The 54,710-nt window shown below is 59.5% G+C and carries 57 protein-coding genes and 4 tRNA genes (2 of these 61 cut by a window edge); 27 read left to right on the forward strand and 34 right to left on the reverse strand.

The window, feature by feature from the left end; genetic code table 11:
• On the forward strand, positions 1-505 hold the 3' portion of the coding sequence (locus ACK3EW_RS07655) for a YhaZ family DNA alkylation repair protein (RefSeq protein ID WP_493809114.1). The gene continues 638 nt to the left of window position 1, outside the view; only the last 505 of its 1,143 coding nucleotides appear in the window; the start codon falls outside the window, past its left edge; its stop codon occupies positions 503-505.
• Positions 506-598: 93 nt separating this feature from the next.
• Here ACK3EW_RS07655 and ACK3EW_RS07660 read toward each other — a convergent pair whose 3' ends face one another.
• The 8 genes from ACK3EW_RS07660 to ACK3EW_RS07695 form a co-directional block, all read right to left on the reverse strand.
• Positions 599-1,291: a M48 family metalloprotease gene (locus tag ACK3EW_RS07660; RefSeq protein WP_439121267.1), complete on the reverse strand. Its 693-nt coding sequence runs from the start codon at positions 1,289-1,291 to the stop codon at positions 599-601.
• Positions 1,292-1,369: 78 nt separating this feature from the next.
• On the reverse strand, positions 1,370-1,801 hold the full coding sequence (locus ACK3EW_RS07665) for an OsmC family protein (protein ID WP_493809115.1): 432 nt from the start codon (positions 1,799-1,801) through the stop codon (positions 1,370-1,372).
• Between the two features lie 76 nt (positions 1,802-1,877).
• Positions 1,878-2,480, reverse strand: a complete 603-nt coding sequence (locus ACK3EW_RS07670) for a DedA family protein (RefSeq protein ID WP_493809702.1) — start codon at positions 2,478-2,480, stop codon at positions 1,878-1,880.
• A 5-nt stretch (positions 2,481-2,485) separates the two neighbouring features.
• Complete coding sequence (locus tag ACK3EW_RS07675; RefSeq protein WP_493809116.1) at positions 2,486-2,845, reverse strand: hypothetical protein; 360 nt, start codon at positions 2,843-2,845, stop codon at positions 2,486-2,488.
• Positions 2,842-4,026 (reverse strand): vWA domain-containing protein, encoded by a 1,185-nt coding sequence (locus ACK3EW_RS07680; protein WP_085629528.1) that lies wholly within the window; start codon positions 4,024-4,026, stop codon positions 2,842-2,844. Before ACK3EW_RS07680 ends, ACK3EW_RS07675 begins: the two co-directional genes overlap by 4 nt.
• Before the next feature lie 89 nt (positions 4,027-4,115).
• The gene (locus tag ACK3EW_RS07685; protein WP_439120606.1) at positions 4,116-4,283 is read right to left on the reverse strand and encodes an apolipoprotein acyltransferase; all 168 of its coding nucleotides are present in this window, start codon (positions 4,281-4,283) and stop codon (positions 4,116-4,118) included.
• A complete protein-coding gene (locus ACK3EW_RS07690) occupies positions 4,280-5,650 on the reverse strand; it encodes a DUF2927 domain-containing protein (protein WP_493809117.1) in 1,371 nt (456 codons plus the stop codon). Before ACK3EW_RS07690 ends, ACK3EW_RS07685 begins: the two co-directional genes overlap by 4 nt.
• 3 nt (positions 5,651-5,653) lie before the next feature.
• Positions 5,654-6,106, reverse strand: a complete 453-nt coding sequence (locus tag ACK3EW_RS07695) for a GNAT family N-acetyltransferase (protein ID WP_493809118.1) — start codon at positions 6,104-6,106, stop codon at positions 5,654-5,656.
• Between the two features lie 287 nt (positions 6,107-6,393).
• On the opposite strand from ACK3EW_RS07695, the gene ACK3EW_RS07700 reads away from it, so the two are divergent.
• Positions 6,394-7,512 (forward strand): THUMP domain-containing class I SAM-dependent RNA methyltransferase, encoded by a 1,119-nt coding sequence (locus tag ACK3EW_RS07700; RefSeq protein ID WP_493809119.1) that lies wholly within the window; start codon positions 6,394-6,396, stop codon positions 7,510-7,512.
• 146 nt (positions 7,513-7,658) lie between these two features.
• Here the strand turns inward: ACK3EW_RS07700 and ACK3EW_RS07705 are convergent, their stop codons facing one another.
• A complete protein-coding gene (locus tag ACK3EW_RS07705) occupies positions 7,659-8,501 on the reverse strand; it encodes an AAA family ATPase (protein ID WP_493809120.1) in 843 nt (280 codons plus the stop codon).
• A 167-nt stretch (positions 8,502-8,668) separates the two neighbouring features.
• On the opposite strand from ACK3EW_RS07705, the gene dksA reads away from it, so the two are divergent.
• Together dksA and ACK3EW_RS07715 are read left to right on the forward strand one after the other, a co-directional pair.
• A complete protein-coding gene (gene dksA, locus ACK3EW_RS07710) occupies positions 8,669-9,091 on the forward strand; it encodes an RNA polymerase-binding protein DksA (RefSeq protein ID WP_085629841.1) in 423 nt (140 codons plus the stop codon).
• 71 nt (positions 9,092-9,162) lie between these two features.
• On the forward strand, positions 9,163-10,338 hold the full coding sequence (locus ACK3EW_RS07715; protein WP_493809121.1) for an FAD-dependent oxidoreductase: 1,176 nt from the start codon (positions 9,163-9,165) through the stop codon (positions 10,336-10,338).
• A gap of 62 nt (positions 10,339-10,400) precedes the next feature.
• Here the strand turns inward: ACK3EW_RS07715 and ACK3EW_RS07720 are convergent, their stop codons facing one another.
• The gene (locus tag ACK3EW_RS07720) at positions 10,401-12,365 is read right to left on the reverse strand and encodes a spondin domain-containing protein (RefSeq protein ID WP_493809122.1); all 1,965 of its coding nucleotides are present in this window, start codon (positions 12,363-12,365) and stop codon (positions 10,401-10,403) included.
• Positions 12,366-12,737: 372 nt separating this feature from the next.
• On the opposite strand from ACK3EW_RS07720, the gene ACK3EW_RS07725 reads away from it, so the two are divergent.
• Positions 12,738-13,706, forward strand: coding sequence for an XdhC family protein (locus tag ACK3EW_RS07725; protein WP_493809123.1), 969 nt, complete (start codon positions 12,738-12,740; stop codon positions 13,704-13,706).
• On the forward strand, positions 13,703-14,704 hold the full coding sequence (locus tag ACK3EW_RS07730) for a molybdopterin-binding protein (RefSeq protein WP_493809124.1): 1,002 nt from the start codon (positions 13,703-13,705) through the stop codon (positions 14,702-14,704). The genes ACK3EW_RS07725 and ACK3EW_RS07730 overlap by 4 nt, the downstream gene beginning before the upstream one ends.
• A gap of 51 nt (positions 14,705-14,755) precedes the next feature.
• Here the strand turns inward: ACK3EW_RS07730 and infC are convergent, their stop codons facing one another.
• Positions 14,756-15,322: a translation initiation factor IF-3 gene (infC, locus tag ACK3EW_RS07735; RefSeq protein ID WP_447248830.1), complete on the reverse strand. Its 567-nt coding sequence runs from the start codon at positions 15,320-15,322 to the stop codon at positions 14,756-14,758.
• 183 nt (positions 15,323-15,505) lie between these two features.
• Here infC and ACK3EW_RS07740 point away from each other — a divergent pair, with 183 nt between their 5' ends.
• Positions 15,506-16,240 carry a hypothetical protein gene (locus ACK3EW_RS07740; protein WP_493809125.1) on the forward strand — a complete coding sequence of 245 codons (735 nt, stop codon included), beginning with the start codon at positions 15,506-15,508 and terminating at the stop codon, positions 16,238-16,240.
• Between the two features lie 91 nt (positions 16,241-16,331).
• Here the strand turns inward: ACK3EW_RS07740 and ACK3EW_RS07745 are convergent, their stop codons facing one another.
• The 6 genes from ACK3EW_RS07745 to cobA form a co-directional block, all read right to left on the reverse strand.
• On the reverse strand, positions 16,332-17,189 hold the full coding sequence (locus ACK3EW_RS07745; RefSeq protein WP_493809703.1) for a ferredoxin--NADP reductase: 858 nt from the start codon (positions 17,187-17,189) through the stop codon (positions 16,332-16,334).
• 117 nt (positions 17,190-17,306) lie between these two features.
• Complete coding sequence (locus ACK3EW_RS07750; protein WP_493809126.1) at positions 17,307-17,702, reverse strand: DUF934 domain-containing protein; 396 nt, start codon at positions 17,700-17,702, stop codon at positions 17,307-17,309.
• Positions 17,699-18,463, reverse strand: coding sequence for a phosphoadenylyl-sulfate reductase (locus ACK3EW_RS07755; RefSeq protein ID WP_493809127.1), 765 nt, complete (start codon positions 18,461-18,463; stop codon positions 17,699-17,701). Before ACK3EW_RS07755 ends, ACK3EW_RS07750 begins: the two co-directional genes overlap by 4 nt.
• Positions 18,463-20,136: a nitrite/sulfite reductase gene (locus ACK3EW_RS07760; protein ID WP_493809128.1), complete on the reverse strand. Its 1,674-nt coding sequence runs from the start codon at positions 20,134-20,136 to the stop codon at positions 18,463-18,465. The genes ACK3EW_RS07755 and ACK3EW_RS07760 overlap by 1 nt, the downstream gene beginning before the upstream one ends.
• Positions 20,136-20,438 (reverse strand): DUF2849 domain-containing protein, encoded by a 303-nt coding sequence (locus ACK3EW_RS07765; protein ID WP_493809129.1) that lies wholly within the window; start codon positions 20,436-20,438, stop codon positions 20,136-20,138. The genes ACK3EW_RS07760 and ACK3EW_RS07765 overlap by 1 nt, the downstream gene beginning before the upstream one ends.
• Positions 20,438-21,214, reverse strand: coding sequence for a uroporphyrinogen-III C-methyltransferase (gene cobA / locus ACK3EW_RS07770; protein ID WP_493809130.1), 777 nt, complete (start codon positions 21,212-21,214; stop codon positions 20,438-20,440). Before cobA ends, ACK3EW_RS07765 begins: the two co-directional genes overlap by 1 nt.
• 150 nt (positions 21,215-21,364) lie before the next feature.
• Between cobA and ACK3EW_RS07775 the strand changes: the two genes are divergently transcribed.
• Positions 21,365-21,820, forward strand: coding sequence for an Lrp/AsnC family transcriptional regulator (locus ACK3EW_RS07775; protein ID WP_085629496.1), 456 nt, complete (start codon positions 21,365-21,367; stop codon positions 21,818-21,820).
• A 139-nt stretch (positions 21,821-21,959) separates the two neighbouring features.
• On the opposite strand, the gene ACK3EW_RS07780 is transcribed toward ACK3EW_RS07775, so the two are convergent.
• Complete coding sequence (locus ACK3EW_RS07780) at positions 21,960-23,129, reverse strand: cytochrome P450 (protein ID WP_493809131.1); 1,170 nt, start codon at positions 23,127-23,129, stop codon at positions 21,960-21,962.
• A gap of 17 nt (positions 23,130-23,146) precedes the next feature.
• Positions 23,147-23,884 (reverse strand): triose-phosphate isomerase, encoded by a 738-nt coding sequence (gene tpiA, locus ACK3EW_RS07785; RefSeq protein WP_493809132.1) that lies wholly within the window; start codon positions 23,882-23,884, stop codon positions 23,147-23,149.
• Between the two features lie 128 nt (positions 23,885-24,012).
• Between tpiA and ACK3EW_RS07790 the strand changes: the two genes are divergently transcribed.
• Entirely contained in the window at positions 24,013-24,924 is a 912-nt protein-coding gene (locus tag ACK3EW_RS07790) for an isopenicillin N synthase family dioxygenase (protein ID WP_493809133.1), read from the forward strand.
• Positions 24,925-25,077: 153 nt separating this feature from the next.
• On the opposite strand, the gene ACK3EW_RS07795 is transcribed toward ACK3EW_RS07790, so the two are convergent.
• Complete coding sequence (locus tag ACK3EW_RS07795) at positions 25,078-25,473, reverse strand: RidA family protein (protein WP_493809134.1); 396 nt, start codon at positions 25,471-25,473, stop codon at positions 25,078-25,080.
• 86 nt (positions 25,474-25,559) lie between these two features.
• Between ACK3EW_RS07795 and ACK3EW_RS07800 the strand changes: the two genes are divergently transcribed.
• Entirely contained in the window at positions 25,560-26,300 is a 741-nt protein-coding gene (locus ACK3EW_RS07800; protein ID WP_493809135.1) for a helix-turn-helix transcriptional regulator, read from the forward strand.
• Between the two features lie 123 nt (positions 26,301-26,423).
• Here ACK3EW_RS07800 and ACK3EW_RS07805 read toward each other — a convergent pair whose 3' ends face one another.
• From ACK3EW_RS07805 to rimK, 5 genes are all read right to left on the reverse strand, one after another.
• A complete protein-coding gene (locus ACK3EW_RS07805) occupies positions 26,424-26,822 on the reverse strand; it encodes a HesB/IscA family protein (RefSeq protein ID WP_493809136.1) in 399 nt (132 codons plus the stop codon).
• Positions 26,823-26,932: 110 nt separating this feature from the next.
• A complete protein-coding gene (locus ACK3EW_RS07810; RefSeq protein WP_439120096.1) occupies positions 26,933-27,295 on the reverse strand; it encodes an SUF system Fe-S cluster assembly protein in 363 nt (120 codons plus the stop codon).
• Positions 27,296-27,457: 162 nt separating this feature from the next.
• Positions 27,458-28,282, reverse strand: a complete 825-nt coding sequence (locus ACK3EW_RS07815; protein WP_493809137.1) for a methyl-accepting chemotaxis protein — start codon at positions 28,280-28,282, stop codon at positions 27,458-27,460.
• On the reverse strand, positions 28,279-28,704 hold the full coding sequence (locus ACK3EW_RS07820) for a globin domain-containing protein (protein WP_493809138.1): 426 nt from the start codon (positions 28,702-28,704) through the stop codon (positions 28,279-28,281). Before ACK3EW_RS07820 ends, ACK3EW_RS07815 begins: the two co-directional genes overlap by 4 nt.
• Before the next feature lie 93 nt (positions 28,705-28,797).
• Positions 28,798-30,240: a 30S ribosomal protein S6--L-glutamate ligase gene (rimK, locus tag ACK3EW_RS07825; protein WP_439120093.1), complete on the reverse strand. Its 1,443-nt coding sequence runs from the start codon at positions 30,238-30,240 to the stop codon at positions 28,798-28,800.
• A 71-nt stretch (positions 30,241-30,311) separates the two neighbouring features.
• Between rimK and tgt the strand changes: the two genes are divergently transcribed.
• The 6 genes from tgt to ACK3EW_RS07855 all read left to right on the forward strand — a co-directional run bounded on the left by tgt (position 30,312) and on the right by ACK3EW_RS07855 (position 35,704).
• The gene (gene tgt / locus ACK3EW_RS07830; RefSeq protein ID WP_493809139.1) at positions 30,312-31,442 is read left to right on the forward strand and encodes a tRNA guanosine(34) transglycosylase Tgt; all 1,131 of its coding nucleotides are present in this window, start codon (positions 30,312-30,314) and stop codon (positions 31,440-31,442) included.
• 133 nt (positions 31,443-31,575) lie between these two features.
• A complete protein-coding gene (locus tag ACK3EW_RS07835; protein ID WP_493809140.1) occupies positions 31,576-32,130 on the forward strand; it encodes a hypothetical protein in 555 nt (184 codons plus the stop codon).
• A 113-nt stretch (positions 32,131-32,243) separates the two neighbouring features.
• A complete protein-coding gene (locus ACK3EW_RS07840; RefSeq protein ID WP_171046197.1) occupies positions 32,244-32,399 on the forward strand; it encodes a hypothetical protein in 156 nt (51 codons plus the stop codon).
• A gap of 222 nt (positions 32,400-32,621) precedes the next feature.
• Complete coding sequence (lon, locus tag ACK3EW_RS07845) at positions 32,622-35,027, forward strand: endopeptidase La (RefSeq protein WP_493809141.1); 2,406 nt, start codon at positions 32,622-32,624, stop codon at positions 35,025-35,027.
• A gap of 187 nt (positions 35,028-35,214) precedes the next feature.
• On the forward strand, positions 35,215-35,610 hold the full coding sequence (locus tag ACK3EW_RS07850) for an HU family DNA-binding protein (RefSeq protein WP_439120089.1): 396 nt from the start codon (positions 35,215-35,217) through the stop codon (positions 35,608-35,610).
• Between the two features lie 19 nt (positions 35,611-35,629).
• Positions 35,630-35,704: transfer RNA gene (locus tag ACK3EW_RS07855), tRNA-Val, on the forward strand.
• A gap of 237 nt (positions 35,705-35,941) precedes the next feature.
• Here ACK3EW_RS07855 and ACK3EW_RS07860 read toward each other — a convergent pair.
• The gene (locus tag ACK3EW_RS07860; protein ID WP_493809142.1) at positions 35,942-36,826 is read right to left on the reverse strand and encodes a LysR family transcriptional regulator; all 885 of its coding nucleotides are present in this window, start codon (positions 36,824-36,826) and stop codon (positions 35,942-35,944) included.
• Between the two features lie 165 nt (positions 36,827-36,991).
• On the opposite strand from ACK3EW_RS07860, the gene ACK3EW_RS07865 reads away from it, so the two are divergent.
• Positions 36,992-37,067, forward strand: a tRNA-Val gene (locus ACK3EW_RS07865).
• Between the two features lie 141 nt (positions 37,068-37,208).
• Here ACK3EW_RS07865 and ACK3EW_RS07870 read toward each other — a convergent pair.
• Positions 37,209-38,171, reverse strand: coding sequence for a LysR family transcriptional regulator (locus tag ACK3EW_RS07870; RefSeq protein WP_493809143.1), 963 nt, complete (start codon positions 38,169-38,171; stop codon positions 37,209-37,211).
• Positions 38,172-38,306: 135 nt separating this feature from the next.
• Here ACK3EW_RS07870 and ACK3EW_RS07875 point away from each other — a divergent pair, with 135 nt between their 5' ends.
• The 4 genes from ACK3EW_RS07875 (at position 38,307) to ACK3EW_RS07890 (ending at position 41,343) form a co-directional block, all read left to right on the forward strand.
• The gene (locus ACK3EW_RS07875; RefSeq protein ID WP_493809144.1) at positions 38,307-39,086 is read left to right on the forward strand and encodes a transporter substrate-binding domain-containing protein; all 780 of its coding nucleotides are present in this window, start codon (positions 38,307-38,309) and stop codon (positions 39,084-39,086) included.
• Positions 39,087-39,219: 133 nt separating this feature from the next.
• The gene (locus tag ACK3EW_RS07880; RefSeq protein ID WP_493809145.1) at positions 39,220-39,867 is read left to right on the forward strand and encodes an amino acid ABC transporter permease; all 648 of its coding nucleotides are present in this window, start codon (positions 39,220-39,222) and stop codon (positions 39,865-39,867) included.
• A 17-nt stretch (positions 39,868-39,884) separates the two neighbouring features.
• Positions 39,885-40,541, forward strand: coding sequence for an amino acid ABC transporter permease (locus tag ACK3EW_RS07885; RefSeq protein ID WP_493809146.1), 657 nt, complete (start codon positions 39,885-39,887; stop codon positions 40,539-40,541).
• Positions 40,542-40,557: 16 nt separating this feature from the next.
• A complete protein-coding gene (locus ACK3EW_RS07890) occupies positions 40,558-41,343 on the forward strand; it encodes an amino acid ABC transporter ATP-binding protein (protein WP_493809147.1) in 786 nt (261 codons plus the stop codon).
• Between the two features lie 41 nt (positions 41,344-41,384).
• Here the strand turns inward: ACK3EW_RS07890 and istB are convergent, their stop codons facing one another.
• Positions 41,385-42,152, reverse strand: coding sequence for an IS21-like element helper ATPase IstB (gene istB, locus ACK3EW_RS07895; protein WP_493806540.1), 768 nt, complete (start codon positions 42,150-42,152; stop codon positions 41,385-41,387).
• Positions 42,149-43,645, reverse strand: a complete 1,497-nt coding sequence (istA, locus tag ACK3EW_RS07900; protein ID WP_493809682.1) for an IS21 family transposase — start codon at positions 43,643-43,645, stop codon at positions 42,149-42,151. Before istA ends, istB begins: the two co-directional genes overlap by 4 nt.
• A 377-nt stretch (positions 43,646-44,022) precedes the next feature.
• Here istA and ACK3EW_RS07905 point away from each other — a divergent pair.
• A tRNA-Asp gene (locus ACK3EW_RS07905) sits at positions 44,023-44,099 on the forward strand.
• A gap of 29 nt (positions 44,100-44,128) precedes the next feature.
• Positions 44,129-44,205: transfer RNA gene (locus tag ACK3EW_RS07910), tRNA-Asp, on the forward strand.
• A gap of 35 nt (positions 44,206-44,240) precedes the next feature.
• Here ACK3EW_RS07910 and ACK3EW_RS07915 read toward each other — a convergent pair.
• From ACK3EW_RS07915 to ACK3EW_RS07925, 3 genes are all read right to left on the reverse strand, one after another.
• The gene (locus ACK3EW_RS07915; protein ID WP_493809148.1) at positions 44,241-45,095 is read right to left on the reverse strand and encodes an alpha/beta fold hydrolase; all 855 of its coding nucleotides are present in this window, start codon (positions 45,093-45,095) and stop codon (positions 44,241-44,243) included.
• Positions 45,092-45,658 carry a hypothetical protein gene (locus ACK3EW_RS07920; protein ID WP_493809149.1) on the reverse strand — a complete coding sequence of 189 codons (567 nt, stop codon included), beginning with the start codon at positions 45,656-45,658 and terminating at the stop codon, positions 45,092-45,094. Before ACK3EW_RS07920 ends, ACK3EW_RS07915 begins: the two co-directional genes overlap by 4 nt.
• Before the next feature lie 115 nt (positions 45,659-45,773).
• The gene (locus ACK3EW_RS07925) at positions 45,774-47,150 is read right to left on the reverse strand and encodes a M20/M25/M40 family metallo-hydrolase (RefSeq protein WP_493809150.1); all 1,377 of its coding nucleotides are present in this window, start codon (positions 47,148-47,150) and stop codon (positions 45,774-45,776) included.
• A 284-nt stretch (positions 47,151-47,434) separates the two neighbouring features.
• On the opposite strand from ACK3EW_RS07925, the gene hemA reads away from it, so the two are divergent.
• The 3 genes from hemA (at position 47,435) to ispG (ending at position 51,609) form a co-directional block, all read left to right on the forward strand.
• On the forward strand, positions 47,435-48,658 hold the full coding sequence (gene hemA / locus ACK3EW_RS07930; protein ID WP_085630238.1) for a 5-aminolevulinate synthase: 1,224 nt from the start codon (positions 47,435-47,437) through the stop codon (positions 48,656-48,658).
• A 128-nt stretch (positions 48,659-48,786) separates the two neighbouring features.
• The gene (locus ACK3EW_RS07935) at positions 48,787-50,373 is read left to right on the forward strand and encodes a helix-turn-helix domain-containing protein (RefSeq protein WP_493809151.1); all 1,587 of its coding nucleotides are present in this window, start codon (positions 48,787-48,789) and stop codon (positions 50,371-50,373) included.
• 108 nt (positions 50,374-50,481) lie between these two features.
• A complete protein-coding gene (ispG, locus tag ACK3EW_RS07940) occupies positions 50,482-51,609 on the forward strand; it encodes a flavodoxin-dependent (E)-4-hydroxy-3-methylbut-2-enyl-diphosphate synthase (protein ID WP_439121222.1) in 1,128 nt (375 codons plus the stop codon).
• A gap of 106 nt (positions 51,610-51,715) precedes the next feature.
• Here the strand turns inward: ispG and ACK3EW_RS07945 are convergent, their stop codons facing one another.
• Positions 51,716-52,465, reverse strand: coding sequence for a DsbA family protein (locus ACK3EW_RS07945; protein WP_493809152.1), 750 nt, complete (start codon positions 52,463-52,465; stop codon positions 51,716-51,718).
• Between the two features lie 21 nt (positions 52,466-52,486).
• The gene (locus ACK3EW_RS07950) at positions 52,487-53,824 is read right to left on the reverse strand and encodes a M48 family metalloprotease (RefSeq protein ID WP_493809153.1); all 1,338 of its coding nucleotides are present in this window, start codon (positions 53,822-53,824) and stop codon (positions 52,487-52,489) included.
• 56 nt (positions 53,825-53,880) lie between these two features.
• On the opposite strand from ACK3EW_RS07950, the gene ACK3EW_RS07955 reads away from it, so the two are divergent.
• Positions 53,881-54,710, forward strand: partial view of a pyridoxal phosphate-dependent aminotransferase gene (locus ACK3EW_RS07955; RefSeq protein ID WP_493809154.1) — the 5' portion only. It continues 325 nt past the right edge of the window; 830 of the gene's 1,155 nt are visible here — the first part of the coding sequence; the start codon lies at positions 53,881-53,883; the stop codon falls past the right edge of the window.

Genomic DNA, 54,710 nt, shown 5'->3' on the forward strand with positions numbered 1-54,710 from the left:
TCACATGAATGATCTGACGCGCCACGCGCCAGAACGCGTGGTCGCACGTCTCGGCATGTGGCAATCAAAGGCGCGCCAGACCCCGAAAGAGCTGGATTGGATGACCCGTCACGCCCTTCGCACCGCTGTCAAACGCGGTGAAGCCGACGCGCTGGCGCTGCTGGGTTATCGTCAGGATTGTGATGTGGCGGTGTCATTGCGGCTTGACCCGAACCCTGTCTCAATCGGGGATGCTTTCACCATAGACGTGACGTTGTCCGCCACTGAGGTTTTGCCGGTGATGGTGGATTACCGCATCCGCTTTCACCGTCCGAATGGCCGCAGCGGCGAAAAGGTGTTCAAGCTCAAAACGGCGCGTCTGGAACCGGGCGTGGCAGTTACAATGACCAAATCGCACCGCCTGAAAGCGGGGGCCTCGACCTTTACCCTCTATCCCGGCCCGCATCTTGTGACTGTTCAGGTCAATGGGCAGGACCGGGCAGACGCGACCTTGGACTTGGTTTGAACACAGGTTGAACATCCAAGCTTGGAGGATGACAGTTAGAGCGCCTTCACTGGATCGTGTGGACGCAGATGCGAATTTGGCAAGGCAAGAGCATCAGGACTGCGCGTCAGTCCAGCGCGCTTCGAGTTTTTCCAGCGCCTCGATCCGCTCGGTCGTCTTGGGGTGCGACATAAGCCAAGCTGGCACCACACCAGAGCGCGATTGGGTAAGCGCGTCCAGTTTGTGGAACAACGACTTCTGTGACGCGATACCGATACCTGCCTTGTGCAGCAGCGCCGCAGCATACGCATCGGCCTCGTATTCGTCGCCACGTGACAGGCGGGCGGCCAGCAATGTGGCAACCGAGTTTGCAATCAAAACGCCAATGCCCGGCAAAAACCGGGACAACACCATAGCCAAGGCTGTGCGTAATGCGTTCTGTCCGGAAAAGTCGATCATCCGGCGACGGGTATGTCCAAGCGCCACATGTCCCAACTCATGTGCGATCACGCTGGCCAGTTCCTCGCCCGTCACTTCGCCATTCTGGTATTTGCGGTAAAAGCCACGGGTGATGAAGATACGGCCATCAGGGGCGGCCAGTCCGTTCACGGGGTCGATTTCGTAGATGTGCACACGGATGCGGTCCAGGTTCAACGCTGCGGCCAAGCGATCCGTCAATGCCTTGAGGCGTGGATCAGCCAGTTCAGTCGACTTTGCATCAAGCTCGCGCTTTGTGCGCCAGACCGAGAAATGGTACATGGCAAGCGCGTAGAGGATCGCAAGAAGGATGGGTGTCAATTTCAACATGCCCAAGATATGGGGCTTAAAGGCGCGCCCGGCAAGCACGACACAGGATGTGCGCCATGCTTGCCGGTCACAAAGCGGTCAGTTGACGAGTTTTGCGTCCATCGTGATCTCGGCCCCAGCCAAAACCTTGGAAACGGGGCAGTTTTCCTTAGCCGTGTTCGCAGCTTCCTGAAAATCGCTGTCGCTTATTCCGGGGATTTTCGCGCTCATCTCAAGATGAATTTTCGTAATCGCAAAACCACCGTCTTTTTCCTCAAGGCTGACGGTCGCTTTGGTGTCGATATCGTCCGCCACGGCATCGTAATTGCCAAGGATCATCGAAAACGCCATCGAAAAACACCCGGCATGGGCTGCGCCGATCAGCTCCTCGGGGTTGGTGCCGGGCTTGTCCTCGAACCGCGTGTTGAAGCCATAGGGTTGTGTGGAAAGCGCACCGGATTCCGTTGAAATCTGCCCTTTGCCGTCTTTCAGGCCGCCGGACCAATGTGCCGTTGCTGTCTTGTTGATCATGGTATGTCTCCCGTTCTGGGTTGCGTTCCCATACCCAACGACCCGCAGGTCGCGACGGTTCCCCTGTGCCGCGGCCTTAGACGGCGCGCGACCCCGCGCCGCGTTTTTTGATCCGTTTGAGCAACATCCAGCCAAGCAACAGGGTGATCGCTCCGGCGGCAAGAAACCCCGAAAGGCTGGAGGTAAGATCAGAAATCAGCGTCAATTGTCCGGCAAAGCTATAGCCAAGCGCGATGTAGCCGGCGACCCAGATCGCTTCACCGGCGGAATCCCACAGCGTGAAACGCAGCCACCCCAAACCTGACGCCCCGGCCGCCAAATTCACCCAGGGTCCAAGCGGTGCGAACAGCCATGTGCTGAAGAAAACACCGATCTCGCCTTTGCGGCGCACCATGTCCGAGGCTTTTGCATATAGCTTTTTCCGTGCGGCACGTTTTGTCGCAAAGCGTTCGAGAAAGGGGCCAAAACGCCGCCCGATGGCAAACCCGGTTTGGTCACCCAGCATCGCCCCCATCCACGCGCCGGCAAAAGCGGTTCCGCCGTCAAGGTCGCCAGCGGCCACAAAGCCGCCACCGGCCAGCATCAGCAGCGAGGTTGGAATGGGCACCAACAGGCACGACAAGAAACAAGACGCTGCCAAAACCCAGACACCGTAATCCGCCACAAGTCCAAACAGCACATCGCTCAAGGCCGTGTCACCGTTTCATCGGCGCGGTACTCTGTGATGATCGCCTCGATCTGGCGAACGATCTCTTCGGTCTGCACGCCGCGCATGTCGGCCAGCGCCTTGATCGTCACGCGCTTTGTGTCTTGTGGGACCGCCAGCGCATCGCGGATGATTTCTGCGGGAACCGCCCAGGAATGCGCGACATAGCGCGGGGTCATCCACCCCGCGATGGGTTCTTCACGGTGCGCCGGATCGGCCCAGTAAACCCAGAAAATCACCGTACGCACAGCGAAGAATACCATCACCGTCACAGCAAGCGCGAATGCGGTCAGTAACAGTTTGTGCTCTTTCCACAGCGTACGAACGCCCGAGGTCATTTCGCCAAGGCCTTGATCCCACGGCTGATCCCCTCAAGCGTCATCGGCACCATTGCATCCTCAAAAATCTCCCGGATCATCTGGATCGACTGGGTGTAATGCCAGTGTCGTTCAGGGGTCGGATTGATCCATAGGTTATGTGGCCATTGCTGGCGCGCGCGTTGCAACCAGACTTGTCCGGGCTCGGCGTTCCAGTGCTCGTTTGCACCGCCCGCATAGGCGATCTCGTAAGGTGACATGCTGGCGTCACCGACAAAGATGCACTTGTAGTCCGGTCCGTAAGTGTTGAGCACGTCCATCGTCGACGTTTGCGCGTCCCAGCGGCGGCGGTTGTCCTTCCACACCCCTTCGTACAGGCAGTTGTGGAAGTAATAGTGTTCGAGATGCTTGAACTCGGCCCGTGCCGCCGAAAAAAGCTCCTCCACCACCTTCACATGCGGGTCCATCGATCCACCGATGTCCAAAAACAGGATCACCTTGACCGCATTGCGCTTTTCGGGCCGCGTTTGCACGTCGAGATAGCCATGTTCCGCCGTAGCGCGGATGGTGCCATCAAGGTCCAATTCCTCGGTCGCGCCATCCCGCGCCCAACGGCGCAGACGTTTGAGCGCCACCTTGATGTTGCGTGTGCCCAGCTCGACGCTGTCATCCAGATTGCGAAACTCGCGCTTGTCCCAGACTTTGACTGCGCGCTGGTGGCGGCTTTCGTTCTGCCCAATGCGGACGCCCTCGGGATTGTAGCCATAAGCCCCAAAAGGCGAGGTGCCGGCCGTGCCGACCCACTTGCTGCCGCCTTGATGACGGCCTTTTTGTTCCTTCAGCCGTTCCTTGAGCGTCTCCATCAGCTTGTCGAACCCGCCAAGCGCTTCGATCTCGGCTTTTTCTTCGTCGGTCAGGTGCTTTTCGGCCATTTTGCGCAGCCAGTCTTCGGGCAACTCCAACGCATCAAGAACCCCATCAGCGCTTAGATGCTCCAACCCTTTGAAGGCTTCGGCAAAAGCGCGATCAAAGCGGTCGATATGGCGCTCGTCTTTCACCATCGCAGTACGGGCAAGGTAGTAGAACGCCTCTGGATCATAGGTGGCCAGACCCGCGCGCATCGCTTCCAGAAAGCTCAGGTATTCCCGCAGGGACACGGGAACGCCAGTGGATCGCAGGGTGTCGAAAAAGGGAACAAACATGTCCCTGATCTAGCAAGCGCGCCGGTCTCTGACCAGTGGTCCGTTTTCGTCAACGAAAACGGGCGCTGCGTCGACGCCGCATCGCCGGTTCAGAAAACCAGTTTTTCGATGGCAATCGTCAGGATCAGGCCGCCAAGGGCAAAGGCGATGGCATAGACCGCCCCGTATTGCCACATATCCGCGCGGTTCCCCTTGCGCTTTTTCGCGGTCATTGCTCCGATAATGGCCCCGAAAAGGGCGCCTGCTATCACGATCATAAGCTGCCTCTGGCCCTGTTGAGCGGGTTGAGGGACGCGATCTCGCGCAGTTTCGCCCGCACGGACCAGTCCGAGCCGAACCCGTACCGTGCCCACCCCAGACTGTCCAGACGCACATCTGTCCCGGCCGACACCCGGCCTGCCAGATCGAATGCCTCGGCGCGCAGCATCAGCAGCGTCGACAGCAATGCCGCGTTCTCGTGGCGTGCGGCAAGGTCGATGGACGCGCCGGTTAGTTGGATTGCGGTATCGGGGTTGTTTTCGGTCAAGGCATAAGCGGCGAGCTGCGACGCAACATAGGCGCGGTGCAGCTCGGTGTTGGGCGTGCGGGAAAAGTACGTATCGGCCTGCATGAATTGCGCACGGGCCGCCTCGGGGTCGGTGCTTTGCAGAATGCGGCCCATGGCATAATGGGTAAAGCCGCGGCGGTGATCTTCCCACCCCATAGCAGATGCGATGCTCAGCGCCTCTGTCGCGGCGGCGCGGCGGGTCACCGGCGTCGCACCAGGACCAAGCGCTGTCTGGATCGCGTCGATCCACGGGCGCGGGGTGCGTGCTGCGCGGCGGGCGGGCAGGAACTCGCCTTCAGGGTTCAACCGGGCAAAGATCGCAGGAACACGGTTCATCACCTCGGCCCGCGACATGCCGTTGTGCAGGTCAGGGTCGTAATAGGCTCGTAGGATCAGCATGTCATACCCGGTCAGAACCGTGTGTACGTTGTCATCGTTGAAAACGGAATCCGGCAGGCGATAAAGGTCATTCAAAGGACCAAGCGCCTGCGCCAGCTCCTCGTGCAGGCAATCGCGCGCCTCTTGTGGGCTGGAATCGTTGGGCAAGAAAATGGCCAAACGCGTGCGGCTGGTGATCTTGCCCCAGTTCACCCGGTTCGATTCCCGCGCCTGCCTGTATTCCGACAGGGTCGACACGTTGGGCACAACGAAACAGGCGGCCTGCGGCAGGAACCGCTGGATCTCGGCGCGGCTGACTGCGTTGATCGTGATATTGGCCTCGGGTGCGACGGTGGCGTGAATATTGATCCCGGCTTCCGTGCGCAACCGATGCAGCAGGCGGTCCAGATCGCTTGGAACAGTGGATTGCACATTGCCGATCAAACGAACCGAGATCGGACCCTCGAACCGGGTGAACACTTCAAGGTCACGTCCCGATTCCAGCCCCATCGCCAAATCCATGAAATCCCGCGACAGGTCGGCGTTCGAAGTGCGCACGGGCTGAGGACGTGGGACCGAAAACACCTTCATCGCAGGCAGGCTCGATTCGACAAACGCGGCACGGGTTGCAGGTTCTGATTGCGACACGGGCATACACGCGCCCAGCAACAGATACAGCGGCAAAAGGAATTTACGCATCCGTCAGCCCCGCTGATACTTGATGAACGGGGTCAACTGACCGATCCGGTCATAAAGCTGGCGGGCGGTGTGATTGAACTCTTGCGTGGTCCAGTAGACCGAGGGCGCGCCTGCTGCATCAGCCTGCGCATAGACCGCTTCGATCAGCGCGCGACCCACTCCGATACCACGCGCGGCGGGATCGGCAAAAAGGTCTTGCAGGTAGCAGACATTCTCGATTTTCCAGCAATGCCGGTGGAACAGATAATGGGCGAGACCAACAAGCACACCGTCGCGCTCTGCCACCAGCCCGGAATAATCCTGCGGATCATCCCCCAGCAACCGGGCAAATGTCTGCTCGTACACGGCCTCTGGCACCGACGTTTCGTAAAACGTCAGATACCCGCGCCACAAAGCGCACCACGAAGCGTAGTCATCCGCACGCAAAAAGCGCACGTTCAATTCAGTTTGGGACACGTAAGAAGCCTGCCTGCTCGTTGCGGATGCTTGATGCTCCGCGGTTTTTTTGTCCTCTGTGAGTGCAGCTTACGGCGAAAAGATGGTTTTTGCCTAGATCGAACGAATCGGTCCGAATCACTTTTTCGACCGATTTGGGCATTGCCCGTAAAACGCATTTAAAACAGAAGGTTAGCCTGTGCAAAAGAGCAACAGATATGCAGCGAAGCTGTTGCGCCATGAGTTGCGGGCCGACCGTGCCAAGACGGTGGCTATCGGTGCCGCGAAAATCAGGATAAGCCGCGCCCATGACAGAAGATACTCCGCTTGAGATTTTTCTCTCCGGTACGCCGGGGTTCGAACACCTGCTGCGCGACGAAGCCGAAGGCCTTGGCTTTGCTGGGGCAAAAGCCGTGCCAGGTGGCGTGACCTGCGACGGTGATTGGTCTGAGGTCTGGCGCGCCAATCTCATGTTGCGTGGGGCAGGGCGGGTGCTGGCGCGGGTGGCGCGGTTCCGCGCGATGCATCTGGCACAGCTCGACAAGCGCTCCCGCAAGATCGACTGGCCAGCGCTGTTGCGCGCGGATGTGCCCTACCGGGTCGAGGCGACGTGCCGCAAATCCCGCATCTACCACGCAGGTGCCGCCACTGAACGCGTCGAAAACGCCATCGCCGATGCGCTTGGAACCAAGCCCACCGAAAAGGCTGGCCTCACCGTGCGGGTGCGGATCGAAGACGACCTGTGCGAGATCAGCCTCGACACGTCAGGCGAGGGGCTGCACAAGCGCGGGCACAAACAAGCCATCGGCAAGGCCCCGATGCGCGAAACGCTGGCGGCGCTTTTCCTGCGTGCTTGCGGCTATGACGGGTCCGAGCCAGTGCTAGACCCGATGTGCGGCTCTGGAACCTTCGTGATTGAAGCCGCCGAAATGGCCATGGGCCTTGCCCCCGGTCGTGACCGACAGTTCGGGTTTGAAAACCTCGCGTCCTTTGATGCCAATGGCTGGGCTGCGCTCAAGGTGTCACTTGCAGAACCCAAGCCCACCGACCTGCACTTTCAAGGCTGCGACCGCGATGCAGGTGCGATTGCCAATGCCACCGCTAACGCGGCCCGTGCCGGGGTCGGGGGTATCACCAAGTTCACCCATCAATCCGTGGCTGACCTTACCGCACCCGAAGGCCCGCCCGGTCTGGTGATCGTGAACCCGCCTTACGGCGCACGGATCGGCAATCGAAACCTGCTCTTCGCGCTTTACGGCTCTTTCGGCGCGGTGATGAAAGAACGTTTCCGCGGCTGGCATGTCGGGATCGTCACGTCGGACAAGGGGCTTGCCCGCGCGACAGGGCTGCATTTCCGCAATGTCAGCGCCCCGATCCCGCATGGCGGCCTTAAGATCCAGCTGTTCCAGACAGGTCCGCTTAAGTAACAGGCTTGGGTTTCTTTGGGCTCCAAATACCTCGGGGGGCTGTCAATTTTCGCCATTGGTTCAAGCCCAATGGACGGCGGGCTGAGCCCCCAACCGTTTCCGTTGACGGAAACGGGCAGATGCGTCGACGCATCTGCCGCCCAACCCTATCGCCGTTCGCGCCGCGCCATGAAGGCCAGCCGTTCGAACAAATGCACATCCTGCTCGTTCTTGAGCAGCGCCCCGTGCAGCTTGGGCAGTGCATTCGCCCCATCGCTTTTCAGGTCTTCGGCCGTCATGTCCTCTGCCAGAAGCAGCTTCAGCCAGTCCAGCACTTCCGAGGTCGACGGTTTCTTTTTCAGCCCCGGCTGTTCGCGCAGCTCGTAGAACTGTGTCAGCGCAGTGGTCAGCAGCGCCTCTTTCAGCCCCGGGTGATGCACCTCGACGATCTGGCGCAAGGTGTCTGGATCGGGAAAGCGGATGTAGTGGAAGAAACAGCGCCGCAGGAACGCGTCCGGCAATTCCTTTTCGTTGTTCGATGTGATGATGACGATCGGGCGCTGCTGGGCACGAATGGTCTCGCCGGTCTCGTAGACATGGAACTCCATCTTATCGAGTTCCTGCAACAGATCGTTTGGAAATTCGATATCCGCCTTGTCGATCTCGTCGATCAGCAGAACCACCTTTTCATCCGCGTCGAAGGCCTGCCAAAGCTTGCCCTTGCGGATGTAGTTGCGCACGTCGTTGACCCGCTCGTCCCCCAATTGGCTGTCCCGCAAACGACTGACGGCGTCGTATTCATACAGGCCCTGTTGCGCCTTGGTGGTGGATTTGATGTTCCATTCGATCATCCGCAACCCAAGCCCAGCCGCCACCTGCCGTGCCAGTTCCGTCTTGCCGGTGCCGGGCTCTCCCTTGACCAGAAGCGGGCGTTCCAGCGTTACGGCGGCGTTCACCGCAATGGTCAGATCGTCGGTCGCCACATAGCTGTCTGTGCCTTCAAATCTCATGTCAGTCCTGCCTTTTTGTGTCTTTGTCCCAGCTTAAGGAAATCACCGTTTTGTGCTGCTATTCGGTAGTGACAACCTGTGGGCCTTCGGTTAAGTGCTGCGCACAGGGGTGCCAGATATCTAAGGGAATTTCTATGACAGATGCTGGCGTAGACAAGGGGACCAAGATGAAAGCTGAAACTTTCCTGCCCGACGATTACCGACCCGCCGAGGATGAGCCCTTCATGAATGACCGCCAGCTGGAGTGGTTCCGTCGGGAACTGCTGGAACAGCGCAGCGAGCTTCTGAGCGACAGCAAATCCACCATCGCAGGTCTGCAGGACGGCACACGTAATATTCCGGATGTCGCAGACCGCGCCTCCGAAGAAACCGACCGCGCGCTCGAGCTGCGGATTCGGGACCGTCAGCGCAAGCTGGTTTCCAAAATCGACGCGGCCCTGCGCCGGATCGACGAGGGCGAGTTTGGATATTGCCAAGCCACCGGCGAACCGATCTCTCTCAAGCGTCTGGTGGCCCGTCCCACCACAACTCTAAGCCTCGAGGCACAAGAGCGTCACGAGCGTCGCGAGAAAGTGCACCGCGACGATTGATGCGCGATGCATGGATGTGAAGTGACGCGCCGGAGCCAAGCTCTGGCGCGTTTGTTTTCAAGAGGACGACCGTGGACCTCAGCACTCTGGACATCACCGTCATTGGCGGCGGCATCGGCGGGCTGTCCTGTGCACTGGCGCTGCGCCAACGCGGCGCCAGTGTCACGGTTCTGGAACAGGCCCAGCAGATCACCGAAGTGGGCGCGGGAATTCAGGTCTCTCCCAATGGTCTGCGCGTGATCGAAGCGCTGGGTCTGGGCGATGATCTGGCGTCCCGATGTGTGCAGGGGCAGGCGGTCTCGCTGCGCAACGGCAGCACCGGGGCCGAGGTGGCCCGGCTCGACCTCACCCGCCTGCCGCAGGATCAGCGCTACTTCTTCGTCCACCGCGCAGACCTGGTGGATCTTCTCTCGGCGGCAGCGCGGAAAGCCGGAGTGCAGGTGCGCCTTTTGCAGCGGGTCGACACGCTGGTCCCCGGCGACCGACCGCGCATCGTGCTGGCCACCGGGGATTCCCGCGAAACCGATCTGGCCATCGGGGCCGACGGCATCCATTCAGCCGCGCGCCCAGTGCTCAATGCAGCGCAAAAGCCGTTCTTTACCGGTCAGGTCGCATGGCGCTGCATCGTGCCCAACACCACCGGCCACCCAGCCCATGCCCGTGTGCATATGGGGCCGGGGCGGCATATGGTGACCTATCCGCTGCGCGACGGCTCCCTGCTCAATGTGGTTGCTGTCGAAGAACGCGCCCAATGGGCCGCCGAAAGCTGGTCGCAGAAAGACGACGCCAACAATCTGCGCAAGGCGTTTGCCGGGTTCGATGCCGAAGTGCACCAGATCCTGTCACAGGCCGATGCACCGGGCGTCTGGGGCCTGTTTCGCCATCCGGTCGCTGCGCGCTGGCATGGGTCGGGTATGGCGCTTTTGGGGGACGCGGCACATCCCACCCTGCCGTTTCTGGCGCAGGGCGCGAATATGGCAATGGAAGACGCGTGGGTTCTGGCGGATGCGCTGGCGCAGGCCCCTGACAGGGAGTCAGGCCTTGCCGCCTACCAACAGCGCCGCAAGGCGCGGGTCACACGGGTGATCGACGCGGCCAGCAAGAACGCGCGCAATTATCACTTGTCGCCGGGACCGTTCCGCTTTGCCGCCCATACAGCGCTGGGGTTGCTCAGCCGTGTATCACCGGGGCAGATGCTGGGCCGGTTTGACTGGCTGTACGGCTATGACGTGACCAAGGCAGCATAAGTGCTGGCTGTTGCGACGGGCCATGACAGCCCGGCGCAATTTTTTAATTTTTGGTCAACGCTTTAGCCGAACAAGATAAACCCGTCATCGATGGTGTCGGCAAAGCGGCCCAGCGTTTCGTCTGCCGTAGCAAAGCCCAGTGCGACCTCGCCCCGATCCACCGCACCCGAGTCCAACGCATCCTCCCAGAACGCCCGGCCTTCGGCGTCAGCCTCGCGCCCCAGAGCGGATTGGTAGATGAAGTCCAGGAAATCATCAGTGCCAGCCAGCGTGCCGTTGCTGGCGACGAACTCGTCTGATGCGAGGATGAATTCGGCCACGTTGCCAAGACCGAAGTCACCGGCACCCAGCGCCGACCAAAAGCTCAGACCGGCAATATCGCTGTCCCGGCCCAGCAGGGTTTCGTAGAACAAGCCCACGGTCTGAACCGCGCCGCCGTTTTGCACCGACAAGGTTGCACCATCAAAGCGGATCTCTTCGATCCCCGAAATATGAAGCGCTGATCCGCCTTCGGTCGCGATGGCGAACCCACCATCGATGCGGCTGATCTCGACCGCGTCAAAGGATGTCCCGCTGGCATCAACGATGTCGGTGCCCCCGGCACCGGCAATCCGCGCCGCCGACGCGAAATCGCTGACCCCGAACACCTCATCTTCGCCGGAACCAAGGCGCAGATTCACCTCTTCGATGGAGATCCGGGCAATCTGTGCACCCTCGCGGGTGAAATCCGCTGCTGTCGGATCAATCGGGACACCAAACGCATTGCTCCCACCCAGAATGATCTGGTCACCGTCCCCGTCCGGGTTCCCCTCTGACCCGTTGAAGCCGGGATGCAGGGTGATCACGCCGCCCTCGGTCTCGCCGGTGTTCGGCGCGGTCTGGTTGATGAACGCGGCATCCAGTTCGGTGTTCACCTCTGTGCCCGCATCGTAGACGTTTGTTCCGTCAAAGGTCAGAACCTGATCGCCAAGGTAGTCGCCGTTTTCATCGAACAGTTCGATCGGGTTCAGCGTGCCGATAAACGCATCATTCGAAGGCAGCAGCATCGCTGCCAAGCTGATGAAAGGCGTTGCGGTGCTGGCAAGGATCGTGGTGCTGGCAGTTTCACCAGTGGCAATCGGGCCACGTGCACCAAGGATCGCACCGCCCACGCCATCGGGGTCACCTGCAAGCAGTTCGGCTGCGATGGCATCGAAGCTGCCGTCTTCTGCCAGCGCTTCCAGCCCAGCCGATGCCGCCTCGCCGCGATTGCCAAGATCAAAACCCTCGTCATGCAGACCGAACCAGAACGGCGTCAGGAACGTGCCACCTTCGGGCGATGTGTTGGTGACGGTCACCCGCAGCTCCACCACTTCTTCGATCGTGATCTGCGCGATCTGCGCGCCGTCGATTGTGAAATCCGCCGCCATTGCATCAATCGGCTCGCCAAAGGCATTGGTGCCACCCAGAATAATCTGGTCACCTTCGCCGTCCGGGTTCCCCGCTGACCCGTTGAAACCGGGATGAAGGGTGATCACGCCGCCCTCGGTCTCTCCGGTGTTGGGCGCAGTCTGGTTGATGAAGGCCGCATCCAATTCGGTGTTCACCTCGGTGCCTGCGTCATACACGTCTGTTCCGTCGAAGGTCAGCGTCACAGGGCCGATGAAACCACCGTCCTCACCAAAAAGTTCAACCGCGTCCAGTGTCCCGATGAAGGCATCATTCGAGGGCAGGATCATGGCGGCAAGGCTGATATAGGGCAGGGACATCCCATCAACGTCCAAAAGCGTTGTCGCCATTTCTCCCGTGGCAATCGGACCGGCGCCCCCGAACACGGCACCGCCCAAGGCGCCGGCGTCCGCTCCGGTCAATTCGGCGGCAATGGCATCGAAACTGCCATCTTCGGCCAAGGCTTCAAGTCCGGGTGACGCGGCATCGCTAACATCACCAAGGTCAAATGCGCCATTGTGCAATCCGAACCAGAACGGGGTGAGAAACGTGCCGCCCTCGGGCGAGGTATTGGTAACTGTGATCCGAAGCAGGGACATCAAGTAAAGCCTTTCGCTGTAGTGTTCGCGGCCAGAGCAGTCGCGCTTGGCCTGCAACAGCGTTAGGGATCAGAGTTTGCTCCGCACAATTCAGGCTTTCTCACTTCGGAGTGACGCCTCCGTGAAAGCGGGGCGCATGACATGTGGGTCGAGGTCTGCATGTTTCAGATTGGGTTTGATCCAAAACAGTGCGGATCGCTGGAAAACCGCTTGTCTTTCGGAAACGACCGCGACGCAGGTCAGGGGTTTTGCGCAAGACCCGCCCTGTCACGCGCCTGTGCTTCACGGGTTTGCGACGTACCACCATCGCAGGGGGAGACAGCGCCGCGCGACATGATAAGGTCGTCCCGAGCAAGGCAGGAGGCCACGAATATGGACCGGTTTGACAGGTGTCCCGAAACGGCGCTCGACTGGCATCGGGCGGGCAAGGGCGCGGTTCTGGCCACGGTGATCGAGACCTGGGGCAGCGCACCGCGCCGCGTTGGATCACAACTTGCGATTTCCGGCGAAGGCGAGATCGAAGGCTCGGTCTCGGGGGGCTGTGTCGAAGGCGCTGTCGTGGTCGAGGCAATGGATGCATTGGCCGATGGCAAACCGCGCGAGTTGGAATTTGGCGTCAGCGATCAGGATGCCTTTGCCGTGGGTCTGGCCTGTGGCGGCACCATTCGTGTGCTGGTCGAACCCGTCGGGTCGGTACTTCCTGAGGATATTCTTGACCAACTGGTAAAGTATCGCGCCGCCCGCCAGCCTGTGGCCTATGAGGTCGACTTGGATGCGGGCACACGCAGCTTGGCGACCGGCGGCCACACTCAAGCCTTTCGCATGGACCGCTCTGGCTTTGTGGACGAAAGCCGCACCTTCGTCGCCATCCACAACCCGCCTTTGCGCCTGATCATCGTCGGCGCGGTGCACATCGCGCAGGCCTTGGTGCCGATGGCGCGGATCGCGGGGTACGATCCGACGCTGATCGACCCGCGCGAGGCGTTTGGCTCGGACAGTCGTTTTCCGGGCGAGACAATCCTGCATGACTGGCCCGACGAGGCGATTGCGCAACTGGGTCTTGATGCCCGCACCGCGCTGGTGCTGTTGACACACGATCCCAAGCTGGATGATCCGGCGCTTGAACAGGCGCTGCGGGCCGAGTGTTTCTACATCGGCGCGCTGGGATCGACGCGCACCCATGCCAAGCGGGTCGACCGTCTGATGGCCGCCGGGTTCAACGATGCCGAGATTGCCCTGATCCACGGCCCCATCGGCTTGGACATCGGCGCATCTGGCCCTGCGGAAATCGCTGTGTCGATCCTCGCCGAAATGACTCGTGTGTTGCGGAAGGGCGCATGAAGTTCGGCGCAGTTCCCCTGACCGAGGCCGAAGGTGCGATCCTTGCGCATTCGGTGGCGTTGCCGAAAGGCCGTTTGCGCAAAGGCGTTGTGCTGGACGCTGCTGCGTTGGGCAAGTTGACGGCGGCAGGCGTACAGCATGTTACGGTTGCCCGGCTTGACGCCGACGACGTCCACGAAGATCGCGCCGCCGAACGGTTGGCACAGTCACTGGTTCCCGACCCTGCAGCGGTGCATCTACGGCTGGCCCCTGCCAGCACGGGGCGCGTGAACATTTACGCCACGCAAACCGGCGTGGCCGAGATCGACGCGGCCAAGATCAACGCTGTGAACGCGGTCCATCCAATGGTGACGGTCGCCACGGTTCCCGAATGGCACCGCATGGCGGCGCGCGGGATGGTGGCGACGGTCAAGATCATTTCATACGCCGCACCTGAAGCCGCTGTGGCTGCGGCTTGCGTTGCCGGGCAGGACGCGCTGTCGCTGCGCCCGGTGACGCGCAGCCGCGTTCTGTTGATCCAGACCAGCGTCGGTGGACGCGACGACAGTGCCAAGGGCCAGCGGGCGATGGGGCTTCGGTTCGACCGAATGGGGGTCAGCCTTGGCCCCAAAACAGTTGTTGCGCACAATATCGACGCCTTGCGCAACGCCTTGACCCATGCCGCGCCAGAGTATGACATGCTGTGCATTCTGACCGGTTCCGCCACGTCGGATCTTTATGATGTCGCGCCAGAGGCTGTCCGCGCCGCCGGAGGAGAGGTCGTTCATTACGGCATGCCTGTTGACCCGGGCAATCTCTTGTTTTGGGGCCATATGGGCAATGTGCCGGTGATCGGCCTGCCGGGATGTGCGAAATCGCCTGCGCTGAATGGGGCGGATTGGGTGTTGGAACGTCTGCTTTGCAATGTCCCGGTGCGTCCGCGTGACATCATGGGCATGGGCGTTGGTGGGTTGCTGAAGGAGCCACCGTCACGTCCGTTGCCACGTGAGACCGCATAGAAAAAGCGACCCGAAGGTCGCTTTCAAGAATTTCCAAAGAATGGATCGTGATTATTTCGGAAGTGGCCCGATCATCATGACCATCTGACGGCCTTCCATCTTGGGCATGTTCTCAACCTTGCCGTGTTCTTTGGTGTCTTCGGCCACGCGCTCCAACAGTTCGCGTCCAAGGTTCTGGTGCGCCATCTCGCGGCCACGGAACCGCAGGGTCACCTTCACCTTGTCGCCGTTCTCAAGAAACTTGAACACGTTCCGCATTTTCACTTCGTAATCGTTCGTGTCCGTGTTCGGGCGGAACTTGACCTCTTTGATCTCGATGATCTTCTGCTTCTTGCGGGCCTCGGATTCGCGCTTTTGCTGTTCGTATTTGAACTTGCCGAAATCCATGATCTTGACGACCGGAGGAGTCGCGTTCGGCGAAATCTCGACCAGGTCGAGTCCAGCCTCTTCGGCCAACTGCATGCCACGCTCGGGCGTGACCACGCCGACGTTTTCACCGTCTGCGCCGATCAGACGGATTTCAGGAGCCCTGATGCGTTCATTGATGCGGGGGCCGGTGTCGCGCGTAGGGGGCGCGTTGTGAGGTCTGCGGGCTATGGTGTCGCTCCTTTGGTGCAGTTCAAATCAGGGATGCAAAGTAGACGTCATGCCGTTGCCTTTCAAGCGGCTTTTCGGCGGATCTGAGCCGATCGTCCAGAGTTTCCCCTTGTTTGCGCTGCATCCGACACGCACATCCGTGGCTCACAGTCGCGCTTTGCAATTCCGACGCGGCACAAGCGTCATCAGAGAGGTCTCGAACCGATGAAAAATCTAATCATTCTGGCTGTTGTTGCGGTCGCCGGACTTGGCGTTTGGGTGGTCACGCAAACCGAAACCACACCGCCCCCCGAAGAGCTTGTGGCAGAGCCGATTGCAGACAGCGCGGCACCTGAGCCAACCGCTGCGGAGGAGGTGGCTACGGAGGCCGCAGAAGATGTCACAGCCGCGGCTGAGGCGATGGAACAAGCCGTGGAAGACAGCGCCGATGCAGCATCGGATGTGGTAACGGACGTCACCGAAGCGGCCGAGGCGGCAGCGGATGATGCGGTCGATGCGGCCAACGATCTGGCGGAGCAGGCAGGCACTGCGCTGAATGACGCTGTCACCTCACTGAATGACGCGGCCTCCAACGTTGCAGACGCCGTTGAGACCGCTGTTGATACGGCAACCGGCAACGCGGAGCGCACGCTTGACGACGCGTCCGAGGCTGCCGAAACCATGATGGATGCCGCGGATGCACCGTCGATTGATGTGGTCGGGGACACCAGCGAAACGACCGACAACGTGACCGAAGCTGCGCCAGAGGCGCAGTCGGACATCACAGAGGTGCTGACAGTCGATGGTTTCGATTATGACCGGGTGGTCGCCTATATCGACGAATCAAACCTATCCTTGTTGATCAAGACATCGACCAAGGCGGCGTTGGAACAAGCCCGGGACAACCCCGAGCAGTTGCAAGCTTTGCTGGCCACGTTGCGCGATCAGCTAGGTTTGTGACCTTTGCCTGAGTGTCACAAAAACGGCGCGCAAAGATAGCTTTGCGCGCCTTTATTTTCAGCGTCTTATGGGTTGATTTTAACGTGAAGCGTTAATCAAGAAAGGCTTTTTCCACGACATATGTCTTGGGATCGGAATTAGCACCTTCCTCAAGCCCGTAGCCTTCGAGCATCTCTTTGATTTCAAGGTTGAAGGCAAGGTTGCCGCAGACCATGGCGCGGTCGGTTTCCGGGCTTATCACCGGCACGCCCAAGTCCTTGAAACACTCGCCCGAGCGCATCAGGTCGGTGATGCGACCCATCTTGGGGCTGTCCTCGCGGGTGGTCGTTGGGTAGTAGCGCAGTTTGTCGGCAAAGCCTTCACCGATCAGTTCGGCCAGCATTTCGTCGCTGCGGATGTCGTCTATCAGTTCCTTGCCGTATTGCAATTCGCCGACTTCGCGGCAGGTGTGGGTCAAAATAACCTCGTCGTAATCCTCAAAGGTCTGTGGATCGCGCAGCAGCGACGCAAAAGGCGCGATGCCGGTTCCGGTGGCAAAAAGCCAAAGCCGTTTGCCCGGCAGCAGTGCGTCATGCACCAAAGTGCCGACGGGTTTGGGGCGCAGGATGATCTCGTCTCCCGGCTGGATGTGCTGAAGACGGCTGGTCAGTGGGCCGTCTTGCACCTTGATCGAATAGAATTCGAGTTCTTCATCCCATGACGGAGACGCGATGGAATAGGCGCGCAGCAGGGGCTTTTCGCGGCCGGTCTTTTCGTCCGTCTGCATCAGGCCGATCATCACGAACTCACCCGAGCGGAACCGCAAAGACGCAGGCCGGGTGACGCGGAACGAGAACAGGCGATCGGTCCAGTGTTTGACCTCAGTTACAGTTTGCGCGTCAGGAACGGCAAGGGTCTTGGCGGGCGCTTTGGTGGCTGTGGCTTCTGTCACGGGTGTCAACTCTGTCATGTTTTCCATACCGGCTCGTGTAAACCGGTCCCTTACATCTATCTTTGATTTACATCAGACGAAACCCGCCCATGGTCGCAGGGACTGGGCGGGTTGTCTTGTGCTTGCAGTTTTGGATCAGGCGGCGAGGCCGCGCAGGCGGGACTGGTAGTCATGGGCGCGCCAATCGGCGCGGGCCAGCCATTGGTCTTCGGGCTGTCGTGCGGCGAGATCGTCGCTGATTTCCACGTCATCAAAGCCCGAGCGCCGGGCCATTGCGTACTGGTCTGCGATGAGATGGCCTTTCGCGCGCAGCCAGCCTTTGAAGCCTTGTTGGCGGATAAGCCGGGCGAGGGTAAAGCCGCGCCCGTCCGAAAAGCTGGGGAAGTCGATGCGGACCAGTTCCTTGCCGATCAGCAGGCATTTGAGCCGCGCGGGATCGGTGTCGGAGGGCAGGTCGATGCGCGCCTCGGGATCAATCCAGCGCGTCGGGTCGGCGGTCAGAAAGCCGGTGTCGTTGATGAGAACGGTCATTGCGCGTCTCCTGTGGGTGTGTGAAGGCCGCATTCGGTTTTTTCACTGTTGCGCCAACGGCCTGCGCGGGGATCTTCGCCTTGCGCAACACGTGTGGTGCAGGGTGCGCAGCCGATGGACGGGTAGCCGCGTGCCACCAGCGGGTGGCGCGGCAGATTATGCGTGCCAAGGTGCGCCGCGATGCGGGCCGGTTTCCAGTCGATCAGCGGGTTGATCTTGATGCGGGCAGTGCCTTCGTCGAGGTCGAAATAGTGCAGGCCCTGACGGGTCTGCGCCTGATGCCGTTTGCGTCCTGTGATCCATGCGTCATAGCCGTTAAGAGCGGTGTTCAGCGGCTGGGTCTTGCGCAGGTCGCAGCAGGCGTCGGGATTGCTGAAGCGCAGGGCACCGTACGGATCGACCGCCTCAACCGTACGTTTGGACGCGCGGATCACCTGCACGTTGGTCAGGCCCAGATGATCGGCGAGCGTTTGCTGGTAGGTCAGCGTTTCCTCAAAGAGCAGCGCGGTGTCGATGAAGAGCACCGGCAGGTCGCGGTCGATCTGGGCGATCAGGTGAAGGAGCACTGCCGAATCCGCGCCGAAGCTTGACACCATTGCAACCCGGTCGAAGATGCCGCGCGTCAGCACCGCCTCCAGCAGATAGGAGGTGCCGAAATGGCGATAGCGCGCGTTCAGATCGGTGACGCGATCCTGCGCCGCCATCCGCGCGTCAAGTGGAACCCCGCGTGCCGCGCGATTGTGATGGGACAGGTCAAGCATCAGGCTGCCTTCTGTTTCTTGTCGCTTTCGCCGTAGAGCGCAGTCTTGAACGGGGTCATGCCAACCCGGCGGAACGTGTCGATGAACGTCTCGTCAGCGTTGCCACGCTCGGACAGGTAGGTGTCGACGATCCGTTCGATAGCAGGCACGATCTCGTCCGCCGAAAAGCCGGGGCCGGTGCGCTGACCGATGGCGGCGGTTTCGGTGTGATCGCCACCCAGCGTGATCTGGTAATTCTCCACACCTGCACGGTCGAGGCCAAGGATGCCGATATGGCCCACATGGTGGTGGCCGCAGGCGTTGATGCAGCCCGAGATCTTGATCTTCAGGTCGCCCACCTCATGCTCCAGCTTAAGCTGGTCGAAACGCGTGGCAATCTCCTGCGCGATGGGGATCGACCGGGCTGTGGCCAGTGCGCAGTAATCCATGCCGGGGCAGGCGATGATGTCGCTGATCTTGCCGATATTGGCGGTGGCAAGGTTTGCGGCCTTGAGGGCTGCGTGGATTGCGGGCAGGTCGGCCTTGTGCACATGCGGCAGCACGACGTTCTGTTCGTGGCTGATGCGCAGCTCGTCATATCCATAACGCGCGGCGAGGTCCGCCATCACGCGCATCTGATCGGAGGTAGCGTCCCCCGGCGTTGCGCCATGCGCCTTGAGGCTGATCTGCGCGATGGCATGACCCGGCGCGCGGTGGGCGCTGAGGTTGGTGTCGGCCCAGGAGCGGAACACCGGGTCATTCGCGTAAGCCAGATCGAACGGGCCGGTGTCGCGGTCTACGAACGCGGGTGGCGCGAAATCCGCTTTGATCTGTGCAAATAGCTGCTGATCCACGCCGGTGAACGCGGGGCGCAGCAGGGCAAACCGCTCTTCGACACGCGCGCGGATGTCGTCAATGCCATGTTCATGTACGGTGATCTTGATGCGGCTCTTGTACTTGTTGTCGCGACGGCCCAGCAGGTTCCAGACGCTGACCACCGCTTCGAGATAGGGGAGCAGGTCCGCCTCGGGCAGGAAGTCACGGACAACCTTGCCGATCATCGGGGTGCGGCCAAGGCCACCGCCAACGATGACTTCAAAGCCCGGCTCGCCCGCGTCGTTGCGCACCATGCGCAGGCCGATGTCGTGGGCCTTTGTCACGGCGCGGTCATTGGGCGATCCGGTAACGGCGATCTTGAACTTGCGCGGCAGGAACTGGAATTCCGGATGGTCGGTGGACCACTGGCGGATCAGCTCGGCCACCGGGCGCGGGTCGGCAATTTCATCCGCCGCAGCACCTGCGAAATGGTCGGCGGTCACGTTGCGGATCGTGTTGCCGGAGGTCTGGATCGCGTGCATCTGCACCTCGGCCAGAGCGTCGAGCACATCCGGTACGTCACGCAGCGTAGGCCAGTTGAACTGGATGTTCTGACGCGTGGTGAAATGGCCATAGCCCTTGTCCCAACACTCGGCGATGTAGGCCAACTGCCGCATCTGGGCGCTATTCAGCGTGCCATAGGGGATCGCCACGCGCAGCATGTAGGCGTGCAGTTGCAGGTAGAGCCCGTTCATCAGGCGCAGCGGTTTGAATTCATCCTCGGTCAGGCTGCCGTCAATGCGGCGCTCGACCTGCGCGCGGAACTGGGCGTTGCGCTCGGCCACGAAGGCGGCGTCGAAATCGGTATAGCGGTACATCAGAGAGCCTCGGACTGTTTGCCGTGGGGATAGTTGGACGGGCCGCGCATGCGGAAAGCCTCGCGGAAATGGGTGGGCTTGGGGCCTTTGGCGTCAGGGGCCACGTCGGCCAGATAGACTCCAACCACTTCAGAGGTGCGGGTGCTGGCGTCGATCAGGCAGATTTGCGCATCGGCCTCGTCGGTCAGCACATCGGCATCCTTGAGGTTGCGGGTCCATGTGTCGTCTTGGGTCAGGTACACCACATCGCCTTCGAGCAACGCGTTGGCGGTGATGACTTTCGGCGTGAAGATCGCAGGCATCAGATCATCTCCTGAATGTGGGGCAGGGCCGTTTCGACCGCATCGCGCGGTGCCAAACCGTACATGAGAAGCGCTGGACCTGTGATGTCGGCCTCGGTCAGCACAGCGGGCAGAGTAGAGAGCGTGGCAGCCACGATGCGCTGTTCCGGGCGTGACGCGTTCTCGACGATGGAGACCGGTGTTGACGGTGTCGCGCCATGCATCAGCAAGCGGCCCTGAATGAAACGCGCGGCTTTCTTGGCCATGTAGATCGCGGCCACCTCACCATCGCGGGCCAGCGCGCGCCAGTCGTGATCAGCATAGCCCTGCATGTCATGCCCGGTGATCAGGCGCACGGCTGTGTTGCGCCCGCGTTTGGTCAGCGATTGGCCAAGTGCTGCGACAGCGGCGGAGGCGGAGGTGAGGCCCGGCACGATGGTGAAGTCGAGACCCGCTTCGATCACCGCATCCAGTTCTTCGTCCAGACGACCAAAGACGGTGGGATCGCCGGCCTTGAGCCGCACGACGCGCGCGCCGGTCAGGGCTTCTTCCACGATCATCGCGTTGATGTCGGCTTGCGTGACCGACAGGCCGAACCCTTCCTTGCCCGCATTGCGCAGACGGGTCTGGGGGCCAACAAGCGCGACGATTTCGGCGCTGACCAGACGGTCATGGATCACGACGTCGGCCTCTTGCAGCGCGCGCAGAGCCTTGACTGTCAGCAGATCGGGATCGCCGGGACCGGCGCCGACAAAGGCGACAGGCTGGAGCTTGGTCATGTGCAGGTCGCGTGGCATCGGGTTGTCCTCTTCACCGCGGTTCTTGCCTCTAAAATAGAATTTTGTTCTGGTTTTCCGCCAGTGCCTTGCAGAAATAAGGAAATATGTTCTATTTGACGGCTGGGTGAGGACATGTGATCCTCGAAATCGGCAGAAAGCGGAACAGAGATGAAGATCGACGACACGGACCGGAAAATTCTTGTCGAGTTGCAGACCGACGCGGCGCAGTCGCTGGATGATATTGCCGGCAAGGTCGGGTCATCAAAGACGCCGGTCTGGAACCGGATTCGCAAGATGAAGGAGGCGGGGATCATTGGTGCACAGGTGGTGCAGCTTGATGCGGATGCGCTGGGGTTCGAGGCCTGTTTCTTTGTCCTGATCCGCACCAGCGAACATGACGCAGCCTGGCAGCGTGCTTTTCTCAAGGCGCTGCAGGACCGCCCCGAAGTGCAAGAGGCGCATCGGTTGGCGGGAGATATCGACTACATCCTCAAGGTGCGCGTAAAGAACGCGCGGGCCTATGATGCGTTCTACCAAGCACTGATCGCCGAGGTGAAGGTTCACAACGTCACCGCGCTTTTGTCGATGGAAGAGATCAAATCGACCACGGCGCTGCCGCTTTAAGGGAGCCTTTGCCTTGTCTTGCGCAGGCTTTGGCGTTGCGTATGCATATTTGGAAAAAGAAGAAGCAGAGGGTGGTGCGCTGTCCCCTGCTTCTTCTTTTCATAAATATGCAAAAGCACCAGCGCCGCTTGGCGCAGGGTCAGGACGTCTGCACCATCAGGCGTTCGAGCCCATGGAAATGGAAGGTGTTGGCGTAAACGGGCGGTTCCGCGATGCGCAGCTTGGGGCAGCGGTTCCAGAGGATTGGTAGGGCGATTTGTAGCTCCAGCCGGGCCAGCGGTGCGCCGACGCAGAAATGTAGACCGCCGCCGAAGCTGGTGTTTTGCGTCACGGGGCGGGTTGGGTCGAAGCGGTGCGCGTCTGGCCATTGATCTGGGTCGCGATTGGCGGCGGCGAGGAGCAGCGCCACCTGATCGCCGAGTTGGAACGTGTGGCCGTGAAGGACGACCTCTTCATAGGCGTATCGGGTGAACATGTGCAGGGGCGGGTCGTAGCGGAGGATTTCCTCGACTGCTTGGTCGTCGATCTGCTGTGTGCCGGTCTCGAGCAGTGTTTTGATGCCGTTGCCCAGCGTGTGGACAGTCGCTTCGTGGCCCGCGTTGAGAAGCAGGATGCAGGTGGTGATCAGCTCATCGGTTGAGAGCTTTTCGCCTTCCTCTTCGGCGGCGATCAGGTGGGTGATCAGGTCGTCGCGCGGATCGTTGCGGCGGGTGTCGATGTAGCGGCGCAGGAAGTCGGAAAAGTCAGCGGCGGCCCGTGCGGCGGCGTCTTCCGTCGCGCGGGTGCGGCTGGCTTGGTACATGGCGACCATGGCGTTTGACCAGCGCAGCAGTTGCGGGGCCATGTCGTCGGGCACGCCGAGAAGGCGGGCGATGACGATCACCGGGATCGGTTGGCAGAAGGCCGTGAGGATGTCGAAGGGGGCGCCGGTCGGAAAGGTGTCTATTTTTTCGTGGGTTAGCGCTGTTATGTCAGGTGATAGGTCCTTGATCCGACGCGAGGTGAAGGCGCGCAGCACGAAGCCGCGCAGGCGGGTGTGGCGTGGGGGCTCCAACTCCAACATCGAGTGGGCTTCGACCTTGTAGAAGGCGTCGAGGTGGTCAGGGATCGTTGGGGCCATTTCGGGGGGCACTTCGCGGCCAAAGCGGCGGTCGCGCAGGATGGCGTGTACCGCGCGATGGCTGGCGGCGCAGGGCATGGCGTAGTCGTCCCACCAAGCCAGATCGCCCGCCGCGCGGAGGCGGTCGTAGAACGGGTAGGGGTTCTGAACAAAACCGGGGTCGGTCGGGGATTGGGAGAACCGTTGCATGTCCCGACCTGGCGCGGTCAGCCGTTCAAGGCGGCGACGATGGGGGCAAAGTCGCTGGCGGTGAGGCTTGCGCCACCGACCAAAGCGCCGTCCACGTCGGCCACTGCAAAGATCTCGGATGCGTTAGAGGCTTTCACGCTGCCGCCATAGAGCAGGCGGATGGCTTGGGCGGTGTCATTGCCGAAGCGCTGGATCAGGGTCGACCGCATAAAGCTGTGCACTTCGGCGATCTGGTCGGTGGTGGGCACCTTGCCGGTGCCAATGGCCCAGACAGGTTCATAGGCAATGACGGTGTTTGCGCCGGTCACATCGTCGGGCAGTGAGGCGGCGAGTTGACGGCCTACCACGTCGAGGGTTTTGCCGCCTTCGCGTTCGTCGAGGGTTTCGCCGACACAAACGATGGCGGTGAGGCCTGCCGCCCATGCGGCTTGGGTCTTGTAAGCCACCAGCGCGTCGGATTCGCTGTGATCGGCGCGGCGTTCGGAGTGGCCAAGGATCACGTAAGTGGCGCCGGCATCCTTGAGCATCTGCGCAGAGACATCGCCGGTATGCGCGCCCGAGGCGGCGCTGTGGCAGTCTTGGCCGCCGATCGCGATCTTGCCGGATTTGGCAGTGGCAGCTGCGACCAAGGTGGCTGGTGGGCAGATCAGCACTTCAGCGGCACCGCTCGCTGCGTCTTGCAACGCGTCAAGCTCGGAAAGGGCGGTGTTGGTTCCGTTCATCTTCCAGTTTCCGGCGGCGAGTTTGCGGCGCATGTGAGGGGCTCCTGCTGGTGGTCGTGGTTCGGGGCTCATCATCGCGGGGATAGGGGCGGCGTCAAGAGCAGTTGCGCGGATCGTGGTGGGCTGGCACAAGACCGCCCGACGTGACAGGAGAGCAAGAGATGATCCCGAGACTGGATGCAAAGGCTTTGGCAGCGGGCGATGCGGATGCGCTGGCGCAGATGCGGATCGCGGCCGAAGAGGTGGGGTTCGCCACGGTGTATAACACCAAGTTCACCTCGGCCCGGATGCGCTTTGTGCTGGCCGCCTATCGCGCCTTCTTTGCCCTGCCAAAGGAGGTCAAGGATCAGGTGAACATGGCGCGCACCGGATCAAACCGGGGCTGGGGCGCGCCGAAATCCGAGCAGGTCGATCCGAACGCGAACCCCGATTACAAAGAGGTGTTCGACTGCGGCTACACCTTGCAGGATGGCGATATGCGGGTGGCCTTGTCGGTCTATGCGCCGAACCACTGGCCGGACCGGCCTGCCGGGTTCGAGCAGGTGATCCGGGCCTATTACGCGGACGCGCTGGACGTGGCGCGGGGTATCCTGCGCGGGATCGCCATGTCCATCGGCACGGATGCGGATTTCTTTGAGGATAAGTTTGATTGCCCGATGACCTTGCTGCGGGGCAACTACTATCCGCCGCGCCCGGATTGGGCAGGCGACAAGGATTTCGGTATCGGCGCGCATACGGATTACGGCTGCCTGACGCTTTTGGCGACCGACGGCCAGCCGGGGCTTGAGGTGCAGCCGCGCGGGCGCAGCGACTGGCTGCCGCTGCAGGCTCCGCCGGGGGAGTTCATCATCAATTTCGGCGAAATGCTGGAGATGTGGACCGAGGAGCGCGTGGTTGCGACCTTGCACAGGGTGAAGGGCGGGACGGAGGAGAGGATTTCGGTGCCGCTGTTCTTTAATCCGAATGTGGAGACCAATGTCGCGCCGCTGGGGTCAGGCAAGCTGATCCGCGCGGGAGACCACCTGACCAAGCGCTATGCAGAGACCTATGTACATTTGCAGAGGAAGGGCTGATTGCGGATTTCTGCGCAGGTATTTTGCAAGACGAGTGCCCAGTGGCGTGTTTCGTTTCTATAGCGTTCTGCATTTATTAAGCTGAACGTTTGCTAGACGGGACGAAGCGGCCATCGAATTTCTTTATCCAACGGCCGCTTTGATGTGTCGCCGTCAGGCTGCTGCCGTCGCTTCGATCTCGAACATCAGTCCCGGGATGGCGAGGCGCGTTACCCCCAAAAGTGTCATTGGGGGGAAGACGCGATGCGGGCCGAACCGCATGCCCATCAGATCGAAGTTCTTCAGCGCTTCATCGACGTCGGTAGCATAGACGCCGAGTTTGACGACGTTGCTCAGATCCATGCCAGCGCCTTTGAGGACGGCTTCCAGATTGTCGAGCGCGAGGCTGATCTGGGCGCGCATGTCGTCGGGATGTTGCGGGGTGCCTTGTCCGTCCACTGCGGTCTGTCCCGCGCAGATCACCTGCCGCGTTGCGCCACCGATCACTTCGGCCTGATTGTAGCCCAGCTTGATCGACCAATCCCAAGGGTTCACTGCTGTCCGTTCCATCTCGCAATCTCCTTTTTTCAGTTGCTGGAATCGGTGTAAGACAAAATAGTGCCAAAATATGTCACCATTTGTGCTATGCTTGCGATATGAATGTAAGACTTAGACATGACGCCATCGTGCGTAGCCTTCGTCGCAATGGGACGTCAACGATTGACGCCCTTGCCGATGAGGTGGGTGCATCCCGCCGGACCGTGTTGCGCGATATCTCGGCTCTTCGCGACGAAGGCTATGTGATCCATGCCGATGTCGGTCGTGGTGGTGGGCTTCAATTGGATCCGCAGTCGGTCCAGACGAACGCTAGGCTGACGGTGCCCGAGGTCTTCGCCCTCTTGATCAGTGTCGCCGCCATGCGGGCTGCTGGAAACTTGCCATTTTCCGAACTTGCCGATGCTGGGCTGGCCAAGATCGAAAAGGCCTTGCCATCAGACAAGGTGAAGGACCTGCGCGCGTTCCTGGAGTGCCTGCACATCGGCCAGCTGTCGCCGCTGCAGGATTTGTCGGACATGTCGAAGATGGATCCCGACCTGCTTCCCGCGTTCGAGGCGGCCTTTCTGGGGCGCCAGTTCATTCGGTTCGATTATCGCGATGCCAAAGGGCACAGCACCCGGCGCGAGATCGAACCGCAGGCCATGCTGATCCTGCCGCCATTGTGGTATCTGGTCGGGTGGGATCCAATGCGTGCCGATTTCCGGCATTTCAGGATGGACAGGATCAGCAACCCGGAAGTGCTGGCCGGCACACATTTTCGCCGCCGTCACGTGCCGTTCGAAGATGACGTCTGCCCCTACAGCGAACTGCAGGCGGAAAACCGAACCAGTCGTTTGTAGCGCACGCCGCGTTCGGGGCTTTGGGATTAGACCGGTCACTCACCCCGCCATCCACCGCGCTGATCGTCTTGAAGGGTGCGACTTGGATGCCCGGGTTGTCGTCGCATCGCAAAGGTTACGTGCTTAAGCCTTGAGGTTCGGCGCGCCGTTTGCGTGTTCGGTGGCCAGCTCTTTCACGTCCTTGAACTTGATCGACTCGCCGCAACCGCAGGCGTCGGCGACATTCGGGTTGTTGAAGTGGAAGCCGGATTCCAGAAGCGAGGTCTGGTAGTCGATCTCAGTGCCAAACAGGAACATCTGCGCCATCGGGGCGATCATCACCACGGCACCGTCCTGTTCGACCACTTCGTCGTTCGGGTCGGGCGTGTCGACGTAATCCATGGTGTATTCCATGCCTGCGCAGCCGCCCTTCTTGACGCCGATGCGCAGGCCAGCGTGGCCTTTCGACTCCATCAGCTTGCGCACCTGGGCGGCGGCTTTGGTGGTCAGGGTGACGGCTTGTTTTCCGGGTATGCCGAACATGGAACCTTTCCTTTTGATGCCTTGAGTGTAGGGCCTTCGATGCGACGTGCCAAGGCGGTTGCATCCATCGGTATGTCTGACGAGTTTGGGCGCGCGCGCCCTCAGCCGTATTACATAAAGCCCAGTTCCAGACGTGCCTCGTCTGACATCATGTCCATGCCCCAGGGCGGCTCCCAGGTGAGTTCGACATCGACTTGTTTGACACCTGCAATCGGTTCGATCGCTTCGGCGACCCAACCGGGCATTTCGCCAGCGACAGGGCAGCCCGGAGCGGTCAGTGTCATGATTACGCGGACTTCGTTTTCGTTATTGATTTCAAGGGTGTAGACTAAGCCAAGGTCATAGATATTGACCGGAATCTCCGGGTCATAGACGGATCTGCACGCCTCAACGACCTGATCATACAAGGGATGATCCGTGCTGGAGGGTGCAATGAGGGGTGCACCTTCGATTTTGGGGCTGGCGTCGTTCATGTCGGTCCTTCCCGTGGGTTCCTGACCAAATATATAGGGAAAGGGTCGAGAGGGGTAAAGGGGGCGTAAGAGCCTTGAGTGATCAACACGTGACGCGCGGGGCCGGGCAGAGCGCCCGGAGCGCAGGGCACAGCGCGTGCCCTTTGCGCGGGTTACATACGATCAGACGGTGTCTTCTCGGTCGTATTGCGATCGCAGGGAGGAGATAACCTTGTTCGCGGATTGGCTGAGCGTCCGGATTTCGCTGGCCACCGCGGAAAAGCCCCGACCTGCTGCGCCGACGCGGGAGGCTTCGATCGAGGCGTTGACCGAAATAATCATGATCATCCGGCTGATTTTCTCAAGCTCGGAAATCGACGACCGGATTGTCCGGCTTTGCTGACCCACATGGGATTGGCGGTGCGAGACAACGTGGTCCAAAGCGCGGCTGATTCCTTCGACGATGGCGTTGAGCGTATCGAGCAGCGTTGTTTTGACGAAATCGGCAAGCTCTTCGATTGCTTCGGTGCGCCGCGAGACAACGTGGTCCAAAGCGCGGCTGATTCCTTCGACGATGGCGTTGAGCGTATCGAGCAGCGTTGTTTTGACGAAATCGGCAAGCTCTTCGATTGCTTCGGTGCGCCTCGCGCTGACGGGTTCGGCAAGGCGTGCCTGAATGGATCTGGCAATCGACACGAAGCGTGACAGCTCTTCGCTTTGGGATTGGCTGACTGCCTCTACCTTCACGAGGATGCCTTTGAGCGCTGTGGGGAGCTTCGATTTCGCAGCTCCCGGAGTGATGTCGCCTGCGATCTGGGCGAACTCTGTGATGTTCTTTTCGAGATCCGCCAAGGCATCGCGACACTTGTCGGCCTTGGCGTTCTCAAGCAGCAATGTCAGCACAACCCGGTGTGACAGCATACGCATTTTGCCGCACTTGTTGATCAAGGTGGCAAGAACGGCTTCGGTCCGACTGTCGTCGTCCGTGATGTCGGCCATCATGTTCATTGCCGGGGTGCAGCCATATCCGCGCCATCCAGCATGGTCTGCGCGATGAAGGTCAAGGCGTCGTTCCACGCTGCGGCATGGTCTTCTGTCCAGTCCGGACCCACTGCCCGTGCAAGGCATTCGACAAGGGTTTCGGCAACGGCGGTGTAATGGCCGGGTTCCGCGCCGTATTCGACGTGTTGTGCACCGAGGGCATGCAGCGGGCCGACAAGCGCTTCGAGATCGCTGATTTTCTGCACGGCGAGTTGCAGGATGGCCGCCAGTTTCTCGGACTGGTCCGAGATGTCTTCCTTGAACATGCCGCGCACAGACGGGGCCTTGAGGAAAAGAGTCTGGTAGAAATCCATGACAAGATCATCGCGTGCGGTGACAGCCGCGGTAAATGAGTTCTGGATAAGTTCAACTTGGGGAGTGGTCAGCATGATGGGGCCTCTCGTGTGTGCAACAGTCTTGTCCAACGGCTGCTTTGCAAAAACGTGAAGGGCCCAGCGAAAAATATTTGAGACGGCTCTGTTCTAATTCGCTTTTGGGTGTTTTTTGCGTCGCGGCACAGGGGTGGGTCGGACCTTTTCTTCGATAGCGTCGTACAGCAGCCCTGCAATATTCTTGCCACTTGCAATCTCGATCCCTTCGAGGCCCGGGGAGGAGTTCACTTCGAGCACCTTTGGCCCGGAGTTGGAGCGCAGCATATCGACACCAGCGAACCCAAGCCCGAAGACGCGTGCAGCGCGGGCAGCAGTTTCGCGTTCTTCTTTGCTGATGCGAACCTTTTGCGCTGTGCCGCCCCGGTGCAGGTTGGAGCGGAAATCGCCCTCTGAGCCGGTGCGTTTCATCGATGCCACCACTTTGCCGTTTACGACAAGGCAACGGATGTCTTCGCCCGCTGCTTCCTTGACGAAATCCTGAACGAGGAAGTTGGCTTTCAACCCTCGGAAGGCGTCAATCACGGATTCGGCGGCTTTTTTGGTTTCTGCAAGGACAACGCCTTTGCCTTGGGTTGATTCCAGCAGTTTGACGATCAAGGGGGCGGTGCCGACAAGACCGATCAGGTTCGATGTGTCCTTGGGCGAGTTGGCAAAAGCAGTAGGCGGCATACCGATGCGGTGGCGGGCCAGTATCTGGTGCGCGTGCAGCTTGTCCCGGCTGGATGTGATGCCCGCGCTGCCGTTGACCACGAAGGTGCCGATGGATTCGAATTGACGCACAATGGCGGTGCCATAGGGCGTGATCGATGCGCCGATGCGTGGAATGACAGCGTCATAGCGGGGCAGGCGTTTGCCGTCATAATAGACTTCGGGTGCCATTGCGTTGATTGCCATATAGCAGCGGGTGGTGTCGATCACCTCGACCGAGTGTCCGCGCTTTTCGCCTTCTTCGACCAGACGGTTGGTGGAATAGTTGTTTTCCCGGCTGAGGACGGCGACGCGCAGGGCCCGGTTCGGGGCAATGCTGCGCACTTTGGGGGTGTGGTAGACATCGAAATCCAGCTCGGGCTGGTGGAACCGTTCGCTGGGTACGATGTTGACGTGATCCTTGAGCGCCTGACGGCCCAGCAGCATCCGATTGCTCATCGTGCCGCGATCCGTCAGCGTGATCTCGATGTCCCACGCATGGCCGCCGACATTGAGTTTCGATGCGATGACGTAGCGGCTTTCGGTTTCTCCATTGGACGAGGTGACGTCGCGCCGATCCACGATCGGGGCAGAGCAGGGGATCATCAGGTCGTCGCGTCCGGGAATCGGGTATACCGCGAAACGCACCCGCGGTTTGCTGGCTGATCCGAACACCTCAATGTCTGCCGCATGCAGGGCCGACGTGCGCGCCCCAGTGTCCACCTTTGCGCGGATTGCGGGCAGGCCGAGATCAGGCAGGCTGACCCATTCTTCCCAGCCGAAGGTCAGCAACGCCTCTGGTCCCGTGCCTGATGGCTCGGGGGAGTTGGATGTTTTGTCGGACATGGGAATCGCGCCTCCTTGGCAATTCGGGTGATTTGGCGCACAAGGGCGCGCTCTGCAAGTAAGGCCGGATCATGACAGTTTCTTCTTCCTTCGCCCTGCACGCCACCGATGGACTGGCACGGACAGGGGCCATCACCACGCCGCGCGGAACCATCCGCACGCCGGCCTTCATGCCCGTGGGCACGGCGGCGACGGTCAAGGCGATGATGCCCGAAAGCGTGGCTGCCACAGGGGCGGACATCCTGCTGGGCAACACCTATCACCTGATGCTGCGCCCCACAGCCGAGCGGATCGACCGCTTGGGAGGGCTGCACCAGTTCATGAACTGGGACAAGCCTATCCTGACGGATTCAGGCGGCTTTCAGGTCATGAGCCTTGCTGATCTGCGCAAGCTGACAGAGACAGGCGTGACATTCAAATCGCATATCGACGGGTCAAAGCACGAGCTGAAACCTGAGCGGTCGATGGCGATCCAGCGTCTGTTGGGATCGGACATCGTGATGTGTTTCGACGAATGCCCCGCATTGCCTGCAGATAGGGATCGGATCGCCGAGTCGATGCGCCTGTCGATGCGCTGGGCAGAGCGGTCGAAAGACGCGTTTGGCGACCGGCCCGGACATATGCTGTTCGGTATCCAGCAGGGCGGGTTGGAGCAGGATTTCCGCGAGGAATCGGCGGAGGCTTTGAAAGCCATCGGGTTCGACGGCTATGCCATCGGTGGGTTGGCCGTTGGCGAAGGGCAGGAGGCGATGTTTGGCTGTCTTGATTTTGCACCCAGCCAATTGCCCGTGGACCGGCCGCGCTACCTCATGGGTGTAGGCAAGCCGGACGACATCGTTGGTGCGGTCAAACGTGGTGTGGATATGATGGACTGCGTGTTGCCGTCACGCTCTGGCCGCACCGGGCAGGCTTGGACGCGGCGTGGGCAGGTCAACATCAAGAACGCGCGGCATCAGGATGACCCTCGGCCTTTGGATGAGGCGTGCACCTGTCCCGCGTGTCGGAACTACAGCCGCGCCTATCTGCACCACGTGTTTCGCGCGCAAGAGATGATCTCGGGGATGCTGCTGACCTGGCACAACCTGCATTACTACCAAGAACTGATGCAGGGGATGCGGGACGCAATTGCCGGAGGCCAGTTTGCGGAGTTTGAGGCGCGGTTTCACGCACAGCGCGCCTTGGGAGATATCGAGCCGCTTTGAGACGGACGGATCGGGGGCCAGCCCCCGAACCCCCGGAGTTTTTGGGCAAGATGAAGCTGGGGAGGCGGTTTGACGCTTTGTCTCCAGCCGAAACATGAATAGAGTGCTGTTACCCAGCATGGAGAGGTCGCAGATGCGGTACGTACTTGGGACGATCCTGATGTTCAGCGTCTTGGTGTCCGGGCCTATTTCAGCGCAGATGCATGGTCACGGACATATGCATGGGGCCAATGGTGCGGGCCATGAAATGGCCAATATGCCGGGCTTGCAGGGAGAGAACGCGACGGCTGAGGAAAGCGCGGAATTGGCGATCATGTTCCAGCGGTTCCAAACCATGAGCCGCGAGGTCGAAAACCTGTCCAACGGCATTCGCACGGTCACGCGGTCGACTGACCCAGAGGTGATGGATGCGCTGGTCAACCATACAGTGGGGATGATCGACAGGGTGGGGCAAATGAATGACCCCAAGATCTTCATTCAAAGCCCGACGCTCGATATCTTCTTTGCGCGCGGCGACAGAATCCTGTCCGAAGTGGATGTGACCGAGGATGGCGTGATCGTGATCCAGACCTCGGACGACCCCGACGTGGTCGCGGCCTTGCACACACATGCCGCAGAAGTGACTGCAATGGTCGAGCAGGGCATGCATGCGGTCCATCAGATGATGATGCAGCGCAGCTCGAACTGATCAGCTTGGGTTCCGCAGTGGGCTGAGCGCGATCGGGACCACGTGCCCCTTGCGACGCCCGTCGGCTTGGGGCAAAGCTGCCCAATCGCCCGAACCGGGCACAGGAGCCAAACATGGATTACGGAAAATCCGGCGCCCCCAAATCGACAAAGGGCACGCCGAAATTCAACCCTCACAAGACCCCGTCAAAAGACGCGGCACAGTCCGAGTCAAAAGCGGCGTTGCTGGCGCGGATGAAGGCGGCAGCTGCAAAGAAAGCCTCTGACTGACAGCTTGGTGGCACCGCTCTTGCAGGTGACGGGTACGGTCTGTGTTAACGCTTGAACCAAAAGCCACCTTGCAGGCTCTGACCATCAGGATATGGTGGTTGCAGTCGGAGCAAGGTTGAAACCTGCGGTGGTGAGACCCACCTTTAAGCTCCATGACCGGAGATGGTCAGTGCTGCCGCCGAGCGGGGCCGGTGCCATCTTGCCAATGATAAGGATACGAGCATGCAAGAGCCCCTTAACGCCTCCTACCCAGTGTTGCCGCTGCGAGACATTGTTGTCTTCCCGCACATGATCGTCCCGCTGTTCGTGGGCCGTGACAAGTCGGTTCGCGCGCTGGAAGAAGTGATGGCGGATGACAAGCAGATCCTGCTTGCAAGCCAGATGGACCCATCCGAGGACGATCCGCAGACCGATGGGATTTACCGGGCTGGCGTGCTGGCCAATGTGTTGCAACTGCTCAAACTGCCCGACGGCACGGTGAAAGTGCTTGTCGAAGGTCAGAACCGCGTGCGCATCACGGAATATGTCGAGAACGATAACTTCTTCGAGGCCCGTGCCGAATATCTGACCGAGATGCCGGGCGACCCAGCGTCGATCACTGCGCTTGTGCGCACTGTGGGCGAAGAGTTCGAACGTTACGCCAAGGTCAAAAAGAACATCCCCGAAGAGGCGCTGGGCGCGGTATCGGACGCGGATGCGCCGGCCAAGCTGGCTGATCTTGTTGCGGGTCACCTTGGGATCGAGGTTAACCAGAAGCAGGAGCTTTTGGAAACGCTCTCCGTGAGCGAGCGGCTGGAGAAGGTCTATGGCCTGATGCAGGGCGAGATGAGCGTTCTGCAGGTCGAGAAGAAGATCAAGACGCGCGTCAAGTCCCAGATGGAGCGCACCCAGCGTGAGTACTATCTGAATGAGCAGATGAAGGCCATTCAGAAGGAGCTTGGCGATGGCGAGGACGGCCAGAACGAAGTGGCCGAACTGGAAGCCAAGGTCGGTGCGACCAAGCTGTCCAAGGAAGCCCGAGAAAAGGCCGATGCCGAGATCAAGAAGCTCAAGAACATGAGCCCGATGAGCGCGGAAGCGACGGTCGTGCGCAATTATCTTGACTGGATGCTGTCGATCCCTTGGGGCGTCAAATCCCGCGTGAAGAAGGATCTGGGCAATGCTGAAAAGATCCTCGATGCGGATCATTTCGGTCTTGAGAAGGTCAAGGAACGCATTGTCGAATACCTTGCTGTGCAGCAGCGCAGCAAAAAGTTGAAAGGCCCGATCATGTGCCTTGTCGGCCCTCCGGGTGTGGGTAAGACGTCGCTTGGTAAATCCGTAGCCAAGGCCACGGGTCGTGAGTTCATTCGCATTTCGCTGGGCGGGGTGCGCGACGAATCCGAAATCCGCGGTCACCGTCGGACCTATATCGGTTCTATGCCGGGTAAGATCATTCAAGCGCTGAAAAAAGCCAAGACGACGAACCCGCTGATCCTGCTCGATGAGATCGACAAGATGGGTCAGGACTTCCGGGGTGATCCCGCGTCGGCAATGCTCGAAGTGCTTGATCCGGAACAGAATGGCACCTTCGTGGACCACTATCTTGAATTGGAATACGACCTGTCGAACGTTATGTTCCTGACCACGGCGAACTCCTACAATATGCCGGGACCGCTTTTGGACCGGATGGAGATCATTCCGCTCGCGGGTTACACCGAAGACGAAAAGGCAGAGATCGCCAAGCGTCACCTGATTTCGAAGCAGGTCAAGAACCACGGCCTCAAGAAGGGTGAGTTCGAGCTGACGGACGAAGCGTTGACCGACATGATCCGCTACTACACCCGCGAAGCGGGCGTGCGGAATCTTGAGCGTGAGATTTCCAAGCTGGCGCGCAAGGCGGTGACTAAGATCGTCAAGAAGGAAGAAGAAAAGGTGGTCATTTCGTCCGACAACCTTGACGATTTCCTTGGCGTTCGGAAGTACCGCTATGGTCTGGCCGAGGACGAGAACCAGGTCGGTGTTGTGACCGGTTTGGCCTACACGTCGGTTGGTGGGGATTTGCTGCACATCGAGGCGCTTAAGCTGCCGGGTAAAGGTCGGATGAAGACCACCGGGAAGCTGGGCGACGTGATGAAGGAATCGATCGATGCGGCAGCCAGCTATGTGCGGTCTATCGCGCCTGAAATCGGGGTGAAGCCTACGAAGTTCGACCAGATGGACATCCACGTTCACGTGCCTGATGGCGCGACACCCAAGGACGGCCCCTCTGCTGGTCTTGCCATGGTGACGTCGATTGTATCCGTGCTGACTGGCATCCCGGTGAAACGCGATATTGCCATGACGGGCGAAGTATCCCTTCGTGGTAATGCGATGCCGATTGGTGGGTTGAAAGAGAAACTGCTCGCAGCCCTGCGCGGCGGCATCAAGACGGTGCTGATCCCTCAGGAAAACGAGAAAGATCTGGCCGAGCTGCCGGACAATGTGAAAAACGGGCTCGAGATCATTCCCGTGGAGCATGTGTCGGACGTTCTGAAGCTGGCACTGGTGTCAAAACCCGAGCCGATCGAGTGGGACGAAGCTGCTGAAGAGGCAGCGGCCCAGGCGATGAGCAAGGACAATGGCGGCGCATCGGCAATCGCTCACTAAACGCGTCCAACAATCCTGTTACCGACGCCGCCCCAAATCGGGGCGGCGTTTTTTTTGATAGATGATCGGGTTGCGATTAGCTCATTTTGTGGTCTGCTTTGGTTAAATCACTGGATAAAGTGCGCGTTTTTGCTATGGTGGCTTAATATCCGCCAATAAAAGTCAGAGCAGACAAAGGATGAAATTGATGTCGACGACCAAGAAAACGACGACTCCCGCCAGAACACCCAAAGCGTCCACGACCGCGACAAAAGCTGCGGCGCAGGCGCCGGAACCCGAAGTGGTTGTGAACGAAACGCCAAAGATCACAGGCCCGGAGTTGAAGAAGAAAGAGCTGATCGACACGATTGTTGCGCGCAGCGGCGTGAAGAAACGCGAAGTGAAGCCCGTCGTCGATGCCATGCTGGCCGTGCTTGGCGAAACAATTGCGGACGGGCGCGAACTGAACCTCGCTCCGATGGGTAAACTCAAGATCACCCGCATGAAGAAGACCACCAAAGCACACATCATCACAACACGCCTGCGTCGCACAGAACCGCAGCAAACAGAAGCGCCGGACCCTCTTGCACAGGCTGCCGAGTGACGCTAAGACCCCTGCCAATGGGTGATTAGCTCAGTGGTAGAGCGCTTCGTTCACATCGAAGATGTCAGGGGTTCAAATCCCTTATCACCCACCATTCTCCTTTTTGGTATATTCACGATGTGGCGCTTAGTGCGTGTTTTAGGCGTTTCAAGTATTCAGATATGAATAGGGCAATTCCGACATCTTTTGTTTCTTGCTCTGCGTTCGTGACGTAACAGGATCGTGCGGCACTCTTCCGAGTGTGGTTTATCGAGTGTTCTGCATAAATTATTATGTAGGAGAGTGTAGCACTTTTCCCCATCCCAATTGATACGTGCGCCACAGCCAATTTCTATTGAGGCACCGTGGGATCGTTGGCGGCTTTTTCCTTTACGAACTCGATAAAGCTGCGGATACGTTTCACGTCCCGTAAGTCCTGATGTGTCAAAACCCAAAGGCTGCGCTGGGTTGGGGCGGACAGTTCTTCAATCGCTTTGACACGCGGAAGGTTCCTGCCGACGATTTCTGGCAGGCGACCGATGCCCAGCCCGCGCCTCACGAATGTTGCGCTGGTCTCAAGATTGTCTGTTCGCATCACGATCCGCCCCTGCGGAAAAAGCTTAAGTGTCTCACTTTCCGATGACACGACAACTCCACTGTGGACCACAAGCGGAACCAGCTTGGCTTGCTTGAGCGCTTCGCTGGTGTCACCAAATTTGGCAAGCAGGTCTTCGTGGGCAAAAAAGCGCGTGCTGAGCCGCGCAATACGATGCCCCCATAGACTGGGCTTGGGATTTTCTTCAGCGCGAAACACCACGTCGATTTCGCCAGCCGCGAAATCCGCCATCTCGTCGGTTACTCTGACTTCCAGAGTGATATCTGGATAGGTTTGCTGAAACTCAACCAGCACGTCGCCCAGCGAATAGGGTAAAAGCTGTGCCGGTGCGCTGATGCGGATCAGGCCCGACATTTCGTTGTCGATGTTTCGCAGCGTGTCTTCAAGACCTTGCAGCTGGCGTTCGATATTTTGGCTGTGGTCACTGACAGCCCGTCCAGCTTCTGTCGCGACAAGCTTGCCCTGCCGGCGTTCGAAGAGTTTGACGCCAAGCTCTTTTTCGGCCTTTGCCAATTGGCGCGACAACGTAGGTTGGCTTGTCTTTAGGATCCGTGCCGCCTTGACCATGCTGCCTTCGCGGTGGATGTTCAAAATGACGCGCAATGCGCTCCAATCCAGCATGGAATTTCCCGGTACTTTCAAGGGCGGACATGGTCCTTGGCCATTTTGAGAGTAACTCCCAACCTTGGTCAATCCTCGATGCAGGACCGGTTGGTAAAAGTCTTTGACCGTAGCAAGAATTCAGGCTTGAACACGCGCGCGGCATTCGTTAATGGCTTGCCGCACGGGTGATTAGCTCAGTTGGTAGAGCGCTTCGTTTACACCGAAGATGTCGGGAGTTCGAGTCTCTCATCACCCACCATCCCAAGCCGTTGATACTAAAGAAACCCCTTGTATTTCAGGCATGGCACAGGTTGCCTGCTTTTCGACCGGTTTGCAGCCTTGTTACGATGGCTCTGAGGTATCGCCGGTCGCTGACCGCAGCGGACCTGTTGACCGAAGGTCACTGCCCTCCGTAGGTTCGTTCTTCTAGAGGCACAGCATCTAGCTTGGACCGGATGGCTGCAAGAAGTGCTTTTTCAGCGTCGGTATGCCGTCGCGCCGGGTTGTTGAGCAGGTAGATGCTGACCTCGGGAAGATGTTCATATGGGGGGAGCTGTCTGAGATTTCCGGCCTCTACGTCTTTGCGGGCGACATGAACCGGCAGAGCTCCAAGGCCTATATTCGCAATGATCATGCGTCGCATTTCGTTCAGGCTGGATGACACGCCGCGCCATTCGCGTGACAGTTTCAGTCGGGCACGCAATTTGGATATTTCCTCCAGGGGACCGCCGACATCCTCAGTTTGAAACGCGACAAAGGGCTCGCCCTCTAGGTCGCTTTGGGAAACGGTCTCGGTGTGAAACAGGCGATGCCTTGGTCCACAATAGAGACCGAAGTATTCCTTGTACAAAACGCTGTGTTCCAACTGCTTGGGAAGAGACGACAGCAGGCAAATTCCCAAACTGGCTCTGTTGAGGGCGACCATGTTCTCTACGTCTTCGCTTTCGAAGACTGAAAAAGCGTAAGTCACGCTGGGATGTGCCTGCGAGAAACGGCTCAGCACGTCATCGAAGTGATGGCAGTCGACCGAGCTTGTGATGGCGATGGAGATATGACCACGAAGTTCAGCAACCTCTTCCTCCAAAATGGCTGGGAGCTGTGACACTGCACCGAAAATCGTGGCGCTTTCGGTATAGAGGGCATGACCGGCGCGTGTGACGGAAAACTCATTTGGTTTTCGTACAATCAGTTGCTTTCCAACTGTCTCTTCCAAACGCTTGAGCGCAGCCGAGACAGTCGGCTGCTTCAGTCCGAGGACTGCGGCTGACTTGGATATCCCTCTTTGTTCCACGATCACCATGAAAGTGCGCAGGAGGTTCCAATCGAGATTCCAGGGAAAGCGTCGTGTGTGATGCGGCTGCATAGATTGTATCTATATTTATGATCCTTATTATTTATTTGCGCAATACACGCTTGCATGCAAGCTTTTGATCAAACGGTTAGACCCGTCCGACACGTTTGACTGCCCAAAAACTTAATAATCAACATGGAGATAAACATGATCTTTCGCCGTGCCACCTTGAAGCTTGCAATCTTAGCCGCCGCCGGTTTTGCCGCCTTTGGACCTGGCGCTGTTGCCGCAGAGGAACTTGAGACTCTTAAGGAAAAGGGCGTGATCCGCATTGCCATGTCGGGTGCTTACCCTCCGTTCAACTTTGTGAACGATCAGAATGAGGTTGTTGGTTTCGACCCGGCAATCGGGACCGAGATTGCAAAGCGGATGGGGATGGAAGCAGAGATCGTCACCACTGCGTGGGATGGGATCATTGGTGGGCTGTTGGCGAACAAATATGACGCCATCGTAGGTTCCATGACCATTACGGAAGAGCGTGATGAGGTCGTGGATTTCGTTGGTCCTTATTACTCGGACAAGCGCGCGATTTTCACGCAGCCCGGATCCGACATCAAAAGCCTTGATGACCTTGAAGGCGCGAAGGTTGGTCTCACGCTGGGCGAAACTCACGAAGGATGGGCACGTGAGAGGGGCTACAGCATCAATACCTACAAGGGATTGCCCGAACTTCTGCTCGAGCTTGAGAACGGGCGCGTTGATGCCATCGTGAACGATTCCATTGCCGCAATTCTTGCGATGGGTGAAAAAGGGCAGGCGTTCGAGATGTTTGCCGATCCGACGACTGAACCGTTCGGGGCAGGGATCGCGATCCGTGAAGGCAATCCCGAATTGTCTGCGGCCATGCAGGCGGCGCTGGATTCGATGATGGAAGACGGCACCTATCTTGAGATCGCCAACGAATGGATCGGCGCAGACATCCGCTGATCTGTCATGCTCTCTCTGCACTAGGGGGCGGAGAGAGCATTTTCATCTACGATCGGGTATTCGTGCAGATGGCGCTGCCGTTTCTACGAGAATGAAGATGCGGTCTATGCCGCCGTAATACGAGGGGCGTTGGATGGACATCGACCTGATGCTGCGGGTCTATCCGTTCTTTCTGGAAGCTGCGTGGATAACGATCCTGCTGTCGGTGCTCACGGCACTGTTGGGCTTGACCTTTGGTGCCTTGGGGGCTGCGGCGCGATTGTCGCGTTTCGCCAGCTTGCGTTTGCTGGGGGCCACATATGTCAGCATCTTCCGCGGCACAGCGGCGCTTATTCAACTGTTCATCCTCTACTTCGGTGGCCCGCAGGTGGGCATCCAGCTTGATGCGTTCGAGGCAGGCGTGATCGGCCTTGGAATCAATGCAGGCGCATATATGACGGAAACAATCCGTGGCGCGATTATCTCGATCGACAAAGGCCAACGCGAGGCCGCACGCACGCTTGGGCTGAGCCAGTTTCAGACCTTCTACAAGGTGACCTTGCCGCAGGCAGCCCGGTTGATGGTGCGACCTCTTGGGGTGAACCTGAATATGCTGATCAAGGCCACCGCGCTTGTGGCTGCGATTTCGGTGGTGGAGCTCACCTACACTGCGCAGCGCTACATTGGATCGACCTACAAGCCGTTCGAAATGTTCCTGCTCGCGGGCGTTCTTTACATGATCATCATCTATGTAACCGGCCGTGGTGTTGCTTGGCTGGACCGCAGGGTGCGCATCACATGAACGGGAAAGGCTGACACATGGGGCTCGATTTCACCGTCATACCCAAATACCTGGATGTTGTCCTACTTGGATGTCTTTGGACGATTGCCATTACGGTCGTGGCTGCGCTGGTCAGCTTTTTCGGGGGCATCTTGCTGGCGGTGGTTGCGCTTTATGCGCCTGCAGTGATCCGTTTGCCGTTCCGGGCGTTCGAGTTCGTCTTCATGGGCACACCGCTGCTTTTGCAGCTTTTCCTGATTTACTTCGGACTTGTGCAGATTGGGAGCGACCTGCCCGCATTCGTGGCGGGTGTGATTGGACTTGGCTTGCATTTCGCCGTTTACAATTCGGAACTGATCCAGACTGCGATCATCTCGGTCGACCGGGGCCAGATGGAGGCTGCGCGGACGCTAGGTTTGAGCCGCACTCAGGCCCTGCGCAAAGTGGTCGTTCCCCAAGCTGTTCGTGCGGTGATCCCGCCTATTGGCAACAACATGATCGCGCTGTTGAAAGACAGTGCGCTGGTCTCTGTGATCGGGGTGAGCGAGCTGACGCTGTCCGCCCAGAGGGCGATTGGCGCGACCTACCGGCCTTTCGAGTTCTACCTATTGGCGGCGGCTTTCTACTACGTGATCAACCTTGGCATGGAATGGGTGCAGCGCCGGATCGAGCGCCGTATCGCCATTTCGCGTTGACCTGAGGAGACGAAAGATGACCGAAAGCACCGACTTCGTTCAAATCCGCCACGCTCAGAAGTCGTTTGGCACGCTGGAAGTGTTGAAGGATATCAGCTTGAACGTTGCGCGCGGGCAGATCGTGGCGATCATTGGTCCCTCTGGTTCTGGCAAATCCACACTCTTGCGCGCGATAAACGATCTGGATGCCCTCACAGGAGGGGAGGTCTGGCTTGATGGGGTGCAGGTCAACAAACAGCTTCCTCACCGGCAGTATGAAAAACACATCAACGAAATGCGCCAGCAGATCGGCATGGTGTTTCAGCATTTCAACCTTTTCCCGCATATGACAGCCCGCGAGAATGTCACCATGGCGCCGAAGATGCTCAAGGGACTGTCGGCCGAAGAGGCTGACGCCCTTGCCAAAGAGCAGCTTGATAAGGTTGGGATGCTTGAGCGGATCGACTACTATCCATCGCAGCTTTCGGGCGGGCAGAAGCAGCGGGTCGCCATTGCCCGCGCCCTTGCGATGAATCCGAAACTCATGCTGTTCGACGAAGCCACGTCTGCGCTTGATCCTGAGTTGGTGAGTGAAGTGAACCAAGTGATGAAAAAGCTCGCTGAAGAGCACATGACGATGATCATCGTCACCCACGAGATGGATTTTGCGGCCTCTGTTTGCGACCGTGTTCTGTTCATGTGTCAACGGCGGAGTAAAATTAGGCCACGGGGCGGCGCAAAACTGGGCCACTTTGGGTTTACGCGGGACGCGGGTGATGAGCGGCGGCCAGTCAGCCGCGCTCTCCATGTAGCTGGCGGGTGACTGGCCGCCTTGGACCGTCAGGTCCAAGTCTGGGCTTTGGATCAGTTGATGTTTTCGCCGGGCTTGCGTGCGCGGCTTTGCGCGAGGCGATAGCTTTCGCCGTTCATCTCGAGGATGTTGACGTGGTGGGTCAACCGGTCGAGGAGCGCGCCGGTCAGCCGCTCGGTGCCGAAGGTCTCGGTCCATTCATCGAAGGGCAGATTGCTGGTGATCAGCGTGGCGCCGCGCTCGTAGCGCTGGGAGATCATCTCAAAAAGCAGCTCGGCGCCGGTCTTGGACAGGGGCACGAATCCGAGCTCGTCGATGATCAGCAGCTTCACGGCAGCCATCTGCTTCTGGACGCGCAGCAGCCGACGTTCGTCTCGCGCCTCCATCAGCTCGTTGACCAGCGCGGCGGCGGTGGTGAAGCTGACAGACATGCCCTTCTGGCAGGCTGCCAGTCCCAAGCCCAGTGCAATGTGGGTTTTGCCGGTTCCGCTGGGCCCGAGGGCGATCACGTTCTCACGCCGGTCGATCCATTCGCAACGCCCCAGTTCCAGCACCTGCATCTTGTTCAGCTTCGGGATCGCCTTGAAGTCGAAGCTGTCGAGGCTTTTGGTGGCCGGGAACTTCGCGGCCTTGATGCGGCGCTCGACCATCCGCCGCTCGCGGTCAATGAGTTCCAGTTCCACGAGGCGCGACAGGAACTGGACATGGTCCAGTCCTTCGGCGGCGCATTGACGCGCAACCTTCTCGTGCTCCCGCAAGAATGTGGGCAGCTTCAGCGTCTTCAGATGGTGGGCAAGCAGGATCTTCGGGGCCTCGGTCATTCCGCCGCCTCCGACATCAAGGCCATGTAGCTGGCCGCCCGCGTCGTCTCGACATTCGCCCGCGGCAAGTAGGGGTAGACATCGAGATCAAGCCTCGGGGGGCGCTTCTCCACCTGACAAAGCACGAGGTGCTTCACGGCGTCGAAGCCGACCGCGCCCAGCTTCAGGGCCTTCTTCACGGCGGCATGCAGGTCATCCATCTCGAAGGTCTCGAGCAGACGCAGCACCTGCACATACTCGCGGCGCCCCATCTTGAGCATGCGCGCCTCCATCAGGCGGCGCAAAGTCTGGAACTCTTCGGGCAGGTCCCATTCCGCCAAGGGTGCGGCCTGGTCCAAGGCATTGATCTTGCGCTCGATCAGCGGGAGGTAGTGAACCGGATCAAAGATCATGTCCTCGCGATCGTAACAGCGCGGGTGTCGGGCGATCACCTCCCCGCGACAGCCGATCACGACCTCATCGACATAGCCGCGGATCCAGACATCCTGGTGGCCATAGGCGACCGGGACCGAGTAATCGTTGGTGTCATAGCGCACGAGAGACTGCGAGCTGACCCTGCCGCCCGCTTGGTCGCAGGCGTCGAACGGGGCGGCAGGCAGGGGGCGCATCGCGACCAGATCGCGCTGCAACCTCTCACCGATCGTCTCCTTGTGACCCCGAAGAATGCGCGTCAGGCGTGCGCGGCACTGCCCTTCAAGGTCTGCGTTGAAATCGTCCCAACTGGCAAAGTGGGGGATCGGCACCATGTGGTTGCGGCGGGCGTAGCCGACCATCCCCTCGACAGCGCCCTTGTCGTTCCCCTTCCCGGGCCGACCATAGCGATCCCGAAACAGGTAATGCGACTGCAAGCCGCTGAACAGCGCGGCGCGGATGCGCGTGCCGTCCGGTTGGATCTTCGACACCAGGCAGCGGTCGTTGTCGTAGAGCACCGACTGCGGCACCCCGCCGAAGAAGTCAAACGCGCGGACATGGCCGTCTATCCAGGCCTCCGCCGTCGCCGCTGGATAGGCCCGGACGAAATAGGCATCGCTGTGCGGCAGGTCCATGACGAAGAAGTGCGCCTTCTGCTCGACACCGCCGATGACGACAACCGCTTCGCCAAAATCGGCCTGAGCATGGCCCGGCGGATGAGCCAGCGGCACAAACATCTCCCGGGTCCGCCGCTCGCGATCACGCACGTAATCCTTGACGATCGTATAGCCTCCGGTGAAGCCGTGCTCGGCCTGAAGCCGTTCCCATATCCGCTTGGCCGTATGACGCTGCTTGCGATGCACGACCTTGTCGGCTTCAAGCCAGGCGTCAATGAACTCGGTGAACCCGTCCAGCTTCGGCCGCCTGATCGGCTTGTCCCGCCGGTAGCCAGGCGGCACCGAAAAGGCCAACATCTTATCAACCGTCCCACGCGAAATGTTGAAATGCTTCGCCGCCGCCCGCGCGCTCATGCCCTCGGAACACGCCAAGCGAACCTTCTTGTAAAGTTCCACGGTATAGATCTCCCCGCCCTCCCTGCCGATGCAAGAAGGGAAAAGTGGCAGGATTTTACTCCGCCCGCAGCGAGACTATCCCGCCGCTACCATGGCCTAATTTTGCACCGCCGTTTCCAGAATATCTCAGAAATTTGAATGCTTTGTCGGTCAGGATTGTCCCGCGCCCGTACCAGTCGCATGGACAAATGCTGGTAAGGCTCAAGGCCTGGCTGGGCGAGGGGTAGAGTTGGCCAGTTTGCGGCCTGATCTTGGGTAAAAATCAGTGTTCCAACCTTTGCTTCCAACCGTCTGAATTTTTGCTTCAGAAAACCGCGCGAAAGCGCTTGACGGGGCAGGGCACTGACCATAGAACCCGCGTCACGCCCAGATGCGGGCGGCAGTGAGCGGTTGTAGCTCAGTTGGTTAGAGTACCGGCCTGTCACGCCGGGGGTCGCGGGTTCGAGCCCCGTCAACCGCGCCATCACTGCCCAAAGCATCGACGTGAAATGCGCGGTTGTAGCTCAGTTGGTTAGAGTACCGGCCTGTCACGCCGGGGGTCGCGGGTTCGAGCCCCGTCAACCGCGCCATTTCCCGAACTTCCACTTTCCAATGTCCTGAACGATCAGGTGATGAAGCGGGCGATTGCGTCGCTTGTGGCTTCTGGCGATTGGTCGGGGAAAAAATGCCCACCATCAATTGCAGCGTGAGACATGTCGCTTAATCGGTCGGCCCACGTTCCCGGAACATCCAAAAGCTGCGCCATCGCGCCGTCCTTGCCGTAGAGAACAAGCGCTGGACACGCGACGCGGCGTTTCAGGTCTGCCTGATCATCCTCCCAATCAATGTCCAATGCCGCGCGGTAATCGTGGCACATAGCGCGAATGCAATCGGGATCGCGCCACGCGGTTCGGTATGTGGCCAGAAGGTCTGCGTCGAAATCCGACAGACGGGCCTTGCCGAATCCCAAGAGGCAGCGTTCGAAATACGCGTCTGGGTCGTGACCGATCATTGTTTCTGGGAAGGGATAGGGCTGCGCCAGAAAGAGCCAGTGATAATACGCTCGCGCGATCTCGGTTGTCATGTTCGTCAACAGGTATTCGGTTGGAACAATGTCCATCACAATCAGGCTTTGAACGACTTGCGGATGGTCGAGCGCCATGCGGTGTGCCGTGCGCGCCCCTCGGTCATGCCCCACAGCGTGAAACTGTGTGTGGCCAAGATGGTCCATGAGGTCCACCATGTCCTGTGCCATGCAGCGAAAGCTCATCTCGGGCATCGTGGCGGGTCTGCTGCTGTCGCCGTAGCCCCTGAGGTCGGCTGTCACAACTGTGAAGCGGTCGGCAAGGGCAGGGATCATTGGTCGCCACATCGCCCGTGTTTGCGGGAACCCGTGCAACAACAAAAGAGGTGGACCGTGACCGGCCATCTCGTACGCTATGGATTGGTTGTTCGTGCTAAAGTGTTGTGCTCGCGTCATTTAAGCGAGGATGACACAGGTACCACGCTTGTCCAGTCGATATTTGCGATGTCCGAGGTGCGCGCCTGCGCAAAGGTCAGGACATCCGCCGGGCTGTCGAATCCGGCATATTGCAGTCCGGATTGCAAATGTGACTGATCCAGATTGCTGACGGCAATCGCTGCGACTGCGCCGACGATAAGACCGGCCGAATCCAATCGCCCGGTTGTTCGCGGTTTCACAAGGCGAACCACATTCATCAGGTAGAACACGATCAAGCCGAGGATCAGAAGGCCGAGACCGTTTGTTGCGTAGTGAATGAATTGCACCGGCCAGCCAGACCGTACCAGCAGCGCTTGGACGGCTTCGGGATTGTTGGCTGCGAACAATGCTGCGAGTGCAAGACCAAAGCCAAGGCCGGACATCATAACCGGGTGGCTGGATTTCCGAGACGCGGATGTTCCCAGTTCCCAAGGCTTACGCTCATCGCGTGCTTTGGAAGGTGTTGCGGCAAACGATGGATCAAGCCGCTGGATGCGCGCGTTGAAATCGTTACGATCTTGTTTTCTAACCACTCGTCTCATGGCGTTAACCTTTCGCGGCTAAATGTGTCCGGAATTGGAAAAGCCCGTGTCCAAGTTGCGAAACTACTCAAAAATGCTATGAAAGTGACGCCACGTCAAAAGTGCCCTTCTCAGGTCAGGTCCGGGTGAGAGCGTCAAGAATACGCGCCCAGCTTCTTGCGCCTTTGTGAAAGCTTTCGATGTCGTATTTTTCGTTGGGGCTGTGGATCTGGTCGTCGTCCTTGCCAAAGCCGATCAGCATCGACTCGGTCCCCAGCAAGGTTTGAAAGTACCCTGCGACGGGAATTGAACCGCCACTGTCGATGAACGCGGCTTCATCGGGCCATTCAGCGCTGAGGGCGACGCGGGCCTGTTCGAATGCTGGATTGTCGATCGACATGACCGACGCTTGCGAGGCGCCATGGCCTTTGAATGCGACCTTGCAGTCTTTCGGAGTGAGGTCCGTCACCATCTGGCGGAAACTGTCTCGGATGGCGTGCGGCTCCTGCTGGCCCACAAGACGGAAACTGATCTTGGCGCTGGCTTTGGAGGGGAGCACGGTTTTGAAGCCTTCGCCCTGATAGCCGCCACCGATCCCGTTGATTTCGCAAGTCGGGCGGGACCAGATCATTTCAAGCGCGCTGCGCCCTGCTTCACCGGCAAGATCGCTGAGTCCTACGTCACCAAGAAACGCCTTGTGATCAAAACCCAGCGCCTCCCATTGCTGTAAAACATCGGCGGGAATTTCCGGCACGCCCTCGTAGAAATCCGGGATCGTGACGCGTCCCTGATCGTCATGCAGTGCCGCAAGGATGCGATTAAGCACCCGGATCGGGTTCATTGCCGCCCCGCCATACATGCCGGAATGCAGGTCTCTGGTCGGTCCGGTGATCGTGATTTCCTCTTGTAACATGCCCCGCAGCATTGTCGTGATGGCAGGCACCCGACTGTCGAACAGGCCGGTGTCGCAGATCAACGCGATGTCCGCCTTCAACTCGGCGGCATTCTCTTTAAGAAACGGCACCAAAGAGGGTGATCCCGATTCCTCTTCGCCTTCAAAGAAAAAGGTGATCTTGCAGGGCAGGCTGCCATGTTCCGCGATCCACGCGCGGCAGGCTTCGACAAAGGTCATCAACTGTCCCTTGTCATCTGCCGTCCCACGTCCGCGCAGGACTTTGCCCTTGGATGTGTCCTCGACCTGTGGGTCAAAGGGATCATTGTCCCAAAGGTCCAACGGATCGACGGGCTGCACATCATAGTGTCCGTAGAACAACAGGTGCGGGCCAGGACCGTCGATATGCCCCACCACCATGGGATGACCGGGGGTCGGACGTTTTTCGGCGGTGACACCCATCGACCGAAGGTCCGCGACCAGCCAATCAGCGGCTTTGTCACAGGCGTCCTTGTAGGCCGGATCCGTGGAGATCGACGGAATGCGCAGCAATTCCTTCAGACGCTCAAGGCTGTCCGGCAGCGAGGAATCAATGCGGGCAAGGACGGAATCGACGGACATGTTCGGGCTCCTCTGTGTGTTTGTCGCGACCCTATCACCGCGCCTGTCGCTGTCCAGAGTGGCTCAGGCCGCGCCATCTGATTGAATGATGCAGGAAAAATGCAGATTTTTCGTTCAAATTCGGCGTTCGGGTGAAGCGATTGACTCAGATCAAGGCTGCGACCGTTGGTCGTTCCTTAAGCACATTGTCATGGAGAGATGCGATCTATATCCATTCTAAAACGTGAATGCGACGCGGGGCGACGGAAATGGCCCCCGAAGATCGCAGACTGAAGGAGACGCCGGTGCACTACGCAGACAAACTCGACGAAGCCCTGAACCGTTTGCACGAAGAGGGCCGCTATCGGACGTTTATCGACATCGAGCGTCAGAAAGGCCAGTTTCCGCATGCGGTCTGGCGCAAGCCGGATGGCAGCGAACACAATATTACTGTCTGGTGCGGCAACGATTATCTGGGCATGGGCCAGCACCCTGCGGTGCTTGCCGCTATGCACGAAGCGCTAGACGCAACCGGCGCAGGATCGGGCGGCACACGCAACATCTCCGGCACCACAGTCTATCATAAACGTCTTGAAGCCGAATTGGCCGATCTCCACCGCAAAGAGGCCGCGCTGCTATTTACTTCGGCCTACATTGCAAATGACGCAACCTTGTCGACGCTGCCCAAATTGTTCCCGGGCCTTATCATTTACTCGGATGCCCTTAATCATGCATCGATGATCGAAGGTGTGCGCCGCAACGGTGGTGCAAAGCGGATCTTCCGTCATAATGATCTGGACCATCTGCGCGAATTGCTGGCGGCCGATGATCCCGACACGCCCAAGCTGATCGCGTTTGAATCGATCTATTCGATGGATGGCGACTTTGGCCCGATCGAAGCGATTTGCGACCTTGCCGACGAATTCGGCGCGCTCACCTATATCGACGAGGTGCATGCCGTGGGCATGTATGGGCCACGTGGTGCAGGTGTGGCCGAACGGGATGGCCTGATGGGCCGCATTGACATCATCAACGGAACCTTGGCCAAAGCATATGGCGTCATGGGCGGCTACATCGCGGCCTCTGCAAAAATGTGTGACGCAATAAGATCATACGCGCCGGGCTTTATCTTCACCACATCCTTGCCGCCTGCTGTTGCGGCGGGGGCTGCAGCTTCGGTTGCGCATCTCAAGAAGGATCAGAGCCTGCGTGATCAGCACCAGCTGCAGGCCCGCATTCTGAAAATGCGCCTCAAAGGTCTTGGCTTGCCAATCGTCGATCACGGCAGCCACATCATTCCTGTGATTGTCGGCGATCCTGTCCACACCAAACAAATGTCCGACATGATGCTGGATCGCTACGGAATCTACGTGCAGCCGATCAACTATCCGACCGTTCCGCGCGGTACAGAGCGTCTGCGATTCACCCCGTCACCCGTCCACGGACCGCAAGAGATTGATAAGCTTGTACAAGCGATGGATGAACTTTGGGCGCATTGTGCGCTGAATCGCGCCGAACTCAGCGCCTAAAACTCGGAATCAGTGCAAATAACCTTGTCGTGTGATATCTAAAGCGTAATAAAACGCGCGACTCGACTCACCTGGTACGCGCGACGCAGGCAGCGTGTAGACGGTTAGTACGGCAAGGGGCAGCGAGTATGATTGGGCGTAAATCCCAAAAGGTTTCGCAGGACACGACCGATGAAAAACCGCGTGGGTTCGATGATTTCGAACTCAGGCTCGGTGATGTCATGCGTGGGGAACGCGCCACGTTAGGCAAATCCCTGCTGGATGTTCAGCGCGAACTCCGCATCAAGGCCAGCTATATCGCGGCCATCGAAAACTGTGATCCCACCGCATTTGACACGCCGGGTTTCATTGCTGGGTATGTGCGCTCGTACGCGCGGTATCTTGGCATGGACCCGGATGACACCTATGCGGTGTTCTGCGCCGAAAGCGGTTTTGAAACCGCGCATGGTATGTCCGACGCCGCATCGTCGCGCAAAAAAGCTGATATGGCACCCGTATCGGGAGCAGGGGCCGCACGCGATCCGTTCTCGCAACCTGCGTTGCCTTTTGCCTCCGGAACCGATTCCCTGCTGTCCCGCATTGAACCCGGTGCCATTGGATCGACGCTGGTTCTTGTCCTCTTGCTGGGCGGGCTTGGATATGGCGGATATTCCGTTCTTCAGGAAGTGCAGCGCGTTCAGCTTGCTCCAGTCGATCAAACGCCCGTTGTTCTAAGCGATCTTGATCCACTTCAAACCACGATTGCTTCGACGAACGACACCGTTGCCACCGTTGACGAGAACACTGCCGCTGGCGTGTTCACTCCGCCTGCATCGGTCGAGGCATTTGACAGGCTCTACCGCCCGCAAGCGTTGGACGTGCCTGTTCTGGTGGCGCGCGATGCGCCGATTTCCACACTTGATCCGAACAGCGTCGGGGCCTTTGCCGAGGTGACACGGCAAAACCTGCCGAATGTCGACCTTTCACCTGCAGCGATCCGCGCGGCAGCGTCGTCGGTCGCCTTGCCGTCGGACGGTATCACTCTTATCGCTGCGCGTCCTGCTTGGGTGCGGGTGCGGGGCGATGACCGTTCGGTGATTTTTGAACGCGTTATGGCAGCTGGCGACACGTGGACTGTTCCCGCATCCGAAGCCGACGCGCTGTTGAATGTCGGCGAAAGCGGAGCAATCTATCTGTCGGTGAATGGCCAGACCGTTGGCCCGGTGGGGCCGTCCGGTACGGTCACGTCTGACATGTCGCTTGACGGGCCGACGCTTGCCGCGATTCTCGAACCTGCTGACGTGCAGCGCGATCAGGATCTCACCCGCGTCCTTGCCGACTTGGGTACCGATACGACGCAGCCGACCATTGGCCAGCCGAAAATTCTGGAAGACAGCGCGCCGGGTGTGACCCTTGTTGCGGTGCGTCCCGCGTGGATTCGGGTGCGCGCGGCGGATGGGACCGTGATTTATGAGACCATCATGAATGCAGGCGACACCTATGAGGTGCCGGTGACCGAAGAGCCGCCGACCCTGCGCGTTGGCGAATCCGGTGCGATCTACTTTGCCATGAACGGCCAGACATACGGGCCCGCCGGAGCACGTGGATCGGTGACATCGAACTTGGCGTTGTCCGTCAACGAATTGTCGCAAACCTATGCGGTGGCATCGCTTGAGGCCGACAGCGATCTTGCACGTGTGGTTGCAGAGCTGTCCGTCATCCAGCCCACAGACTGAACGTCGCAACATGTGTCTTGAGGCTTGCGGCGCGCCAATGCCGGGCCTAGCTATATCCTCAAAGAGACTGTACCGTTTGGTTGACACTTTCCGCGACAGGAGGGCTGCATGAGCCTCAATCACATTCGCCCGTGGCGCAACATCTACCGCCGCAAGTCGCGCCAGATCATGGTGGGCAATGTGCCGGTTGGGGGAGATGCCCCCATTACCGTTCAGACCATGACCAACACGCTGACACCGGACGTGAAGGCGACAATCGCGCAGGTGCAGGCGGCGGCGGATGCGGGCGCAGACATTGTGCGGATCTCTATCCCCGACGAAGACAGTTCGCGTGCGTTGAAAGAGATCGTACGCGAAAGCCCGGTGCCCATCGTTGCGGACATACATTTTCATTACAAACGTGGCATCGAAGCGGCTGAGGCTGGAGCGGCCTGCCTGCGGATCAATCCCGGCAATATCGGGTCCGAGGCGCGGGTCAAGGAAGTCATCAAGGCGGCACGTGACCACAATTGCTCGATCCGCATTGGCGTAAACGCCGGATCGTTGGAAAAGCACCTGCTGGAGAAATACGGAGAACCCTGTCCAGATGCGATGGTGGAATCCGGTCTCGACCACATCAAGATCCTGCAGGACAACGATTTTCACGAATTCAAGATCAGCTGCAAGGCATCGGATGTCTTCATGGCGGCTGCGGCTTATCAGCAATTGGCCGAAGCCACGGACGCGCCGATTCACCTTGGCATCACCGAAGCGGGTGGCCTGATGACCGGTACGATCAAATCGGCGATTGGTCTTGGTAACCTGCTTTGGATGGGGATTGGTGACACCATCCGCGTCTCGCTGTCCGCTGATCCGGTGGAAGAGGTAAAAGTCGGCTACGAGATCCTGAAGTCACTGGGCCTGCGCCACCGCGGTGTAAACATCATCTCCTGCCCAAGCTGTGCACGGCAGGGGTTCGACGTGATCAAGACGGTTGAGGCGCTGGAAAAGCGGCTGGAACACATCAAGACACCGATGAGCCTGTCGATCATTGGCTGCGTGGTAAACGGGCCGGGCGAGGCTTTGATGACCGATGTCGGGTTCACCGGCGGCGGCAACGGCTCGGGTATGGTCTATCTGGCCGGTAAACAGAGCCACAAGATGTCCAACGACCAGATGATCGAACACATCGTCGAAGAGGTCGAGAAGAAGGCTGCGGCCTTGGATGCCGCTGAAGCGCAGGAAGCGGCAGAGTAGGGAAAAGCCGCTTTGATGCGGCTTGAACCAAGCGCGTTGTAACGCGCTTCAAAATCGCGAGAAACAAGGCGGTTCGAACCGCCTTGCGCCTATGTGAACCTCGCGCTTAGCGCGCCTCTGCCACGATCTGTTGCATCGCGTCCAGCGGCACGTAACCCCGGATCAGCTGGTCGCCCATGACGAACGACGGTGTGCCATTGATCTGCAACGTCTGCGCAAGCGCCCGTGTTGATGCCAGTTGTTCGTTGATGCTGTCGCTGTCCATCGCTGCGATCACGGCGTCAGCATCAAGGCCCAGCGTGTCGGCCAACCGGCGCAGGACTGTATCGTCAAGATCACCGTTCAGCACGATCAGTGCTTCTTTTGCGGCGTGGTACGCCTCGTCCCCTGCAACTTCGCGGGCGGCCAAGGCAAAGCGGGACGAGATCACCGAGTTCTCACCAAGGATCGGGAATTCCTTGGCGATGTAGCGAATATTGCCATCAAGTTCGAGAAGTTGAGTCACTTCAGGGTGCGCACGGCGGCAGAACCCGCAGCGGTAGTCAAAGAACTCGACAATGGTCACATCGCCTTCGGGGTTGCCGCCGACCCAGGAATAACCGTCGTTGAAGATGGCCTCGGCGTTGTTTTCGATCAGCGTGACATCGCCCTGTGCCTGCTCGGCGGCCTGACGCTCTTCCAGTACCTGCACGGCTTCCATGATCACCTGTGGGTTTTCCAGAAGGTAGGCCCGGACCTGCGCACCAAAGGCCGCGCGGTCTGCGTCGGACATATTGCTCAGATCAAGATCAGCAGCCTGAACGCCGGTGGCCATCAAAAGGGCGGCGAAAGACGTGGCAAGGCGGGTTTTCGTCATGTGGGTCTCCAGTTATCAGGCTTAGCGCTGTGCCGCGCGTTGAGCAGCACTTAGCACATCCTGCGCACGTTGCCATGGGCCGGATCCGCGCGGCAATGCGCCTTCGGCCCGTTTGGCGTGAATGGCGGCATCCTTGAACCGCCCTTGAACCGCGTAGCGTTCCGCAGTGACCAACGACGCCATCGCATTCTGCCCTGTCTTGGCATAGGCAGTGGCCAGATCGCGCAGGATGCGTGTGTCGCTGAAATCGCGGCCGCGTGCGGCTTCCAATGTCTTGAGCGCGTCTTGCGCGTTGCCCGCAGCAAGCTGCGCCCGACCCAACCCGCCAAGGATCAGCGGTTCGCGGGGCGCGAGGCGGGCAGCAGCGGAATACACTTTCACAGCATCCGAGGCACGACGCGATTCCAGCAGGATCTGGCCCTTGAGTTCACGCAGGAATGGATCGTTCGGGCGCGCTGAGATTGCAGCGTCGATATTGCTGAGCGCGCGACCAAGATCACTTTGGCGGTGATAGGCGACCGCCTTGCGCATTTGCACAATATCCGCGCTGCCGCTGCTGTCCGCGCGACGCAGTGTCCAGCTTGGTGCTCGGGTGAATGCGGTCAGTTTACCCTTTGCACGGGCGAACCAGTAATCGGCGGCGGGGTCGGGCGCCGTTTGCGCAGACGCCCCGGCGACCAGGCCTTTCAAGGCGCGCAATCTGTCACGTGATAAAGGATGAGAGCGCATGTACGGATCTTGCCGGGTTTCGGCCAACGCCTCTTGTCCCCGAAACAGGTCTTGGACCTCGATCGCGCCCTGTGGGTCGATGCCTGCGCGCACAAGGTAACGGATCGAGCTGATGTCGGCTGATGATTCCTCGGCGCGGGTGTGTGCCAAGAAGTTGCGGATCGCCGAAGACTGCACCCCAAGGCCAAGCCCGACCGCCGCTTGACCATTGCCAGCGGCAGCCGCCGCAGCGGCCAGAACCATGCCAAGCCCTGCCGCAGTCCGCGCGGTGCGCATGTTACCAAGACGCCGGGCGATATGACCGTTTGAGATATGCGCCGCCTCATGCGCGATGACGGCCTGTACCTGTGCGGCGGTTTCCAACTTGGTCAGCAGGCCCGAGTGGATGAAGATGTGCTGCGTATCGACGATAAAGGCGTTCAGAGTGCTGTCGTCGATCACCAGAATTCGGATTTGGCTCGGGCTAAGGCCTGCCGCGCGCAGAACCGGAGCGCCCAGTTGCTTGAGTGCGTATTCGATATCGGCATCGCGCAGCAGAGTCACTGCGCGTGCGGACGAGGCGCCAATCAGCGCGGTCAGGCATAGAACGAGGCCTGTCACCCGCAAGAAATGCAATGCTGTATGATACATTGACCTTGCCCTGTCTTCGCCCCTAGGTCTGCCCCCAACACTGTACGGAGAGAATGATGCGGAACTCAAGCCGTGGGGCGGTTGATCCCTTTATCGTGATGGATGTCATGGAAGCCGCGCGTCAGGCCGAGGAGGCAGGACGTCACATTATCCACATGGAAGTGGGCCAACCGGGCACCCCAGCGCCAACCTTCGCCCGTCAGGCATTGCAAAACGCGATGAGCGACAATCCGCTGGGATACACGGTGGCCTTGGGGCTTCCCGCCCTGCGCCAGAGGATCGCGCGGCTTTACGGGGATTGGTACGATGTCGATCTTGATCCGGCGCGGGTGGTGGTGACACCGGGATCGTCGGGCGGGTTCATCCTTGCCTTTTCAGCGCTCTTCGATGCGGGCGATCGGATCGCGCTTGGAGCACCCGGATATCCGTCTTACCGCCAGATCATGAAGTCGCTCGACCTGATCCCGCTTGAGGTGCAAACCCGCGCCGAAGCCCGGTATCAGTTGGAACCGTCAGATCTGAAAGGGATCGACTATCAAGGCATGATGGTGGCCTCACCCGCAAATCCGACCGGCACAATGCTTGGCCAGGATGCTTTGGAAGCGCTGATCGGAGCCGCGCAAGACAAGGGGGCTGCGTTTCTGTCGGACGAGATTTATCACGGCATCGAATACGAGCACAAAGCGGTGACGGCGTTGCAAATCAGCGATGATGTCTGCGTCATCAATTCGTTCTCCAAGTATTTCAGCATGACGGGGTGGCGTGTCGGCTGGCTTGTTCTGCCGCCCGAAAACGTCCGCCAGGTGGAACGTCTGGCGCAAAACATGTTCATCTGTGCGCCCCATGCTGCGCAGGTTGCCGCATTGGCGGCGATGGATGCAGGCGA

It is taken from the genome of Marivita sp. NO-S04 (assembly GCF_059070475.1).

What these genes read in the sequence shown, in the direction of transcription:
- ACK3EW_RS07950 (WP_493809153.1), bottom strand. Translation starts at nt 53,824, where the DNA reads ATGTATCATACAGCATTGCATTTCTTGCGGGTGACAGGCCTCGTTCTA.
- tpiA (WP_493809132.1), bottom strand. Translation starts at nt 23,884, where the DNA reads ATGCGCCGCAAACTCGCCGCCGGAAACTGGAAGATGAACGGAACCAAC.
- cobA (WP_493809130.1), bottom strand. Translation starts at nt 21,214, where the DNA reads ATGCCACGCGACCTGCACATGACCAAGCTCCAGCCTGTCGCCTTTGTC.
- ACK3EW_RS07835 (WP_493809140.1), top strand. Translation starts at nt 31,576, where the DNA reads ATGCGGTACGTACTTGGGACGATCCTGATGTTCAGCGTCTTGGTGTCC.
- ACK3EW_RS07760 (WP_493809128.1), bottom strand. Translation starts at nt 20,136, where the DNA reads ATGTACCGCTATACCGATTTCGACGCCGCCTTCGTGGCCGAGCGCAAC.
- ACK3EW_RS07920 (WP_493809149.1), bottom strand. Translation starts at nt 45,658, where the DNA reads ATGAGACGAGTGGTTAGAAAACAAGATCGTAACGATTTCAACGCGCGC.
- ACK3EW_RS07660 (WP_439121267.1), bottom strand. Translation starts at nt 1,291, where the DNA reads ATGTTGAAATTGACACCCATCCTTCTTGCGATCCTCTACGCGCTTGCC.
- rimK (WP_439120093.1), bottom strand. Translation starts at nt 30,240, where the DNA reads ATGTCCGACAAAACATCCAACTCCCCCGAGCCATCAGGCACGGGACCA.
- ACK3EW_RS07850 (WP_439120089.1), top strand. Translation starts at nt 35,215, where the DNA reads ATGTCGACGACCAAGAAAACGACGACTCCCGCCAGAACACCCAAAGCG.
- ACK3EW_RS07815 (WP_493809137.1), bottom strand. Translation starts at nt 28,282, where the DNA reads ATGAACATGATGGCCGACATCACGGACGACGACAGTCGGACCGAAGCC.
- lon (WP_493809141.1), top strand. Translation starts at nt 32,622, where the DNA reads ATGCAAGAGCCCCTTAACGCCTCCTACCCAGTGTTGCCGCTGCGAGAC.
- ACK3EW_RS07690 (WP_493809117.1), bottom strand. Translation starts at nt 5,650, where the DNA reads ATGCGTAAATTCCTTTTGCCGCTGTATCTGTTGCTGGGCGCGTGTATG.
- ACK3EW_RS07745 (WP_493809703.1), bottom strand. Translation starts at nt 17,189, where the DNA reads ATGACAGAGTTGACACCCGTGACAGAAGCCACAGCCACCAAAGCGCCC.
- ACK3EW_RS07890 (WP_493809147.1), top strand. Translation starts at nt 40,558, where the DNA reads ATGACCGAAAGCACCGACTTCGTTCAAATCCGCCACGCTCAGAAGTCG.
- ACK3EW_RS07885 (WP_493809146.1), top strand. Translation starts at nt 39,885, where the DNA reads ATGGGGCTCGATTTCACCGTCATACCCAAATACCTGGATGTTGTCCTA.
- ispG (WP_439121222.1), top strand. Translation starts at nt 50,482, where the DNA reads ATGAGCCTCAATCACATTCGCCCGTGGCGCAACATCTACCGCCGCAAG.
- ACK3EW_RS07700 (WP_493809119.1), top strand. Translation starts at nt 6,394, where the DNA reads ATGACAGAAGATACTCCGCTTGAGATTTTTCTCTCCGGTACGCCGGGG.
- ACK3EW_RS07755 (WP_493809127.1), bottom strand. Translation starts at nt 18,463, where the DNA reads ATGCTTGACCTGTCCCATCACAATCGCGCGGCACGCGGGGTTCCACTT.
- ACK3EW_RS07765 (WP_493809129.1), bottom strand. Translation starts at nt 20,438, where the DNA reads ATGCCTGCGATCTTCACGCCGAAAGTCATCACCGCCAACGCGTTGCTC.
- ACK3EW_RS07790 (WP_493809133.1), top strand. Translation starts at nt 24,013, where the DNA reads ATGATCCCGAGACTGGATGCAAAGGCTTTGGCAGCGGGCGATGCGGAT.
- ACK3EW_RS07720 (WP_493809122.1), bottom strand. Translation starts at nt 12,365, where the DNA reads ATGTCCCTGCTTCGGATCACAGTTACCAATACCTCGCCCGAGGGCGGC.
- ACK3EW_RS07780 (WP_493809131.1), bottom strand. Translation starts at nt 23,129, where the DNA reads ATGCAACGGTTCTCCCAATCCCCGACCGACCCCGGTTTTGTTCAGAAC.
- ACK3EW_RS07880 (WP_493809145.1), top strand. Translation starts at nt 39,220, where the DNA reads ATGGACATCGACCTGATGCTGCGGGTCTATCCGTTCTTTCTGGAAGCT.
- ACK3EW_RS07740 (WP_493809125.1), top strand. Translation starts at nt 15,506, where the DNA reads ATGAAAAATCTAATCATTCTGGCTGTTGTTGCGGTCGCCGGACTTGGC.
- ACK3EW_RS07725 (WP_493809123.1), top strand. Translation starts at nt 12,738, where the DNA reads ATGGACCGGTTTGACAGGTGTCCCGAAACGGCGCTCGACTGGCATCGG.
- ACK3EW_RS07730 (WP_493809124.1), top strand. Translation starts at nt 13,703, where the DNA reads ATGAAGTTCGGCGCAGTTCCCCTGACCGAGGCCGAAGGTGCGATCCTT.
- ACK3EW_RS07810 (WP_439120096.1), bottom strand. Translation starts at nt 27,295, where the DNA reads ATGAACGACGCCAGCCCCAAAATCGAAGGTGCACCCCTCATTGCACCC.
- ACK3EW_RS07805 (WP_493809136.1), bottom strand. Translation starts at nt 26,822, where the DNA reads ATGTTCGGCATACCCGGAAAACAAGCCGTCACCCTGACCACCAAAGCC.
- ACK3EW_RS07840 (WP_171046197.1), top strand. Translation starts at nt 32,244, where the DNA reads ATGGATTACGGAAAATCCGGCGCCCCCAAATCGACAAAGGGCACGCCG.
- ACK3EW_RS07870 (WP_493809143.1), bottom strand. Translation starts at nt 38,171, where the DNA reads ATGCAGCCGCATCACACACGACGCTTTCCCTGGAATCTCGATTGGAAC.
- ACK3EW_RS07875 (WP_493809144.1), top strand. Translation starts at nt 38,307, where the DNA reads ATGATCTTTCGCCGTGCCACCTTGAAGCTTGCAATCTTAGCCGCCGCC.
- ACK3EW_RS07915 (WP_493809148.1), bottom strand. Translation starts at nt 45,095, where the DNA reads ATGACGCGAGCACAACACTTTAGCACGAACAACCAATCCATAGCGTAC.
- ACK3EW_RS07675 (WP_493809116.1), bottom strand. Translation starts at nt 2,845, where the DNA reads ATGACCTCGGGCGTTCGTACGCTGTGGAAAGAGCACAAACTGTTACTG.
- ACK3EW_RS07750 (WP_493809126.1), bottom strand. Translation starts at nt 17,702, where the DNA reads ATGACCGTTCTCATCAACGACACCGGCTTTCTGACCGCCGACCCGACG.
- istB (WP_493806540.1), bottom strand. Translation starts at nt 42,152, where the DNA reads ATGACCGAGGCCCCGAAGATCCTGCTTGCCCACCATCTGAAGACGCTG.
- ACK3EW_RS07935 (WP_493809151.1), top strand. Translation starts at nt 48,787, where the DNA reads ATGATTGGGCGTAAATCCCAAAAGGTTTCGCAGGACACGACCGATGAA.
- ACK3EW_RS07775 (WP_085629496.1), top strand. Translation starts at nt 21,365, where the DNA reads ATGAAGATCGACGACACGGACCGGAAAATTCTTGTCGAGTTGCAGACC.
- ACK3EW_RS07800 (WP_493809135.1), top strand. Translation starts at nt 25,560, where the DNA reads ATGAATGTAAGACTTAGACATGACGCCATCGTGCGTAGCCTTCGTCGC.
- ACK3EW_RS07945 (WP_493809152.1), bottom strand. Translation starts at nt 52,465, where the DNA reads ATGACGAAAACCCGCCTTGCCACGTCTTTCGCCGCCCTTTTGATGGCC.
- tgt (WP_493809139.1), top strand. Translation starts at nt 30,312, where the DNA reads ATGACAGTTTCTTCTTCCTTCGCCCTGCACGCCACCGATGGACTGGCA.
- ACK3EW_RS07665 (WP_493809115.1), bottom strand. Translation starts at nt 1,801, where the DNA reads ATGATCAACAAGACAGCAACGGCACATTGGTCCGGCGGCCTGAAAGAC.
- dksA (WP_085629841.1), top strand. Translation starts at nt 8,669, where the DNA reads ATGAAAGCTGAAACTTTCCTGCCCGACGATTACCGACCCGCCGAGGAT.
- ACK3EW_RS07925 (WP_493809150.1), bottom strand. Translation starts at nt 47,150, where the DNA reads ATGTCCGTCGATTCCGTCCTTGCCCGCATTGATTCCTCGCTGCCGGAC.
- ACK3EW_RS07820 (WP_493809138.1), bottom strand. Translation starts at nt 28,704, where the DNA reads ATGCTGACCACTCCCCAAGTTGAACTTATCCAGAACTCATTTACCGCG.
- ACK3EW_RS07860 (WP_493809142.1), bottom strand. Translation starts at nt 36,826, where the DNA reads ATGCTGGATTGGAGCGCATTGCGCGTCATTTTGAACATCCACCGCGAA.
- ACK3EW_RS07680 (WP_085629528.1), bottom strand. Translation starts at nt 4,026, where the DNA reads ATGTTTGTTCCCTTTTTCGACACCCTGCGATCCACTGGCGTTCCCGTG.
- ACK3EW_RS07795 (WP_493809134.1), bottom strand. Translation starts at nt 25,473, where the DNA reads ATGGAACGGACAGCAGTGAACCCTTGGGATTGGTCGATCAAGCTGGGC.
- ACK3EW_RS07705 (WP_493809120.1), bottom strand. Translation starts at nt 8,501, where the DNA reads ATGAGATTTGAAGGCACAGACAGCTATGTGGCGACCGACGATCTGACC.
- ACK3EW_RS07685 (WP_439120606.1), bottom strand. Translation starts at nt 4,283, where the DNA reads ATGATCGTGATAGCAGGCGCCCTTTTCGGGGCCATTATCGGAGCAATG.